Source organism: Vibrio sp. Vb0349 (assembly GCF_033338975.1).
In genome coordinates, this window is sequence record NZ_JAWOTS010000014.1 from 57,672 (window position 1) to 108,495 (window position 50,824).

Genomic DNA, 50,824 nt, shown 5'->3' on the forward strand with positions numbered 1-50,824 from the left:
GGTGCACAAAATATCCACTTGGTCTTTGGCCACGGTGGTGATCAAATGCAAACCACTCTTGCAGAAGAGCCTGTAAATTGGGTGCTTCAAGCGGAGCAGTTAGGGACAGGTCATGCGGTTGATCAAGCGTCTCCGAAGTTTGAAGACGATGAAAAAGTACTGGTGCTTTACGGTGATGTTCCACTGATTTCAGCTGAAACGATTGAAAACCTATTAGATGCACAGCCAACAGGCGGTATTGCACTACTAACAGTGATTCTAGATAACCCGACAGGCTACGGTCGTATTATCCGTAAGAATGGTCCTGTTGTGGCGATCGTTGAGCAAAAAGATGCAACAGAAGAACAAAAACAAATTAAAGAGATCAACACTGGCGTGATGGTTGCGACTGGTGGGGATCTTAAGCGTTGGTTGTCTGGCTTAAACAACAACAACGCACAAGGCGAATACTACCTAACTGACGTTATTGCAGCTGCACACGATGAAGGTCGTGCCGTTGAGGCAGTACACCCAGTCAATGCCATTGAGGTGGAAGGGGTCAATGACCGCGCACAGCTTGCTCGTCTAGAGCGTGCTTTCCAGTCAATGCAAGCTCAGAAGCTACTAGAGCAAGGTGTCATGCTACGCGATCCAGCACGCTTTGATTTGCGTGGTGAGTTACAGTGCGGTATGGACTGTGAAATCGACGTGAATGTTATCGTCGAAGGTAAAGTTTCACTGGGTGATAACGTGGTTATCGGTGCGGGTTGTGTACTGAAAGATTGTGAAATCGACGACAACACCATCGTTCGCCCTTACAGTGTGATTGAAGGTGCAACGGTTGGTGAAGAATGTACGGTTGGTCCATTTACTCGCCTTCGTCCTGGTGCTGAAATGCGTAACGATTCCCATGTGGGTAACTTCGTTGAAGTGAAAAATGCGCGCATCGGAGAAGGTTCAAAAGCGAACCACCTAACTTACTTAGGTGATGCAGAGATCGGTCAACGTACTAACATCGGTGCAGGTACTATCACTTGTAACTACGATGGTGCGAACAAGTTTAAAACCATCATCGGTAATGATGTTTTTGTTGGTTCTGATAGCCAGCTGGTGGCGCCTGTCACTATCGCTGATGGCGCAACCATCGGTGCTGGCACGACACTAACAAAAGATGTTGAAGAAGGTGAGTTAGTAATTACTCGCGTCAAAGAGCGCAAAATTATTGGCTGGCAGCGTCCTGTAAAACAGAAATAAGCATTACCTACACTCTGTCTCTATATTGTCAAAGCCGCTCAACAAGAGCGGCTTTGTTGTTTCTAGCTAAGGCTTCATCGCTAGTAGCTAGGAATGGCAATACGGTTTTCGAGCCAACGAACGGCTTGAGATACAAATAGGATGAGCAACAAGTACTCCAAAACGAGGAAGGTATAAATCTCTAAGGGTAAGTACTCATTCACCACCAGCTCATTAGCACGGCGAGTGAGATCGCTTAAACCAATCACGCTGACTAAAGAACTCATCTTGAGAATGTAGACAAATTGATTACCCAGTGGTGGGAGAATTTGCCGAAACGCTTGGGGAAGAATTACCAAGCGCATCTTTTGCCAATAGCTTAAGCCCAAAGACTCAGCTGCTTCATGCTGGCCACGGCTGATAGCTTGTATCCCACCGCGAAACACTTCCGCCATAAACGCACTCTCAGCGATAGTCAGTGCAATAACACCCGCCCAAAAGTGATTGAGTGAGACATCCAATAGCGTAGGCATGCCGTAATACACCCAAAGTAGTAAGACTAAAACTGGCACTGAACGGATCACCTCGACATAAATACGGTTTATCCACTTCAGAGAGGCAGAGTCCGACAGAGCGGGTAACGCAACGATCAGACCCAAGCTCATCGCAAATAACATACTGAGGAGTGATACCTGAATGGTGTCATTAAACCCAGCGATTAAAAACTTTAGATTGGTGAGCCCTTGATCCGTCGAAGGGTCAAGTACATACCAGCCCCATTGATAATCTGAACAACCAGTGAGTAATAGCAGTGAAAACAGCCATAGAGTTCGAAACGTCACATTTACTCCCTGAATTAACTAAAAAACTTCCTTTGTTGCTGCTATGTTATCAGTAGAGCTCTAATAAAGGTTAATTATTAAACCGTATAAGGTCATTATTTTTAAGGGAATAAAAATGAGAAAGATTTTACTAGTGCTAGGAATGTGTTTGCTTGCTGCGACTCAAGTCGCTCACGCTGAAAGCCGTCTTCAATCCATTTTAGACAATGGCGTACTCCGAGTTGGAACGACGGGAGATTGGAATCCGATGACGATGAAAGACCCCGCGACAAACAGTTATCGTGGCTTCGATATCGATGTAACAACAGAACTTGCTAAAGATCTCGGTGTAAAAGTGGAGTATGTGCCCACGGATTGGAAGACGCTAGTTAATGGCATTACCGCCAACAAATACGATATTACTGGCAGCGCATCTCTGAACATGTCTCGCGCGAAAGTAGCTGGATATAGCCAGCCATATTTCTACCTTTCCTTTGTACCTGTGGTGCAAAAGAAAGATCTCGCCAAATTCTCTGATTGGGCGGATTTTAATAAACCAGAAGTAAAAGTCGCGGCGACGTTAGGTACGGTACAAGAAAAAATGGTGAAAGAGTTCTTCCCGTCTGCTCAGCATATTGTTATTGAAGCGCCAGCGCGCGACTTCCAAGAACTACTAGCTCGCAGGGCCGATGTATCGGTGACGTCCAATGTGGAAGCAGCGACGTTGGTGGATAAGTTTAAACAGTTGGCGATAGTGCCAGTGACCGCACCGCGTAAACCAACCCCAATTGCTATGTTGTTGCCGCAAGACGATCAAGTATGGATTAATTACATCAATCACTGGGTAGAGTTGAAAAAGACTCAAGGCTTTTTTAAGCAGACTGCCAAGAAATGGGGGTTGAAAAGCTTATAAACAGAAAGAGCCGCATTGCGCGGCTCTTTTTATTATCTGAACGATTAAAGTTCGTCTTCACTCACGACTCGGGCGTTGTCAGGAGTCGTAAAGTGCTTGGATAATTCGCGATTCGACAGAATGTATCCCATCCACAGCCCACCCATACAGATGATGATTGCGATGCCAGTAACCATCTGAGCTTGGCTTGCCATTGCGGCTACCAATGCACTTGAGAAGCTACTTACACAGATTTGCAGGCTGTTTTGCAGACCTGCTGCTGTTGCAGGGCTCTGTTGTGCGCTGGCCAGTGCACGGTTTACCACGATTGGGTACAGCGCGCCGTTAGCAACGGCAATCAAACAGAATGGCGCAAGAATAGGCCAAATCGATGACAGATCCCACTGTGAAGCAATGAAAATCATTAATGCCGCGACACTAAATAGGCCAATCAGTTGGCGCAGAACCTTTTCATCACCAAATTTTCGAACGCCTACTTTACCTAAGTAGCCACCAGCCATAAACGCGATGGTTTGTGGGATAAAGCTCAAACCAATATCTTTTGCTTCGTAGCCCAGTTGCGCCATGATTTCTGGCATCCCAGTTAGGTAAGCAAAGAATGCAGCTGAAGCCGTCGCAAACATAAACACGTTGCCAAGGTATTTTTTAGAACTCAGCAGCGCTTTGATGTCGGCAGACATACTGGTTTGTTTGATTTCTGCTTTCTCGTCTTTTTGTGCCATGGTCGCAAAGACCAAAAAGACACCAACCAGTGTTAGCGTAATAAAGATACTGTGCCAGCCGAAGTTATCTGCCAACACAACCCCTAATTGAGGTGCTAGTGCTGGTGATAGCGCGACGAGTGGCATGATTGTCGCAAAAATTTGTTGGCTACTGCTTGAGTAGCGTTTAATGACCATAGCCTGCCAGATCACGGCTGGTGCACACACACCGATAGCTTGGATAAAGCGCAGTGTGAGTAGTTGCCATACTTGATCACAGAAAGCCAAACCGAATGACGCGATAGTAAATAGCACCAACCCGGCTGCGAGTGTATTACGATGGCCAAATTTATCGGATGCCAATCCCCACATTAGCTGGCCAATCGCCATACCAACGAGGAATACCGTTAAAGAGAGCGCAATTTGCTCAGGGCCTGTTGCAAAGTCGATTTCCATCGCTTTGAATGCTGGCAGATACATATCGGTAGCAACGAAGCCAAGCATCGATAATGCTGCCAGATAAATGAGCTGTAGTTTTGAGATTTTCATGATTCAACCAGTCAAATTATTTAATCATTTTTTAATCAACATCAGTTGGCGCCAACCCTGATTTATTTACCTTATTATTCTATTTTTCGATTTTGAGAAAATAAAACGCTAAAATTGTTGGTTATCAATCAAATTTTTTGAAAGGTTAAATCATGTTCTCTAAAGCGTCTTTGGAAATGCTGGATACGGTTGCCCGTTTAGGCAGTTTCACCGCTGCGGCTGAGGTATTGCATAAAGTCCCCTCAGCCATCAGCTATGGAGTAAGGCAGGTCGAGCAAGATTTAGATGTGGTGCTGTTTCGACGTTTACCAAGGAAAGTCGAGCTAACTCCAGCGGGTGAACTTTTTATGGCCGAGGCGCGCTCTTTGCTGCGTCAAATGGAAGAGGTGAAAGCACAAACGCGGCGAGCGGCTCAAGGATGGAAAAGCACGTTAAAGCTGACCTTAGATAACGTGGTGAAGTTAGAAAAACTCAAACCTTTGGTGGAAGATTTCTATCGCGAGTTTGAATTTGCTGAATTGCAGATCAATATGGAGGTCTTCAATGGTTCTTGGGAAGCCATAGCACAAGGTCGAGCTGACATTGTCGTTGGCGCGACATCTGCGGTTCCCGTTGGGGGAGATTTTGAAGTCAAAGATATGGGCGTATTAGATTGGGCATTTGTAATGTCACCCGCTCATCCTTGCGTTCGACAACAAGTGCTTACTGAAGAGTTTGTGAGTCAATTTCCGGCGATCTGTCTTGATGATACTTCGAACGTGCTGCCAAAACGCCATACTGGCCATTATCCGCAACAGCGCCGATTATTATTGCCCAATTGGTATAGTGCGATTGAATGTTTAAAAAATGGGGTGGGCGTGGGTTACATGCCACGTCATATTGCAACACCCTTAATCAATGATGGTGTGCTGGTGGAGAAGGTCATGCCGGATGATAAACCGCTCAGTCACTGCTGCTTAGTATGGCGCAAAGATGATAATCATAAATTGATCCAGTGGATGGTGGACTATCTTGGGTCGCCTAATCAGCTACATAAAGATTGGTTACAGTCATAAAAACACCTCGCATTAGCGAGGTGTTTTCATTGATATGTTTGAAATGTGGCGTTTTATGACAAGAAAAACTTATACGATGGGTTGTCTGTCTCGTCTTTGCATTGATAGCCAAGTTCACGTAAATGTGCAGAAAACTGAGCTAAATCGCTTTCATCTAACTCGAAACCACATAAAACACGTCCGTAGTCAGCGCCGTGGTTACGGTAGTTGAACAAGCTGATATTCCAATGAGTACCGAGTGTGCTTAAGAACTTGAGTAGCGCTCCCGGATATTCTGGGAATTCAAAGCTGTAGAGGCGCTCTTTAAGCGGCTTAGACGGCTTACCACCAACCATGTAGCGCACGTGCAGCTTCGCCATTTCATCATCAGACAAATCAACCACTGGGTAGCCACCATCACGTAAGTCGTGAATGATATGTTCTAGCTCTTCCTGACCGCCTTGCAAACGCACACCGACAAAGATATTTGCCAATGCGTCATCGTTGTAGCGGTAGTTAAACTCCGTTACGGCGCGGCCGCCAATGAGGTTACAGAACTCAAAGAAGGCACCTTGACGCTCAGGAATGGTGACGGCAAGCAAACCTTCACGTTTCTCACCAAGCTCGCAACGCTCAGAAACATAACGTAGACCGTGGAAGTTGGTGTTTGCGCCAGACAATACCGTACCTAAGTTTTTGTCTTTCAGCTTGTTCTGTTCAGCAAACTTCTTCAGCCCCGCCAGAGCAAGTGCGCCCGAAGGTTCAGCAATGGCGCGAGTGTCTTCAAAGATGTCTTTTACTGCTGCGCAGATTTCATCGCTAGAGACGGCAATATGGCCATCAATGTACTTTTGGCATAGACGAAACGTCTCTTCACCAATGCGTTTTACTGCAACGCCATCGGCAAACATGCTGACCTGGTCTAATACTACTGGTTCACCTGCATCCAATGCCGCTTTGAGGCATGAAGAATCTTCTGGCTCGACCGCAATCACTTTGATTTCTGGCATTAGCTGCTTCACGAGTACCGCAACACCGGCAGCCAAACCGCCACCACCGACAGGGACGAAGATGTAATCAAGGTGACCATTTTGCTGCAGCATTTCCATGCCTATGGTGCCTTGACCTGCAATCACCAGTGGGTGATCGAAAGGAGGGACAAATGTGTACCCATGCAGATCAGAAAGGCGTTCCGCTTCCGCTTTTGCCTCATCAAAGTTGCTGCCGTGCAGCACTACATTGCCACCGAAGCCACGTACCGCATCGACTTTGATGTCTGGTGTGGTTTTGGGCATCACGATGGTGGTCTTGATGCCTAGCTTAGTACCAGAGAGCGCCATGCCTTGAGCGTGGTTACCTGCCGATGCTGCAATGACACCAGCGGCTTTTTGTGCTTCAGATAAACTCGCCACCATGTTGTATGCACCGCGCAATTTGAACGAGTGTACGGGTTGGCGATCTTCACGCTTGATCTGCACATTATTCCCGATACGTGCAGATAAACGAGGCATTTCTTGCAGTGGCGTCACTGTTGCTACTTCATAAACAGGTGCGCGAAGGATTTGGCGCAGATAATCTGCGCCAGTTTGGTTCACTTGTTTTTCGGGTTGAGCTTCCATCATTGCTAGCCCTCTAGCTTCGACTTGTCTCGTACTGCACCCTTGTCAGCACTGGTTGCCATACTCGCGTACGCTTTGAGTGCAAATGAAACGTCACGTTGGCGGTCAACTGGTTTCCAGCCTAGTTCGTCTTGTTTTGCACGGCGCTCAGCAAGTTCTTGTTCAGACACTTGAAGTGAAATTGAACGGTTTGGAATATCAATCGCAATAATGTCGCCTTGCTTCACCAAGCCAATCGCACCGCCGTTTGCTGCTTCAGGAGAGGCGTGGCCGATAGACAGGCCAGATGTACCGCCAGAGAAACGGCCGTCAGTCAGAAGTGCACACTCTTTGCCAAGGCCCATTGATTTTAGGTAAGTGGTTGGGTACAGCATTTCTTGCATGCCCGGGCCACCTTTAGGACCTTCGTAGCGGATAATTACTACGTCGCCAGCTTTTACTTTGCCACCCAAGATACCTTCTACGGCGTCTTCTTGGCTTTCGAAAACTACGGCTGGGCCAGTGAATTTATGAATGCTCTCATCCACACCAGCAGTCTTAACGATACAACCATCTAATGCGATGTTGCCTGATAGAACGGCTAGGCCACCTTCTTGGCTAAAGGCATGATCAATAGTACGAATACAACCTTCCGCACGGTCGTCATCAAGGCGATCCCAGCGGCAATCTTGTGAGAACGCTTGAGTAGTACGAATACCCGCGGGACCTGCGCGGTAGAACTTAAGTACTTCTTCGTCTTCAGTTTGGATGATGTCGTATTTTGCGAGCTGCTCTTTCATCGAAAGGCCAAGCACGGTGCGCGCATCATTGTGTAGAAGACCTGCACGATCTAACTCACCAAGAATTGCCATGACGCCACCAGCGCGGTGTACGTCTTCCATGTGATATTTCTGGGTAGATGGTGCCACTTTACATAGGTGTGGTACTTGGCGTGATAGGCGATCGATATCTTCCATATCGAAATCCACTTCACCTTCTTGCGCTGCAGCCAACAGGTGCAAAATGGTGTTGGTTGAGCCACCCATTGCAATATCCAGTGCCATCGCATTTTCGAACGCATCAAACGTAGCGATGTTGCGTGGCAGTGCTGATTCGTCATCTTGCTCGTAGTAACGACGAGTCAGTTCAACGATGCGACGACCTGCATTAAGGAACAGTTGTTCACGGTCAGCGTGCGTTGCCAGCATAGAACCGTTACCTGGTTGAGAAAGACCCAGTGCTTCCGTTAGACAGTTCATTGAGTTTGCAGTGAACATTCCTGAACACGATCCACACGTTGGACATGCGCTGCGTTCGATCTGCTCGCTTTGCTCATCAGACACTTTTGGATCCGCGCCTTGGATCATCGCATCTACAAGGTCTAGTTTGATGATCTGATCAGAAAGCTTGGTTTTACCCGCTTCCATTGGACCACCAGAAACAAAGATAACCGGGATGTTGAGACGCATAGATGCCATCAACATTCCCGGAGTGATTTTGTCACAGTTAGAGATACATACCATGGCATCGGCACAGTGCGCGTTGACCATGTACTCCACAGAGTCTGCGATCAGTTCGCGTGAAGGCAGTGAGTACAGCATGCCGCCGTGACCCATTGCGATACCATCATCAACCGCGATGGTGTTGAATTCTTTCGCAATACCGCCAGCTTTTTCGATTTCGCGTGCTACAAGCTGACCCATGTCTTTCAGGTGTACGTGACCCGGAACAAATTGAGTAAACGAGTTTACAACGGCGATGATTGGTTTACCGAAGTCTTCTTCTTTCACGCCCGTTGCACGCCACAGCGCGCGTGCCCCCGCCATGTTACGACCATGTGTGGTGGTAGCTGATCTATATTTTGGCATTTCTTAAATCCTTCTTACTTCTGTTCTGGGTACACATAGTCTAACCAGCCCCACTTATCTTCCGTGGTGCCGTCAAATAGGCCAAAGTAGGCTGCTTGTAGTTCTTTAGTGATTGGGCCGCGTTTACCTGTGCCTACTTCAATTTTGTCGATGGTTGCCACTGGTACAATCTCAGCCGCAGTACCTGTCATGAAGACTTCATCGGCAAGGTAAAGGGCTTCACGAGCAATGTTCGCCTCACGTACTTTGTAGCCTTTATCGCGTGCAATTGTCATGATCGAGTCACGAGTGATGCCCGGTAGAATCGCGCTAGTTGCTGGTGGTGTGGTGATTACGCCATCTTTGATAACGAAGATGTTTTCACCAGCCCCTTCCGATAGGTAACCATCTACGCTTAGCGCAATACCTTCGTCGTAACCGTGACGACGCGCTTCACCACCAACCAGTAGTGAAGATAGGTAGTTACCGCCTGCTTTAGCCGCAGTTGGGATGGTGTTTGGCGCAGCGCGGTTCCAGCTTGAAATCATCGCATCGACACCTTTTTCTAGCGCTTCTTCGCCTAAGTAAGAGCCCCAAGGAAATGCTGCAATGATTAGATCCATCTCAGTGCCAACTGGTGGACATACGCCTAAGCCAACATTACCGACAAAACCCAATGGACGAATGTAAGCGCTGTCGAGTTTGTTTTGGCGCAGTGTTTCGCGGGTCGCTTCCATGATTTCTTCTACAGAGAAAGGGATCGGAAAGCGGTAAATCTTGGCAGAATCTTTTAGACGTTGTGCATGCTCACGGTGACGGAAGACAATTGGGCCTTTTGGTGTGTTGTAACAGCGCACGCCTTCAAACACGGATGTACCATAGTGCATTGCGTGAGTCAGAACGTGAACGTTCGCCTCTGCCCATGGAACCATCTCACCATTAAACCAAATGAAATCTGCAGTTTTCGTTGCCATTTGTTGCCTTCCTTATGCACTTACGTGTTGTTGTAAGTTGTGATTTGGCAGTTCATCGTTGCGGATTTTTAGCACCTCAACCTTACGAACGTCCCACAACTTCTCTATTTGATTGATCAAAAACGAGATTGGTCGATCGCTGTCGACGATGATCTCGACGCTGGCTACTTTGCTTTCGTGGTTTTGCGTAGCAGCGACTTGTTTGATCACGAAGCCTCGGTGACGAATCACACGTAGAACGCGCTCCAACAGTACCGGTTTGTCATCGGCTTTGATGTCGAGTAAATATCTGTCCATGCGATTGTCTCCTATGTATTTTCCAACATATCACTGTTTGATGCGCCAGGTGGCACCAATGGCCACACGTTTTCTTCTTCATCAATCAAAACGTGAAGCATGTAAGAAGTTTCACTCGCTAGCATCTCTTTGAGAGCAGGTTCGACTTCTTCTTTCTTGGTGATGGTTTTGCCCGGGATATCGAACGCTTTTGCTAACATCACGAAATCTGGGTTGTCATCAAGAATGGTTTCACTGTGGCGACCGTCAAAGAATAATGACTGCCATTGGCGAACCATGCCAAGACGTTGGTTATTAAGAAGGACAATCTTCACTGGAATCTGACGACGCTTCAGCGTGCCCAATTCCTGAACGTTCATCATAAATGAACCGTCACCTGTAATAAGGATAGACTGATCATCAGGACGTGCGACTGCAGCACCCATCGCCGCTGGCAAGCCAAAGCCCATGGTGCCAAGGCCAGCAGAAGTGATAAAATTTTGTGGTTCGCGTGGCTGGATATGTTGCGCTGCCCACATCTGGTGCTGACCGACGTCGGTCGAGACAATTGAGCTATCTGGCATCATGTCAGACAGCTGTTTAAGCAATAGCGGTGCGTAGATTAACTCGCCTGGGTGGTCGTAACGCCACTTAAAGCCGCTGCGCAGACTTTCACTGTGATGAACCCACGGTGAAATATCTTGAGTCAGCTCTAGCTGAGGAAGAATGGTGTTGATGTCGCCACGTAATGGTGCGTTGGCGTGGCGCAGTTTATGAATCTCCGCAGCATCAATGTCGATGTGAATCACTTTCGCATTTGGTGCAAACGTGTCGAGCTTACCCGTCACACGGTCATCAAAACGCGCGCCAACCACAATCAATAGATCGGCTTCTTGAACCACTAGGTTGGCGGCTTTGGTGCCGTGCATACCCAACATACCAAGATAGTGAGGATCATGGCGTTCAATGGTACCGAGACCTTTTAATGTGCTAACTGCAGGCATTGGGTTTAAGCGAAGAAATTCGCGTACTGCATCGGTTGCTTTCGCAAGTTGCACGCCACCACCAACATACAACACTGGTCGAGTTGATGCTGCCAGCACATCTTGCGCACGTTTGATATCTTCAGCGCTGACATCTTCGATTGCTGGTGCTATGTATGGAGGAAGAAGGTCTGTGGGTGCTTGAGCGAGTTGAACGTCTTTGGCGATATCGACAATGACAGGACCCGGACGACCGGTTTTTGCGACCTCAAAGGCTTCGGCAAGTGTCGGAGCTAGATCTTCAATTTCGGTCACGAGATAGCTGTGCTTAGTACAGGCTAGGGACATTCCGATCACATCCATTTCTTGGAATGCATCGGTACCGATATGAGAGCTAGCTACCTGGCCTGTGATGGCAACTAGAGGTACGGAGTCAAGGAAAGCGTCGGCAAGGCCGGTAACAAGGTTAGTGGCTCCTGGGCCGGAAGTTGCCATGCACACAGCAACGTCTTGAGTGGAACGAGCCATCCCGATAGCTGCCATAGCGGCCCCTTGCTCGTGACGGCATAGGATGTGTTCCACCCCACCGTCATACAAAGCATCATAGATTGGCATGATGGCCCCGCCGGGGTAGCCAAAAACGGTTTCGATGCCTTGCTGTCTTAAAGCGGCTACGACAAGTTGTGCACCAGTCATCGTAAACCTCCTTTGCTACGTTGTGGCTCGTAGCGATTGCCATATTTATTGCACTTCATGTGCACTCCCATTCTTCCCGTTAAACTGTCCGAGGGTTAGACAGATGACAACTTGTAGTTGTAAAAAAACCCCCGGACTTTTCAGTGCGGGGGTTTTTTGTAATTTGTGGTTACCTTTCGCCCACAATACCCCGCGCGGTGCCAATAATGACCACGATAATCAGGGCTAGCAGTGCGTTGATATGAGCGAAAAGGTTCATCTGTCTGTCGTTCTTTTTTCGTTAAAAATGTTGTGTAATGTTCTACGAAATTGTTTGCGTCATTAGTGGTATCACACAATTCCGCTGCATGACAAGCAAAAAGTCATTCTTTTTTCACATTAACTCTCAATTGGGACGCGGTATATAACATAACCAACTAGATAAAACATTTGTTTACAGAGTGTTCAAAAAAATTGAGGAACGTATGGGGCTGGCAATCATTCATAGTCGAGCAAGCGTCGGGGTGCAAGCGCCATCGGTTAGTGTAGAAGTTCATATCAGCAACGGCATGCCAGGGTTTACCTTAGTAGGCTTGCCAGAGACAACGGTAAAAGAGTCCAAAGATCGCGTACGCAGTGCGATCATTAATTCTAACTTTCAATTTCCTGCTAAGCGGATCACCGTGAACTTGGCTCCGGCAGATCTACCCAAGGAGGGAGGACGTTTTGATCTTCCTATTGCATTGGGAATTTTGGCCGCTTCGGAGCAAATCGCGACAGATAAGCTCAAAAACTACGAATTTGTTGGTGAGTTAGCACTATCTGGTGGTCTGAGGCCTGTAAAAGGTGTGCTGCCTGCTGCGCTGGAAGCTAGTAAGATTCAACGCCATTTGGTCGTCCCACATGTGAATGGCGATCAGGCGGCGCTGGTGGGGAAGGAACAACATAAATCGGCCCAATCATTACTGGAAGTATGTGCCGAGCTTTGTGGTCAACATCGACTGAATCTTTTTCAAACGCCTAAGCGAAAAACCATCGAAAAACATGGTCGAGACTTACAAGATATTATTGGCCAACAACAAGGTAAGCGAGCACTGGAGATTGCTGCCGCTGGAAACCACAACTTACTTTTCCTTGGCCCGCCAGGTACTGGAAAAACGATGTTGGCTTCGCGTTTGTGTGACTTATTACCGGAAATGAGTGACGAAGAAGCAATGGAAACCGCTTCGGTGGCATCGTTGACTCAGAGTGAAATTAATGAGCATAACTGGAAGTCGCGTCCGTTTCGTTCTCCGCATCATTCAAGTTCAATGGCGGCATTAGTCGGCGGTGGCTCGGTACCCAGACCAGGGGAGATCTCTTTAGCCCACAACGGGTTATTGTTTCTCGATGAAACTCAGAAAATCTCAATGATTGAAACATATCAATTATTTATTAACTTATTGAACTATATGAATTTTATGATTAAAAAAATCCATTTTTTACATTGATAATAATCATTCTGACAACTAGGTTGAATATTAGTTGTCAATTTACGGGTCTTGATTGTGAATCTAAAAACACTAAATGAGCTTTCTTTATTAAATACCGCACTGTCAGTCGAATACTCTAACTACCTAACATCTGCTGCTAAATCCTCAGTCACAAAAAAGGTATTACAGGCATCATTGAATATTTATGCGGCTTATTGCTACTTGATTGAACAAGGTAACTACACAGCATTTGAAATATTGAATGACTCAAACCAACTCAATGCGCACTTCCAGTCGTTCATTGGTTTCATTTATGACTGCGATGGCATCACTACCAAGCGTAAATATAATCTATGTTGTGAACTCAGAAATCTTTTCCGCCATATTGCACAGGATAAACAATTAACTCTGGATGAAGTGCAGTTGTCGATGGTCAAAATTACAGAGGGCGCTTCGAACTGCCTAGCACAATTTCGACAGCTTAAGATAGATAAAACAAAAGCTAATTACTTAAATGGCTGGCAGGTGGTATCAAAAGAAGGCAAAAGTTTTGAGGTTCATCTTGATACCCTTTATGTGAATTTTGGCGAAGCGTTTACAAATAAGGTTCATCTTGCTCTAAACAACTATGCTCATACACAAAAATCAACATCTTTAACTCATGCATTAAAAATACTCAAAAAGCTTTTTATCGGTATGTCCACTGTTTATAACAAAAGGGACGGACTAACAATAGAAGCCCTCCTGAGCCGCAATCATGTACAGTACTTTTTCCACAAGGTGTTTAAAGTGTTATTTGTGCGCTCCCAAGCAGCCCTGCATTGCCCAAAGACTTTTCATGTTCATTGGCGAGATATAATTAACTATTATACAGCGTGTTTTATTGACACTGGTGTTTTCGCTAAACCTCACAAACCATTCATCGTGCCAAATTGGAAAGACCCGAAAGGTGCCGCGCCCACATTTTCGATTGGTGGCGGTGCAACGGAGAGGGAAAGCAATCGTTGGTTTGCCGACATTCCACTCAAAATTAAAGATGAAGAGGCTGTTTCAATCATTCAGCAACGTGTAGAGCGGGATATGGCGCACATCAGGCATGTATGTCTCGTAAAGTTTCAGGAGCTACTAGAGCGAGAAGAAAGAAATAAAGCATTCCTTAAATCAGGTCTGGTTAAGCCACTGAGTAGCAATAAAGGCAACCTTCAATATCGGAACTTTATCGGTGCAGATAAGCTAGATAACACGGTAGCAACCTTTTATGCACACGGCATAGCTGTGAAAGGCCATAATTATCTACATTTTTTGGGGTTTCACGGTAATGCTAGCCAACTTCACACTGAGTTGAACTTGCCCTCTAAGTCAACACTAAGTGCTCTTTTAACACTACTTGTGATGGAGCACCCCAAAATAACACCATTTTGGCTACAAAGGTGGGAGCTATTTGATGCCAATGGCAATGTGGTGGGCTACAAGCAGGTTGGTAATCAGTATATCGCAGTGAGCTATAAATCACGCAAAGGTTCTACCAATGCACAGCAAGAGGTGGTGCTCAATGAGTTTTCTAAATCTATTGTTGAGCTCTTAATACAACATACGCAAATAGCGCGTGAATATCTAAAAAAGAACGGAAATATCAATTGGCGAAAGATGATTTTGACCGCAACCGTTTCCAGCGTGGTATGCCCAAGCATCCTTAATTCCACCCTTTTATCGGCAACTGATTTTTATGATTGGCTTCAAGATATTTCGCTCTTTGATAAGAGCAGCGATATCACCCTAGAGGATGCACAAGCCATTTCTGATATACATTCATTGCGCTCGATTAGGCGGCACCGAGGTCTCCAAATTTATTTAGAAACTCGTTCAATGGATGCGGTTGCCGAGGCGCTAGGTCATGAAAAGAAAGATGCCAATTTACTGACCTCTTATCTTCCTAAGCCACTGATGGACTTCTTTAATGACCGCTGGGTGCGGCAGTTCCAGAACGCCATTTTACTTGAAGCCATGAAAGACTCGGTGTACCGCCTTGATGCCGTTAACATGAGTGCTGAAGACATTGAGGAATTCCTAAGCAATCACGGTATCAGTAATATCCCAGAGCATTTCGACCACGGTTTTAATCAGCAGACCGAAACTGACAATGAACCCCCTGAATCTATAGCGTTCAACCAGTTGACTTACACTATTTCCACCTCTCTTTTGCAGTTGTTAATGGCGATACGCCTTATTATTGAGAGTGAAGCTGTTGTGGATGGCTGTACTTTTTTAGAGGTTGTTTCCCACTGGTATCAGTCGGCGGTATTTGTCTTGGATAGCCTAACCTCAGGCAAGCATGACGGTGATAAGGAATTAATGGAAATGCTTGAAATTGCGACTAATAGCAAACTGGATACTGACTTAATTAAAGGAGCGTTGCTATGTTAAGTGTCGCTATCGACAATACCTCCATTGCCAGCCTCATTGAAGACATCGTGCTAGACCGCTCGCTGCTCAATGGTATAAGTGGAGAAACGCTTAATCAAATTGCAGATTTCGCATCTGTTAATAATGATTATCGAGTATTAGATATTCTCGTTAATATCCACACAGGTATCTACGACTACGATGAAAGGCAACCCGAATGGTTAGAGTGCAACTTTGACGCAGACAAATGGGTGCTAATATTCGGTAAAAAACCAAAAACAATTCATTGGGATAGCGTGTATCTGGATGACGGAAGGAAGCTCACAGACCCCAAGCATGAAAGGCTATTAAACAGTTTCAAATACTGGATCACAGCGGCAGATAACCCACTGGATAATGGGGGAAAGATTATCAGCCCAACAACGGCTTATCATAAAGTTACCAAAATTATCGCCCTCATCAATGCTATCTTGCTGCATTCGAAGAAATTGAAGCTTGCAAAATACCACCTGAAAAATGTGAATGATGACTTTTGGTTGAACATCCTGATGAAGTTCGCTGAACACGGAAGTTTTTATGGGGTGTACGAGTTTGATAAACGCACCAAAGCATTACTGGACAATGTTTGCCAGAGTATTTCAGATACAGATGCTCAAGGCTTTAGAGAAAAATACCCCTACATTGCGCGAGATATTGCCCAAGGTGAGGTTTTTTTATCTCTAGAGGCAAGAGACAAAGCGTGCGCAGGGCTGTTTGAGCAAGGTTATTATCAAAGAGGGGAAGGTATTTGTTACAACGGCAATGGCGCAGTATTAAACAAGTTTTTATTTAATCGCAAGATGCTTTACCACGGCATTAATGCTCCCAACTATCCCGAACTGCGCTTGAAAGAGCCAAATCGAGACTCAGAATATCGTGCGGTTGAGAATCAGGATACCTCAACAGGTACGAATCAACAGACCATATCACAATACATTGACGCCATTCGCTTGATTCACACCAACCTTGAGCGTGAAGATGCCGTAAGTCCTGTAATCCTATCTGAGCGTGTCAGTGCGGGTAGCATTGGTGAGTTAGTTGACCTAAAAAAGGCGGGGCGAACCCGTACCTTGCCGCCTAAGTTTGTGTTTAACTTAATTCGTCAATGCTATGAGTTTGCCAAAGAGCATCTACCGACTGATAAAGGTGCTGTTACCTTATTAGACGAAACGTTAACTCTGCTGTCTAAAGCAAGAAGCAAATCTGCTGCAAGAAACTCCAATGCACTCCGTCTCGATCAAAAAAGCCCTGCTTGGAATGAAGTATTACATCGAAAGATGTCTATTTCGGAGCGAGGTTACTGGTTTCAAGTGGAAGCCATCAATTGCCTGAGCAGTGAGTACCTAAGAAAAGGAATAAAACAGGTTCAAGGCTTTGCAGAAAGTGTGGAAAAGCGTCACGAAAGAATCCGAGCCAACGAGAGTTTGTTTGAGCTGTTCTTGGTACTGCAAGGCGCTATACAGGTTTTGGTGGGAGCCATCATGGCACGGCGACAAGATGAGTTAGTCAAACTGAAGTCACATGGCAACCTATCTCCTAATGTAGACCCTTTTTCAGACGAAGGGGCAAAGACAGAGTACAGTTTGATATTCAGGGTAAAGAAGACAGGTTCAAAAGGTGTAAATGCGACCATAGAAAGACCAATCCCCTTATCTATCGCTAAGTTCATCTGGCAGCTTGAGCAATTTAACATTAAAGTTAATGAGTTAAATTTAGCCAGAGGAAAGCTGTCGCTGTTTAATCGTTTAGACTCACATCGTTGCCAGCTAAGTCAGGTGCAGAGCTTTACCTACAATGCACACCTCGATGCTTTGTGTGATTACGTCGAAACGGACTTGGTGCAGTATGACAACGGTGAATACCGCCGAAATTATGTTCGTCAGCACCAATTAAGGCGCTTCTTTGCGATGGCATTCTTCTGGTCTAAAGGGTTCGATGGTATGGATGCCCTGCGCTGGATGCTCGGACATTCTGATATGGAGCATCTCTATAATTATATCTCAGAATCAGAGACAGGGGCCGTGCTTAATGGGGCAAAAGCCAGCGTAATTGTTCGTGGTGTTGTCGATCCCACCTCTGAGCTTGCCAAGCTCGACGGAATAGAAGAGGTTCGCAAAATCATTGCAGAGCGGCTGACTGGTGATAGCTCAACACCTATTACTATAGAGTCAGTGAGTGAGGCGGCAGAAGACTATGATGATGAGTCTTACCTAACCATTCCGCACATTAGCCAAATTCAAAAAGAGCAGGACATTGAAACAGAGGTTATTCACCTTCTGGACGAGGGTCGAATCACACTGGAGCCAGAGTTTTTTACCATAGATAATAGTGATGGTAATGCCACTCAAACCTTTAATCTTATTTTAAAAATCAAAGACCTTGATTAAGGATTAGGCTAATGAAAGTTTTAGAGAAAAACCAAACCAAGGTACTTGAAACAGAAAAGCTGTTGAGAGAAATAATCACATCTCCCGCTGAGTTTAAAGATGATGAGGAGCTGATGAAGGCTCTCAAATCACAATCTGGCATCGCTAAATATCAGAATCAAGAGCGGAATATCACTTCGTGTTCACTAAACACTGTCAAAAGTATCTCGGAAGCACTTCTAGAGAGAGGTTTCTTATCCTTAGATGAGCTTCGTATTAATACAAAATTGGCGATAGAGGCCGCACATCACGATGAGAAAGTTTCTAAAGGTAACAAGCAAACCGTCGTAGGTTTAAAGCATAAAGTTGCAGAGCTAGAGTCTGAGTTGGATGCAGCGCAGCGCAGCAATTCTTTACTGACCGTTATGGTCTCTGAGTTGCGTTCTAGGCTAAAGCAGCTAGCGCAGCATGAGGGCACAGTAGAAGAGCGACAGGAGCTTTACCGAGAGCATAATCGTAAGATTGAAGCACAGATGAATTATACATTGAATGGAGAAATTTGATGGCGGTTCGTAAGCTTAAAGGCTTTGAACAATGGAGCCATCTTGGGTTTGATGGCAAGCTTATCTTTCGTAAGCCTATAGACATCCCTTTCGTTACTTACAGTAATCATGTGCCTTGCTATGAAGCAAATGCCTACATTCATAAGTTGATAGTAAGAAACTTAAAAAGCGACACGATTCGTGGGTATGCACACGATATTATTCACTTGGTGCACTTTATTGAAAAACAGCCACTATTGAGTCGATTTAGCCAGCTTACAGACGCAACTTTCACCCTTTTCATTCAATCACTACAAGCAGAGAGGACACCGCTCGGCGAGCTAAAACGCAGAAATAACTCGGTTATAAAGATTGCCCATACCTGCTTAGATTTCTTGCAGTTTGTCCAAGATTTTCATGATTTGAGTGCTTTTATTGGCAAGGATAAAAGTAACTCAATTCAAATACTTGAAAAACCTTATAAGCGCAAGCAAGAAGGTTATAAAGGTTTTATTGAAGGTGTCAAAGTCACCCATACAGCCGTGCCAACAAAAGATGAAATCAAGAAACGCCACCCTGTTTCGGAAGATGATGCCTTGCGTGTGTGGGAGTTTATAAAGAATCAGAAAAACAAAGATAAGCGCAGAAGGGACATGGCGCTATATACTGCAATGGAGCAACTAGGCGGTCGTGTTTCGGAGCTTCATTTGATTAAAATGAGCGATTATGAGGAAGCTAGACGCACAGGTATGCTTACCCTCACCACTCTAAAGCGCAGGGACGATAAAACAACTCGAAAGATTCCTGTTCCACACCTTTTATTATCAGTGATTGCCGATTACATCAAAGTTCGCAAGAAATCGATGAGGAAGAAAAAAGTCCAGCATGACTACCTCTTTATCAGCTTAACCACTGGTCAACCCTTATCTGCTGACTCATGGACAACGTACATGAACGCGTGGAAAAAAAAGCTTGGTATCGAAGGTGAATTACATCCACACCTGTGGAGACACGCATTTATTACAGATAAGCTTAAAGAGCTTATTCTTGCTGTTAAAGAAGTGAATGATAAAGATGATTTCCGAAAGCATTTACTTCATACACAAACATTTAAAATGCAGCTTCAGCAATGGACAGGTCACACAAACCTTAGCTCATTAGATACATATATTGACCTAGCGTTTGCTGATATTCATGGCTATACAGAGGTTTACAATGCAGTTTCGCTAAAGTCGAGTGTTGAACTTGCTAAACGTCAGATCGAGTTGTTAGAAGAACAGATCGCAAGGAAAGAGCTAACATCTACCGCAGCGCTCGTCGAGATCAAGATATTGTTAGAAGCCTTTCAGTCGGATATTGATAAAAGTATCATCCCATCGTGACAATAAAGCTTGTTACCGATCAGTCACGCAACACGTCTTTGGACAAAAACGTGCCAGTGAACTCGCAAAATTATTAAGTGATGGATTACTTTTATTATGGAAAATTTGCGTTGTAAGGTGTCCATGTAAGCCTCAGACTAAGCTGAATGTGACCACATCTTGTATAAACTAAACTTAACGCCTCCTAATTCTTTGGTATACAATCAGGTTAGTATGACTTGGGGGTAACATTATGTCTGGCTATCTAACTAAAATTAAAGCTAAAATTCCTTATTCTGACAAAGAAGTAGACATCAACGTCGATGGCAAAACTCTGATCTTAACTGGTGGAAATGGTTGCGGTAAGACCCAACTACTTAACTATCTTAACGAAAAACTACATGACCGCATAATAAAGAGAGACAACTCTGCGTTAGTACAACTAGAACAACAAAAAGTACGTTACGAAAAGATGATTGATCGTGATGGCCCTGCAAGCCAGAGTTATGATTCTTGGGTGCAACATTTACAAAAGACTGTTCAGAAAATAGACGAACTCAAGCAACCACCAATAACGTTATCTGATCTGGAAGGGTTTATTTTAAAACACAAAGATTTGAAAGCGGTCCTTCTTCATTTCGAAGCAGGGAGAAAGTCAGACATCTTGAAACCATCGTCAGTTACATCATTGAGTAGCCTTAAAGAAAAAGATCGATTATCTGTAACAAACCCACATCAAAAGAAAACTGCATCATCCCTCTTTGAAGAGTTCCTGGTTACAAGTATTGCCAATCAGGCATTTTCTGAATCCAAGAAAATTAACAATGACCCAGTAGAAGCAGAGCGCATTGATAAATGGTTTAAGAAACTAGAGGCTGATTTGCAGAACCTCTTTGAAGATGATGAACTTAGACTAGTTTTCCAATCGGACACATTCTCATTTGAGATACATCAGCCACACAAAGAACCCTACACATTTCAAAGCTTGTCATCTGGGTTTTCTTCAATCATGGCTGTGTATGCCGATTTAATTACCAAAATATCATTACGTTTAATAGATCCAGATGACCTAACGGGAATCGTTTTAATTGACGAAATAGACGCACACCTTCATGTATCAATACAGAAAAAAATCCTAGCTTTCCTTAAAAATGCATTTCCAAAAGTTCAGTTTATCTTGACTACACATTCACCGTTTGTAGTGTCATCTGTAGATGATGCTGTAATTTTCGACCTGTCTCAACTCAAGCAAGTCGAAGATCTTTCTATGTATTCTTATGAGGCTGTTCTGGAGGGCTTATTTGGTGTTCTTCCAGTTTCTAGTTTACTTCAACAGAATATTGAAGCATTAGCCAAGTTACTTGAAAAGCACCCTGTTGATGTTGAAGAGGTTCAGTCACTTTTAGAGAAACTGCCTGAAGATGAAGATTCGCTGGATTCTGAATCACTTTACTTTGTTAATTCCGCAAAGTTAGCAATCAATAAAGCGAAGAGGTAGTAGCATGTTCAATGTAGTTAGAAGTGAACCAGCTCCTGCATCATTAGCAGATGGGAAAAAGTATGACTCCGAAGATGTTTGGGAGGCCTTAAAAAAGGTATTTCACAAGAAATGCTATATCTGCGAAACATTTGAACCACAAGATATTAATGTAGAGCACTTTGTTCCACATGAGGGTGATGAAAAATTAAAGTATGACTGGGACAATTTATACTTTTCATGTGGTCGCTGTAACAATATCAAACTCGCTAAGTATGATGAGCTTTTAGATTGCTGTGATCCTACTATTGATGTTGTTCGTGCAATCAAGCACCTTCCTCCATCGACTCCATATGCGAAGAAACTTCATATTAAAGCGCAAGCCACTGATTACAAGACTGAATTAACTGCGGAGTTGTTAGATAAAGTATTCAACAGTGAGCACACTCCAAACAAAGCTGTTTCCTCGGCATTTCTAAGAAAAAAAGTCTTTGAACGATATAACCTACTACTATCGCAATTGAACAAATACTACAAGCCAATGGCGCTACAAGAAGAAAAGGACGATGCGGTCGCACGTATCAAACTTCTCCTAAAACCATCGTCTCCGTACAGTGCATTCATAAGTTGGTGCATTATGGACGATGAGGAGTTAGGGCCAATGTTACATGATTTTATAGGTGAGACTGAATAACCCGCGAATAAAGGGCAGAGCTAGTCTCAGCCCTTTTATATTGCAATTTTCATTTCTCTGCTTAGTTTAAATTCGGATAACTTCTGGTAGGGAGAGCGTACGTTAACAGAATGTGAATGAGCTTTTATTCTAGCACACAAAGGGGCAGATCTGAGCTAGCCACATCAGCTAGCTCGAAGATGGACAAAACTGATTTAGATATATGGAACGTCTGAGGTAGATTGGATTAGAAAAAGTATCTCAACAATTGTTATATGCATTTTCCAGTTAGCTCACAAAACGCCCACTCCGAAAACACCCTTTCAAGTTTGTACCGATCCATTTCATTTCCTTGATAAATACTATTCGCGACAATGTCATCTTGGTTTTCAACAAACTTTTTATATGTAAGCAGATAGGAATTGCGAAGTTCGTCAATTTGTTCGTTCTTATCCAGAATAAAAAACGGAAGTTTTATTATTGGTGGCTTTGCTTGAGTAACAATAGGCGTATTCAAGTCTGGTTTGTCATTATAGATTTTACGCAAATGCTTGAATAATACATACGATAATGTGCCTTTCGTATAGAAAAAGAGATCACAATAAAATTTTGCATTAAGCCCATCTCCCTTTTCAGGGTGAGTAACATACTCGACATTAGGGAATGGGACACATAAGCCTTCATTCTGGAAATGAACGACGGGTAATTCATGTATTACTGCATTTTTGTACTTGAGCAAATAATCATACTTTACAGGCTCTTCAATTAGAGTATTTTGCCACCAAAAATTACCGCCTCGATAATCTTCTTCAGAAATGGATATAGTAAAGTCTGGGTCTAATGCATAAAACGCACCGTTTATTCCATTATAAATCCAGTTATCGGTATCCTCTAAAAGTAACTGAAAGCGAGTTATTGCGGGCAAGTCTAGCCCAAAACGCTCCAACCACATCGCTTTTGTATCTTGAGGATTTGCACAAGAATCTTTTGGCGTATTTGTATCCCGTGTTCGTGCATATACAGCGCCAGCTCTTAGAATTTTATTACGATGCTTAAGTTCTTTCGTAAAGTAAAAAGGCTTCAGTCTTTCATTTTTTATGCTCAAAACAGCGACGGTCTTTTCAGCATACTTCACGAATTTAATATCAATAGTCGGGATGTTATTTTCAGCGTATGGCTGCTGTCTTAGATAACTAATAATATCAGCTTGCGAGAAACGGCACTCCTCTATATCTAAGCCAACAACCTCAAAGGCATCATTTATGCCAAATATCAAAAATCGGTCGCCATCATGAATTACGTTTGCCAAACATGTAATATCATGGAGTAAGTCAAAGAGGCTATCATGAAATTTCTGCTTGAAATCCCACCACAAACCCTCACTTTTTGACGAAAGTAGATTATCTAACAGTTTTTCCATGTTTCCTCATGATGCATGTAATACCGCGTAAAATGGTGAACAACGCTAACATCCAACATCCAACTTCATCTTTAACCTAAAAGTACCGAAAGTGACAGTCCGTCTTAAGCAGTTTGTTAGCTGTTTATTAACCCGAGCCTATCTGCGCTTTGTATTAGGGCTGTTACATTGGCATCGGTTAACTCTTCACGTTGCTCGTAAACCACACCCATTTCACTAAGCTTCTTTGGTTGACCGACTAAATAGGATAGATCGCCAAATATTCTCAAAAACATATCAGATATAGCTTTAGGAGTTTGACCAGAATATATGGTTCTAAATATTGAAAAGTCGAAAATGATGCCTGAAATAGAAACCCAAGCATGGCCATTCCAGTTGGATAGAACATCATTATCAGTTACAAAAGTTCCTGCAATATTTGAATGGCTAAATATAGTTGTGTCTTCTACTACCAAACTTCCAGTCACTAATTTTGCGTTTAGTTCCGTATGATCATTTATCATAGCTACCAACAAAGCGCTGATGTACAAACACCCACCATGTATAGGGCGCATTCTATCTAAAATCACGCGCCCATTTTTTACTATTTCAGAAATCTCTTGAGAACTAATCATACGAACTCCAATATGTAAAAACAGCTAGCCCTGTTAAGTATTGAGGCATCGATAACACTGTCCAAAAGGTTGCTTAAGGTATATCCGCTTTTCAGAGGCAACTCTGTCATCCTACCTCCATATACTCTGTTACCAAAGTGCTTGTAGTCTTGAATAACTGAACGCACACATAGAGACTTTATATACAACTCCATTGCTAGAGTTGCATTCGTTATCATCGGAAGTAAAACACCAGACAAAGGTGGTAGCTGTCTTAAAACTTCAGCCCCATCATAAAACTGATCAGCCGAATCCAATACACTACTGTTGGGAATTTCTACACTCTCGTACTCAAATACTCGATTGCTCACTGCTTTCTACCATGTAATGTTTCATTCAATGGCACATATGCCAAATTCTCCTATATCCATTGCAATATTTTAGGTACTCTTACCGTGGTCTATTGAGTCGGAATTCCTGCTGTGGGACATCAATACGCCATGCAACTTTAGGTAGGACTATGAAGTCATAATCATAGTGATCACCTACACAGTATATTTCGTCTTTTGACACTGTTGTTGCGTAAACTGCTAGATTACTTAAATTGCACCTTTCAGAATGAGAAGAAGCATACCAAATCGCTTTATCTAACGAATCACACCAAGACATCCCAAGGTTATGGATTGGCCCCGCACAACCTCTAAACAAACTAAATCGTTTGCCACCAGAAAACTTGTGTCCTTCAGGGATAGGATATGCTTCTTGTAGTTTGCTTTTTAAACAGGCTTCAAATACTTCTTTGAGTTGAGCCATAGTAACTTTTGAAAAATCAGTCGAATGTATATATGCCTGCATCCAACTTTCTTCTAGAACACCAGCTTTAGCCAAAAACTTATAATTGTTTAAAATGAATTCGAAACCATACTCTGGAATATAACCAAAAAATGGTTGTTTATTGGATATAGCTTCTTGAACATTTTTCTTATCACTTTCATTCAATAAAGAATAGTCAATCATCAAGAATCTCCGAAAATAGTATGTTATTTAACAGTATTTATTAACTAAACTTTGTCTGTAGAATCCTGTCAGACAGCACATGTCTAACATACCAAACTAAGCACATAATCAGCCATTAGCAAAAGTAGATCAAGGACCGCCAAAAGAAACTTATCTAACTTGTGTGGCTAACTGATTTTTGGGGCAAAGGCGTGTTTGCTATAGGCAGTTCATATCACCTCTGTCAAGTTAAACCGACAGAGAAAAAAGTGACAAACTTTCTTGTAAATGAACGAACTACCAACAAAAAAGGATCCTGTTCTTGGCTGTCATTATCGACTGGTATCACTGTAAGGTGTTGTCCTCGCGGTTATCGAACACCATGGGTACAAGTTTTATGTATCATGGCTCTCGAAGAGGTGCTCCAATACTACGGACCACCCGATATCTTTAACTCCTATAAGGGCTGCGAGTTTACTAGCACTGAGTTCACACAGAAGTTGCTCAATCAGGGGGATATGGATCAACATGGACAGAAAAGGTCGCTGGATTGACAATCTTTTTATTGAGCGGCTATTGAGAAGTCTGTAATACGAGGAGATTTACTTAAAAGCTTACAGCACACCCCGTAAAGCAGAGCTTGAAATCGGGCACTACATGGTGTTTTATAATGAGAAGCGTAAACACCAGGTACTCAATGACCTGACCCTCATTAAGTCTACTTTGACAGACAGAGATACGCTGCATGAGCTGGTGTCAATCACTTAAGATATTGGCTTATGTGTCCAACCATTGGCCTTCACTTCTCTAATCCGTTCATAACAATAAGTTTCGTAGATGCGTAAAGATAATTTATACACCTTTGATAGCTGGCCTGTAGGTACACCAGAACGCTTAATACACGGCTATTGGGAGTTAGGCGTGATGAGGTTTCACACATTTGATAGTGAATGCGGTAAAGAACTTCAAGATACGTACAATCGCATTAACCATGGACTGGGGGCTAGTGTTGTGTACATCGACCTAACTTCAATGGGAGATGGTTATCGATACAAGTCAGAAATCTTAGATGTTATTCGAAGTGATCAGCAAACATGGGTGTGGTTCGTAGGCTGTAGAGCGCTTTTGGAGAGTTCGTTGGCGGGTTGGTTACGCTCTGTTTTGACGACATACAACCTAGACCACGTTCGAGTTGCTTTTGTGCTTGATAGCCGTGAGCAATTCAACCATATCTTTCAGGATTACTCAGCTCCGTTCTATCAATCTACCATAGCTCTGGATCTCTCAAAGAACAGTTAGGCTTATTCTTAGTTACTATTAAATATTTACTCTGCTCTTTAGCTAGTTCATATAGATCCAGCCCTAAATGATTCAATTTAAGTGACTAAAGCGTAGCTTTTACGCTCATATCATCGCTAAATCTAACTTTTGTTATTTTTCGGTCGGGTGGCAATTCAAACAAATGAGAAGTTGATACACTTGGGGCATTTTTGATTCTGGTGATTAATTCCGAAACACAAACATACTGGTTCACAACTCATCAATATCAACGTCAATTTCTGGGGAGTTTTCTCTTTGCTTAACTAGTTTTCGGTCTTGTTCATCTTCCTCAAATTCAATTCGGGAAGAGTCAAAAACATCACGTCGTTCAACTAGAAAGTCGATATCCGTCTTATCCGCACCTTCCGAATAAGCCCCCCAATCTTTTTCACTTGTAGTCGCGAATTCATCGGTGTGCGCAGTATGACTTGTTAATCCTTCTAAAAGGTCTTTTTCTGACAACAGTTTTTTACTCATAACTTACTTCTCGATTCAAAAATGACATTAGATAATTTATAGCATAGTGAGCAGCTAGAAATTAGCTCTGAAACAAGGAAAGGGGCATAACTGTTTTAGCTGGCAGTTTCGCTCTCTATCTGAATTCTGTGACTGAATCCGTTGTTGCGCCTAACGAATAAGTGAATATTTATTCGTGAGGAGGGGTTAGATGAGGACGTCAGATTGAATGGATAACATAGCTACTTGCTCGACTAAATAGAAAAATGAATGACCTATCGTTCCGCTAGCAGCTGAAGCGATGCGCTCCACTAATTCGGACAACACTCACAACATTCAAAGTCTCAAATTGACAATATTTATTACTCAAACTCGATATTAGGAAAATGCCCGAATTTGATCGTAAAGTTCTAGACTCGTTACGCGAACCGCTCGAATCTGGCGAGATCATTATCTCTCGAGCGCAAGGTAAAACACGCTTTCCGGCTCGCTTCCAATTAGTTGGAGCCTTGAACCCAAGCCCGACAGGATATTACGAAGGCAATCAAGCGCGCACCAATCCACAAGCTATTTTGCGCTACCTTGGTCGATTATCTGGACCACTGTTAGATCGCTTTGATATGTCTTTAGAAATCCCAGCTTTGCCCAAAGGGACATTAGCAGAAGGAGGTGATCGCGGTGAGCCGACTGCTATCGTAAAAGCGCGTGTGAGCCATGCGCGTAACAATATGCTAAACCGCAGTGGTAAGGTCAATGCACTGCTAGGTAGTCGAGAAATTGAGGCGTTTTGTCCCTTGCATAAGAGTGATGCTGAGTTTCTTGAAACCGCTTTGCATCGTTTAGGACTCTCTATTCGTGCATATCATCGTATTATCAAAGTGGCGCGAACAATCGCCGATCTGGATGGGGCGGAGCAAATTGAACGAACGCACTTGGCCGAGGCACTTGGGTATCGAGCGATGGACCGTTTACTGAAACAGCTTACGGCGCAAGCGGTATAGAGACATGCAAAATGTCATCGCAACAAGTGTTGTGAGCGCCTTGTTGCGATGAAGGACGTTAGAAGGTGTAGTTGAGACCAAGCGACAATAGGTACTCTTTCTCCTCATAAAACGTGATATTCGAGTCAGTTTGGCTATAGCCGGCTAAAGAAATGAACGACCAGTCTTGCCAGTCAAATACGTTTTGATATTCGTAGGCCGCAAATAGGCTGATGGTGTTGTCATTTCGTGTTTTAGCAAAAGTTTGGCTAGCGGCTTGATAGTCTTTCCATGCATAACCCGCGGTGAGGGCCAATCGATGGCGGTTGATAAATTTAAACCAGCTGATGTCAAACCCGTACGAATCAAATGACTCCGCCTTACCGTCGGCATCTTGATTGATGTAGGTGAAAGCGGGTTGCAACATAGACGTTTGGTTGAGTGGAATGCGATAGTCGCCTTTGACATAGTAAAGGTTAGCATCGCGAGCAAGTGAGCGGTCTGTCACTTCCTCCTGCTCGATGTCTTTATCAGCATAAGCAAGATCAAGGTTGAAGTTCTTATCAATTAACCCTTTGATCTGAAAGCGATACGCATTGCCGTCAACATCCGTCTCTTTACGTGCGGTTCCTACTTGATAAGGGTTGCGCCAAGTTTCGCCTTTGAGTACCGTCGGCAGATAGGAAACATCGAGCACGGTGCCAGATTGTAGCTCGTGTTGATAGCCCAACTGAAAAGCGAGTGTACCTACCGCGACATCTGAGCGTGTGGTACCGGCGTAAACTTGGTGGTTGAGTCGGCTACCAAAGGTGTATGTCACACTCCCTAGCGGTGCAGCTATAACAGAACTGTCACTATCGGCACGCTTATCGAGAGAATCGATGGTGTTACTATTTTCTGTATTGAAATTGGATTCTGATGATATGAATCCGGCATTCAGCGAAATTTCACCGCCAAAACCTGCGGTTTCAGCGAGTTGAGCCTGAGCAGAACTGACGACAAAGGCCAAAGGCAAGAGAAGTAGCCTTGGTTTCATTCGTTATCTCCTTGTTGTCGAATGAGTGGTGCACATATTGGTTGCGGTAACAAATCTGACCATTTCCACGCATGTTCCAATGTGGCAAAGGCGCAGTATAATTACACGCTGTTTTATTCTTCACACATTATCACTGTTGTTTGACTATCATGTTGGCATATTTGTTATTTTTTTTTAACGCTTCTTTTGTGATTCTCAATTCTGCGGTTTGTTCACTCGCAATTTGTGTTATCGCTGTATTTAAAATATTGCTTCCTGGCGTAAAGCTAAAAGCGATAGCGACCGCTTGTGCCAATAAGGTGATGTGGTTATGGGCTACCGTTAATGCGTGCATTCTGGCGGTATCTAACCGTGTTGAGTGGGATGTTCAGGGCGGTGAAGCGCTTAAAAAAGACGGGTGGTATCTGCTGATCAGTAATCATCTCAGTTGGACAGATATTGTTGTGCTTTGCTGCGTGTTTAAAGACCGTATTCCCATGCCGAAGTTTTTCCTCAAGCAACAACTGCTGTATGTGCCTTTCATCGGGATGGCGTGTTGGGCGCTCGATATGCCATTTATGCGTCGCTATTCGCGAGAGTATCTGATCCGCAACCCTCATAAGCGAGGTCAAGATTTAGAAACGACACGTCGCTCGTGCGCTAAATTCAAACACACTCCAACCACAGTGGTTAACTATGTCGAAGGAACCCGATTTACCGAAGAAAAGCAGCGTAAGAGTAAAGCAAACTATCAATATTTGCTGCAACCAAAATCGGGAGGGATTGCGTACACGTTAGCGGCGATGGGGGAACAGTTCGAGAGCATTATCGACGTTACGTTGGCGTACCCAGAAAATACGCATAAACCGTTCAAGGATTTATTGATGGGCCGCATGAGCAAGGTGGTTGTGCGTGTAAATGTGTTACCCGTTGATGAAAGAGTGCTCGGTGATTACTTCAACGATAAGCCCTATAAGCGGCAATTTCAGCAATGGTTGGGTGATGTGTGGCAAGAAAAAGATCGGTTACTACAAGAGATTTACAAATAAACAAAAGGGGAGCGACGTGCTCCCCTTTTGATTGATATCGATGTGCTTATTTTAGTGTCAGCAAGTAGTTCACCAGAGAGAAGTACTCATCCATCGTTTTGATGCTTTGTGCTTGAACTAGGTATTTGTTGTTAACGATAACCGCAGGAACGCCGGTTAGACCGCTGTTTTCAAATTGCTTGTCCATACGGCGAACCATTGAATCAACCGCGAAGCCTTTGAATGCAGAATCGAATTTTTTCGCGTCTACACCTTCATCAAGGAAGATTTGACGAAGTTCTTCATCATTACGTGGCGCCTTCTTTAGATTGTGGATGCGGTTAAACATCACTGGCACCATTTTGTCTTCCACTTTTAGTGCAACCATCGTTGCGTAGGCTTTGCTCATTGATGGGCCCATGTTGCCACCCATGAAAGAAACGTGGTTTTTTAATAGCTTAGTACCTTCTGGCAACTGCTTTTTCAGTTGCTGGATAACCGGTTCAAAGCTATTACAGTGCGGGCAGTAGAAAGAGAAAAACTCCGTCACAAGAGGTTTTTTTGATGCCTCAAGATCCAATACTTTGTAATGTTCACCTTCTTTGAATTGCGCTGCATGTGCCGACAGGCTTAACATCAGCATAGAAAACAGTGCGAACAGTTTTTTCATCGAAATATCTCCATTTTTGAATTTTTGGCCTGACTTACCATTGAGGCATTAAAGACAGCGGTGCTTCTTCTAAAGCGGCGATCTGCTCTTTAAATGCAAGGACCTGACCTTCCCAGTATTTTGGCTCATTAAACCATGGAAAAGCGAGAGGAAATGCAGGGTCATGCCAACGTTTTGCTAGCCATGCCATATAGTGCACCATTCGTAGACCGCGAAGTGGCTCGATTAGTTTCAATTCTGCAGGATTAAAGTCGCAAAACTCTTGGTAAGCCTCTAAAACAATATCCAACTGCATCAGTTTGTCTTGGCGTTCACCGTTCAATAGCATCCATAAGTCTTGTACTGCAGGGCCGTTACGAGCGTCATCCAAATCAACAAACATAGGGCCATCTCGCCACAAAATATTGCCTGGGTGGCAATCGCCATGCAAACGAATGATATTGAAGCCTTCTTGCCAGTGGCTTTCAATTGATTTGATCAGCATATCCAAGTCATTGAAGAAGCTGTTCTCCAAGTGCATTGGAATCATATTGGCATTTTGCAGAATCTCTCTTGGTTGATACAGGTATTCTTGTAAGCCAATAGTAGGACGATGTTGGAAGGCTTGGCGGCTGCCGACTTTATGGATGCGGCCAAGGAAACGCCCTACACCTTCGAGCTGATCTAAATTGTCAACCTCGTATTGGCGACCACCCACGCTATCAAACAGCGCAAAAGCATAGCCTTGATAGTGATGCAGGGTTTCACCGTTGATGCGCACAGGTGGTGCGACGGGGATCTCATTGCCAATCAGCTCTAAAGTAAAGTCGTGTTCCTCTTGGATCTGTTCATTGCTCCAACGTTCAGGACGGTAAAACTTGACGACATAACGACGACGCTCTTCGTCAGTAAATTGATAAACACGGTTTTCGTAGCTATTGAGGGGAAGAAAGCCTGATTCTGCGCGAACGCCGATGCTTTCTAACGCGTACCACATAAAGTCTGGGGTAAGGGCGTCAAAGTTAAACATACTTTGGGACATATAAACAAAAAGGCTCATTACTGAGCCTTTTTCCATTAGTCATCGAAGTTATAGCTTCTTGATAAATCGGCTTTCCACTTCAATGGTGAATTCGTTGCTCTTATCGGTGAGTATAAACTGAATTGTCGTAATCGCAGAGTTTAGCTTGTCAGGATCGGCACCAAGACTCATTGGCAGGTTCAATACCTCACCTGGCTGGACCTGAATTGTCTGCTTACCATACCAGCTTACATCGGATAGCCCTTCAACATCCAACGAGTACTCTTGCACTTGCTGAGTTTTGTTGATCACCTTGAGGGTGTAGGTGTTTTCTACTTCGCCCGAGCTATTAACGCGGAACAGTTGGTTACGGTCGCGAATAACACTCATACCGGCTGGGTCTACCGCTGCAATTTGGGCAAAGAAAAGACCGACCATGACCAGTAGCACAGCTCCATAGCCCAGCAGCTTCGGACGCATGACTTTGGTACTCTTACCCGATAAGCGGTGCTCGGTGGTGTAACTAATTAGGCCCTTCTCGTAGCCCATGCGATCCATGGTGTTGTCACACGCATCAATACAGGCGCCACAGTTGATACATTCATACTGCAAGCCGTCACGAATATCGATACCTGTTGGGCACACCTGCACACACAAGTCACAATCAATACAATCACCCAAACCAAGTTGCTTTGGATCGGCTTTGCGCGGACGTGGGCCACGTTTTTCCCCACGTTTTGCATCGTAGCCAACGATGAAGGTGTCTTTATCAAACATGGCAGACTGGAAGCGCGCGTAAGGACACATGTGAATACACATGATGGAACGCATCCAACCAGCATTACCATAAGTACAAATGGCAAAGAACATTACCCAAAAGACGGGCCAGAAGTTGGCGTTAAAGGTGAAAAAGTCGATAACCAATTGCTTCATTGGTACGAAGTAGCCAACAAAAGTAAAACCAGTGGCGAGTGCAATGGCAAACCAAGCTATATGTTTGACGGTTTTACGCATCGCTAAATTCGCCGTCAGCTTATTGGAGTCTTGTTTACGGCGTTTATTGGCACTACCTTCGAGCTTCTCTTCAAACCAGATATACATGAAGGTCCAGACGGTTTGTGGGCAGAGATAGCCACACCAAACCCGACCTAAGAAGGTGGTAATAAAGAACAACCCAAACGCCGCGATCACAAACAGCAAGGCGAGTAGGGTAAGATCTTGTGGGTACAGGGTGGTACCGAAAAAGTTGAACTGCTGGTTGCCAATATCGAGCAAGATCGCTTGACGTTCACCGTAAGGAATCCACGGTATCAAAGCGAAGAGAAGTAGTAAGAACCAACCACCGTAACGACGTAGTTTCTGGTAAGTTCCTTTACTTTCGCGTACATAGATGCGATTACTTGGGTTAAACCGATCCCCGTTTCCTTTGTGGGTTTTGGGATTATAGGTTTTAGGAGTCACATCTTTGATATCGATCTTGTCCTGACTCATGCACTCATCCTTCTTAGGCTTTTATAATGTACGGCGTCATTTCTATTGATGTCGCTCGATGACATTGCTGCTCGTTCCGTCATAAAGATGACCGAACATAATTATTTTAGTAAATACTGATGAACGGCGATTATACAATCAATAACAATTCCGTTTCTTTAACGCAGTCAATGTTTAACAACAAAAATCAGTACAGTTAACCTGATAATTGGCTGAACAGTTATAACCAATTGTGGGACTAAAAACTTTGGTTATAAAAAAGCGACTCACAGAGAGAGTCGCTTAAAGAATACTGGCTGTTGAGCTGGTTATTTGATGATGCCACGAGCGCGTAGGATCGCCGTTTTAAAATCGTCCTCTTGGTCTTTTTTGAGTCCAGGGATCATTTCATCTTTGCTGCTATTACGCATTTTAAGGTGGTAGATCAGTACATCGTCGGTCAGATCTTCTAGCTTTCCTTCATAGCCTGCTTCTTTTGCCAGCTTAACGATGAACTGCAATAGGTTCAGCTCTTGCTCTTTATGCCATTCAGGCTCTAGTAGCTCAAGCAGCTCTTCAATGCGATGACACTTCATTTCTTTCTCCACAGAATTTATAGGTGTAATTAGCAGTAAAGGTACCAAATTGCTTTGCTAAGACCAAATAGGAAAAACTATCTCTTTCACTGTAGTTTGTTCTAAGTCTTTGAAGCTTTATGAGTCGCGTGCAAAGAAAAAAGCGCAGCTGGCGCCGCGCTTTTGATTAAGCTGCTTTGATAACTTTGGCCGGAACACTCGACATCATTGCTGTCTTCTCAACCAATGTCATTGCTGGCGCAACTTGCTTTGCCTTTGGTGCAGTAGTAAAGCCACTGCGGCGGCGCATTGCACTAGTATTAGTGTGTGCGAACCTGACTGTTGTTGGGCGCATTAATTTACCTAACTGTCAGGCATATCCATTGCCGATGTAATGGCCTGAATCATTATGAGCTAGGCTCCAACAAGATTGAAGAATCACTCTTCTGGCTCTCGCCAATCCAGTTAATGAGTCAGGAATACCGATATGCATGCATATCAAGTGTAAGATTAGCATCCTTGTAATAATTGGTCGATAGTTGAGCAATTGAATTGTTTAGATTTTGTCATTTTGTCGCGATGTTCGAGGCAATTTTTGTTTGATCCCACGATCAGCAGTAGTAGTATGAGATCTCGATGAAGGAGGTGCCTATGTCATTTTTGAAGAAGACACTTGCCAGTTTTGGGATTGGGAGCGCGAAGGTAGACTCAATCTTAAACCAAGACGTGCTATACCCAGGTCAAAGTGTGGATGTGTCGATCCATGTATATGGTGGTGCGACTGAACAAGCGATCGACAACATTGATTTAAAACTCTGTTGCCGCTACATCGCAGAAGCCCCTGATGACCGTGGTGCGCGAGAAGGACACAGCATGCGCCGAGTACCTCAAACTCATGTGCTTGCTAAGTGGAGTCTCCCTTACGCATTTACCATCCATTCCGGCGAAGAGCGTACCTTCGATGTTAAGCTCGATGTGCCTTGGAACACGCCTGTCACCATTGGTGATGCCAAAGTATGGTTAGAAACCGGCTTAGACGTTGCTGCTGCTTTGGATCCGACTGATAAAGACATCCTCACCGTTCGACCTGATCCACTGATGGATGCGGTACTATCTGCATTTGAAGCGCAAGGTTTACGAATTCGCCAGGTGGAATGCGAGGAAGTGAAAGGATTCGATCTACCATTTGTGCAAGAGTTTGAACTGGTGCCAACCGACGGACCTTACCACGGCGTGTGGCGCGAATTAGAATTTGTTGCCCACCGAAGTGAGCAAGAACTCAAGTTATGGTTTGAAGTTGACCGCACACGCAAGGGGCAAGGTGGCATGCTCGCGAGCTTACTGAGTAGTGGCAAACTCAAGCGAGAGCTGACCATTCCTGCCACGACTAAGCCAGATCAAGTTGGCGAACTGGTACTCAATTATCTCGATCAAACTACTGCCGTTCATGAGTCTTAATTTAAGCTTACACGTGTAAGCCTAATGTGCCATACTAGAGCAAATTTCAAACTCTAGTATAGGCGCATTGATGTCCGAACTGCAGAAACCTCAATACAGTCAACGTGAAGAACTGGCCAATACCATCACCCACGGTATAGGGATGATTTTTGGTATTGTTGGCTTGATACTGCTGTTAGTTAAAGCCATAGACCATCAAGCTGACACTTTAACGCTTACCAGTATGGCGATTTATGGTGCGAGTATTATCGTGCTGTTTTTGGCCTCGACGCTCTATCATGCGATCCCTCATCCCAAAGCGAAACGTTGGCTAAAAACCTTCGACCACTGTGCTATTTATCTTTTGATAGCAGGCAGCTATACCCCTTTCTTGTTAGTCAGCTTAAGAACACCTCTAGCATTTGGGTTGATGATCGTTATTTGGAGCATTGCGTTGATCGGCATCATCATGAAAGTTGCGTTCGTCTATCGATTTAAAAAGCTTTCTTTGATGACGTATTTGGTGATGGGATGGTTATCGTTGATTGTGATTTATCAGTTGGCGATCAACTTGGATGTCGGCGGACTTACACTGCTTGCTGCTGGTGGAGTTGTGTATTCACTGGGCGTGATTTTCTACGTTGCGAAGCGCATTCCCTTTAACCATGCGATCTGGCACGGCTTTGTTTTGGCTGGCTGCGTGTGCCATTTCTTTGCGATTTATTACTTTGTTGAGCCTATCTAGCCGATAGGCTCAACAAAGAATATTAAACACGTATTAGCGAGTTTTTACCTCTAGCACTTTGGCAGAAAACTGGTATTGCTGTGATTGCGGTACAGCCAATTTAATGCTCTTACCTTGTTCCGCTTGCTGTGGTCGCAGGTAGGTATCCGCCATGCGCTTGATGGATTGCCAAACAGTCACGTTTTCTTTTGCCAGTTGCTGACCAGACATATCAAACACTTGCACCTCAACTTCCACTTGAATGACAGATTGAGAGCTTTGATTGGTGATTGATGTAGGTAAAACAAGCTCACCGCTTTGATAGCTTGCTGAACCAATCAATACATCCACACCTGAATCTGATAGCTGCATGGTTGGCTTTTTGGCGTTTACCACCACGGTCGTGCCAACGGTTTTCGTTACCACTGGAATTGTCGCAATCGCAGGAGCTGCGATTGTTTCAACTACGCTTGCTGTTGTTTGTGTCTCCGTCGCTTGCTGCGCCGGTTTTTTCATGACGTATTCCCAGGTAAAGTCATCGTTCAACTTCACTTCTCGACCATCGGCTAAAGTGATGACCTCGGCGGCGTATGTGGATGAGGCGGCAAGTAGGGTCGCCAGAGTAATCCATGTTTTCATTGTTATACCTTTTAATTAGAGTCTGCTTAGCGGCGCCAAAACGCAGGAAAGAACAGTACAAGAATAGTCAGAATTTCCAAGCGGCCCATTAACATCCCAAAGCTTAAGAGCCATTTGGCAGTATCGGGCAGAGGCGCGAAGTTGCCTGTCGGGCCAATCACACTGCCCATACCAGGGCCAACATTGGCAACGGCGGTGATTGAGCCAGAAATACTGGTCACAGGGTCGAGGCCAAGTGCACTTAAACAACCCGCGATAAAGATAATGGTGATAAAAAACATCAAGCCAAATGCCACCACTGAGCGAACAATATCATCATTCACCGGTCGCTGGTTATAACGCTGTACAAACACCCCTGAAGGGTGAATCAACTTCATCATTTGTTTGTTTAGCAGCGTCATCGCAATTTGGAAGCGGAAGATTTTGATCCCGCCAGACGTTGATCCTGAGCATGCTCCCGCCATCATTAAGAATGCGAAAAGAGTAGTGGGTAATGCGCCCCATGCGGTGAAGTCTTCTAAGCCAAAGCCAGTTGTGGTGACGACAGAGACAATATTAAACATCGACACTCGCAGGGCATCCAAAATGGTGTACCCATCTCGAATCACTAGCCAAGCTGAAATCACTAAGCTAGAGAATACGAACAGGTACGCAAATCCTCTAACTTGAGCGTCGTTAACCAACACATCAATACGGCGTTTACGTAATGCGGCGATAAAGAGCAAAAACGGCAAACCACCTAAGAACATAAAGGTAGTGGCCACCCAATGTGCGCCATTAGAGAAGTGGTTCATTGACCCATCAGATGTAGAGTATCCACCCGTCGATAGCGTAGTAAAGGCATGGTTGATTGCTTCGAACAGGTTCATGCCGGTGACCAAGTAGCCCAAAATACATAAGCCTGTTAGCATCAAATAAACCGCTACGATGTTTTTGGCGACCGTTTTCGCTCTTGGACTACTTTTATCCGACCAATCTGATGATTCGGTTTGGAATAGCTTCATACCACCGACATTCAGCATAGGTAACACTGCTACCGCCATCACGATAAAACCAATGCCACCAAGCCACTGTAAAATAGAGCGCCACAGCAAGATGCTCGGCGCCATGTTGTCTAGGCCACTGAGCACCGTTGAGCCCGTCGTGGTGATACCCGACATCGTTTCGAAGTAGGCGTCGGTGAAGCTGATGTGGTTGATAAACACAAATGGCAAGGCGGCAAACGCACTCGCGATGGTCCAAACCAAACTGGTGATGAGGAACATATCGCGTACGCTGAGTTTGAACTTGGCGGTTCGACCTATCGTTAGGCAGATGAAGGCGGCAAGGTGCGTGATCACAACGGCTTGGGCGAAATCGAGGAACCCCCCCGTACCGGTAAAGAAAGCGACCAAAGTCGGCACGTACATAAACAGGGCCAGTTTGGATAAAACCAGCCCGATAACAAACAGTACGGGACGTAAGTTGACCATAGGAAAATCCTAGAGGAAGAATGGACTCGGCTGGAATAGCGCTTCGACGTCTGATACGTATTTTTTGTTGACCAGGAACATCACCACATGGTCATCCTGCTCGATGACCGTACGGTCGTGGGCAATAAGAACTTCTTCGCCACGAACGATAGCACCAATGGTGGTCCCAGGTGGAAGCTTTATATCTCCAATCGCACGTCCAACCACTTTAGATGTACTTTCATCACCGTGAGCGACGGCTTCAATCGCTTCCGCAGCGCCGCGGCGAAGTGAGGATACGTTTACGATATCAGCGCGACGAACGTGCGTTAGCAAGGCTGAAATAGTGGCTTGCTGAGGTGAGATTGCTACATCAATTACGCCGCCTTGTACCAGGTCTACATAAGCGCCACGTTGGATCAGCACCATCACTTTTTTAGCGCCCATGCGTTTTGCCAACATTGCAGACATGATGTTGGTTTCATCTTCGTTGGTCAGCGCGATGAAGACGTCGACTTGGTCGATGTTCTCTTCCGAGAGAAGCTCTTGGTCTGCCGCATCACCGCAGAACACGATGGTGTTTTCTAGTTGCTCAGAGAGCTTTTCTGCACGCTGGTAGTTACGCTCAATCAGCTTCACGCTGTAAGTTTGCTCTAGGCGTTTTGCCAAGCTTGCGCCAATGTTACCCCCACCAACAATCATGATGCGGCGGTACGGTTTTTCTAGGCGCTGAAGCTCACTCATCACTGAGCGAATATGATTACTTGCTGCAACGAAGAACACTTCATCGTCGGCTTCAATAATGGTGGTACCTTGTGGGCGAATCGGACGGCCTTGACGGAAAATCGCCGCCACACGGGTATCGATGTGCGGCATGTGCTCACGCAAAGCAGACAGCGCGTTACCCACCAACGGGCCACCATAGTAAGCTTTCACCGCCACTAGGCTGACTTTCTGTTCAGCAAAACTCACCACTTGCAGCGCGCCTGGGTATTGGATCAGACGTTCGATGTAGCTCGTGACGAGTTCTTCTGGTGCGATAAGGTGATCAACAGGAATAGCGCCAGATTTAAACAGGGCTTCTTTTTCTGCCAAGTATTCTGGAGAGCGAATACGCGCAACGCGGTTTGGGGTATTGAATAGAGTGAACGCGACCTGACAGGCGGCCATGTTGGTTTCATCAGTGTTGGTTACTGCGACGAGCATATCGGCGTCTTGCGCGCCAGCTTCGTGTAGCACGTCTGGATGGCTCGCATGGCCATTGACCACACGTAGGTCGTATTTGTCCTGCAATTCACGCAGTCGGTCGGCATTATTGTCGACGATGGTGATGTCGTTGTTTTCACCCACTAGGTTTTCTGCCAGTGTGCCGCCAACCTGACCTGCACCAAGAATAATGATCTTCATACTCTTTTCTCGTATCTGAAAAAGGCGATTGAAATCACTTCAATCGCCCTATTTAGCATGCTGTTACGCGTGTGTCTTAGTTAGCACTGCGTAGTAGAAACCATCCATATCTTCTTCGCCTGGTAGAATTTGACGACCAGGCTGGTCGGGATCAGAATCCAGCAGTTGCGCATCCGCGGTACGTGCTAAAAACGCTTTTACTTGCTCCACGTTTTCTTGCGGTGTGATTGAACAAGTCGCGTAAACCATGGTGCCGCCGGGCTTCAGTTGCGTCCACATGGCATCAAAAATTTCACTTTGCAGCTCTGCTAATGCGGCGATGTCGTCTGCACGACGTAGCCATTTGATGTCTGGGTGACGACGAATCACGCCAGTCGCAGAACATGGGGCATCCAGCAAAATGCGATCAAATTGCTCGCCTTGCCACCATTCTTGTGGATTACGCGCATCACCGCAAACCACTTTTGCCTGAAGGTTGAGACGCTTCAGGTTTTCATGCACACGTTTCAAGCGTGTGTCGTCGCAGTCAATCGCGACCACTTCACTGCCCGACGTGCGCTCTAGAATGTGCGCAGTCTTGCCACCTGGCGCAGCACAGCAATCTAAAATCCGTTCGCCGTCTTGTGGTTTTAGGTAGTTGATCGAAAGCTGCGCCGCCGCATCTTGTACCGAAACCCAACCTTTATCAAAACCAGGTAGCTTCATCACGTCACATGGTGCGGCCAATTTTATGGCGTCCATTGCTTCTGTGTGTGGCGTGCTATCAATGTTTTCATTTTTGAGCAGCGCAAGGTATTCATCACGAGTGTGGTGTTGATGGTTCACACGCAGCCACATTGGTGCTTTTTGGTTGTTCGCTTCAACAATACTTTCCCATTGCTTTGGGTAGGCCTCTTGCAGCAGTTTTAGTAACCAGCTTGGGTGACCGTACTTGCCAGCGTTGTTGCTGACGGCCATTTGGTCGAGTTCTTCTTGGTTGCGCTGGTAGTTACGCAATACCGCGTTAATCAAACCACGCAGACGAGGACCTTTCAGCTCTTTAGTGCCTTCAACCGTTTCACCGACAGCTGCGTGCGCAGGAATGCGCATGAAGCTCAGTTGGTAAATACCAACCAGAATTAGGTGATGGAATACACGTTGTTTGCCTTTTAGCGGCTTATCCATCAATTGGTTTGCGATCATTTCTAGGCGAGGTAGGTAACGTAGCGCACCGTAACAGATCTCTTGTAACAGAGCGTGGTCACGAGGTCGTACCGTTTGTTGAGCCGCTGGAAGAGCGCTTGAAAGTGAGTGGCCCTTGTCGACGACAAGATACAGGACGTTAGCAGCCGCAGCGCGAACATTCATGATGAGTACCTTAAAGTAAAGGAGGGCATCTCTGCCCTCTAAAAGTTCGTATAATCGGGGATAATAACCCCTAGTATGGCTTAAACCAGCAGAGTGCCAACTTCAAACCAAGCCGCACGCGAATTCAGAATATCCTGAACTGACATGGCTTTTTTGCCAGGAACTTGCAGTTGCTCTAGCACCAGTACGCCGTTGCCTGTCGCAACATAAATACCGGTTTTATCTGCTTGCACGATGGTGCCGGCTGGCTTGTCACTGGTTTGCTCTGCCACACGGCTTTGCCATACTTTGATGCTGTTTTCTGCCGCCTCAAAGTGGCTCATTGGCCATGGGTTAAATGCACGAACGCAGCGCTCAATGTGCGCCGCATCGTCGTTCCAGTTGATGCGTGCTTCTTCTTTGCTGAGCTTTTTCGCATAGTTCGCTAGCTCATCGTCTTGCTTCACTGGCACTGCTTTACCCGCAGCAATGTCTACTAGGCAGTCAATCAGGGCTTCTGGACCAAGCTCAGCCAATTTTTCGTACATTGAAGCGCTGGTATCTGTCGCTTCGATTGGCAGAGTTGCAATCTTCAGCATATCACCAGTGTCGAGACCGATGTCCATCTGCATGATGGTCACGCCAGTTTCTGCATCGCCCGCCCAAATAGAGCGTTGGATTGGAGCCGCACCACGCCAACGAGGTAGGATAGAACCATGTACGTTGATACAACCCAGTTTAGGTGTATCAAGAACCGCTTGTGGCAGGAGCATACCGTACGCCACGACAACCATGAGATCGGCGTTCAGATCGGCAAGTTCTTGTTTCGCTTCGTCGGACTTAAAGCTTTCAGGTTGGTAAACCGGGATGTTGTGTTCCAGCGCCAGTTGTTTTACCGGTGGCGCAGCCAATTTCTTGCCACGACCCGCTGGACGATCTGGGTTTGTGTAAACCGCGATTACTTCATGCTCCGAAGACAACAACGCCGCCAAGTGACGGGCGGCGAAATCCGGAGTACCTGCAAAGACAATTCGTAAAGACTGACTCAAGGTAGACTTCCTTCTAATTGGTATGGTTCGAGATTAAGCGTTTTGCTGCTTCTCGTTAAAGCGTTTGATTTTTGCTAGCTTGTCCTGAATGCGTTTGCGTTTCAGTGGTGATAGGTAATCCACGAACAGCTTACCTTGTAGGTGATCAAGCTCGTGTTGAACACAAATCGCTAGCAGGTCGTCGGCTTCAAAGGTGAACTCTTTGCCATCACGATCCAGTGCTTTAACGGTAACTTCTGCAGCGCGAGGCACAAGTGCGCGCGCACCTGGTACCGACAGACAGCCTTCTTCGATGCCATCTTCGCCACGCTTTTCCAGAATCTCAGGGTTGATTAGCACCATCGGCTCATCGCGAGTTTCTGAAATATCAATCACTACGATACGTTTGTGGATATCAACCTGCGTTGCAGCAAGGCCAATACCTTCTTCGTCGTACATGGTTTCAATCATGTCATCGACGATTTTTTGAATCTCAGGGGTCACCGCTTCAACAGGCTTTGCGACTGTGCGCAGGCGATCATCCGGGAATGTTAATACTTGTAATACAGACATATTCACTCGAAATATTGAACTGTGCCGAAACAGCACAAACCTTGTTGGCTCAATTCTAGACATTTTATAGCCTAAATGACAGCATCCTTGCACCAATTTCCATTCTGGTTCCTGCTTAATAGACCAAGGACGAGGGTCATGAATCGAATTTTCCGCAACGTTGCCAGTGTTACGTTGCCGTTACTTTTCACTTTCAACGCTGTAGCAAATGTGGATGCGAACCCACTGACTGTTAAAGATGATGCGCCACAAACATATGTAGTTGTGAAGGGCGATACGCTATGGGATATTTCGGCCATGTACTTGGATAGCCCGTGGTTGTGGCCTCGTTTATGGCAAGTAAACCCGGAAATCGATAACCCTCATTTAATTTATCCCGGAGACAAGCTGTCTTTGGTGTGGATTAACGGTCAGCCCGTGTTGAGCCTAAAACCGGTTAAGAAGCTGAGCCCGAAAGCTCGCATCACAGAAAAGAAAGCCGTACCAACGGTCGCGGAAGGTTTGGTGATGCCTTACCTCAAATCGGATCGGTTGCTAGATAAAGATTCGTTGAACAATGCTGCAAAAGTGATGGGTAGCAGCAAAGGCAGTAAGTATCTGACTACAGAAGATGTGCTGTATATCAATGGCAATCAGACCGCGACAGGTTGGGCTATTTACCGACCAGTAGCTACCTTTTCGCGTGACGATGTGTCCGAAGAGATTACCGCGCTGCGTTTGATTGCCAAAGGCGAGCTCGTTGAAGCTTCGAGTGATTATTCAGGTTTGAAGCTTACATCGCAAATGCAAGAAATCCTACGTAACGATATCGCGTTGCCAAATCAATCGGTTGAGAATACTGACTTCACGACTACGTTCTATCCGCTGCCGTCGCCACAAGGCAGTTCTGCAAAGTTGCTAGGTAATATCGAAGGTATTCGCTTTAGTTCAACTAACCAAGTCGTGGTGATTGATAAAGGCACGTCAGACAATCTGAAGCAAGGCAGTGTGTTTGATTTAAAAGAAGACGCGCACCCAGTTTACAAAGACGGCGATGAGTTCAAGAAAGAGTTTGGCGTGCTTGATAAGAAAATTACTTTGCCTCAAAGCAAAGTTGGTGAGTTGCTGGTCATTCGTCCTTATGAGTACTTTAGCTTGGCACTGATCACTAACAGTACGAAACCCATTAACCAAGATATTTCGGTGGTGTCACCGTTGGCGGACGAATTAACCATCGATGAATCGACGAAATAACGATGATCTCGATGCCTGGTTAAAACTGAGTTGTTTACCAGGCATTGGCGGCGTCAAAATGAATAAGCTACTGGCAAGAGACACGCCACGTAACATCGTAAACTTCTCTCCTGAACAGCTACAACAACTTGGGTTAACAACTAAGCAAATTCAAGCTTGGGCTTCAACAGATAAAGAAGTCGATGCTTGTTTAAGTTGGCTTGAGGCTTCTACAAATCATCATATCCTGACACTGACTGACCCGCGTTATCCACCTCAACTCAAACAAATCGTTGCGCCGCCACCTCTACTTTTTGTTCAAGGAAACCCTGCTTGTCTTTCTCTGCCACAAATCGCGATGGTTGGCAGCCGAAATGCGAGTATTGATGGATTACAGCATGCACGTCAGTTCGCTGCAGAGTTTGTTCAGCACGATTTTATTGTCACCAGTGGTCTCGCTTTAGGCATTGATGGTCATGCGCATGATGGTGCGTTGCAAGCGGGTGGTAAGACGATTGCGGTGCTAGGATCTGGCTTAGCAAATATTTATCCGGCACGTCATCGTGGTTTAGCGCAACGTGTTATTGAACATGGGGCTTTGGTGTCTGAGTTTCGGCCTAATGCCAAGCCGCGCCCAGAAAACTTCCCGCGTCGTAATCGTATTATTAGTGGATTATCGCTTGGTGTACTGGTCGTCGAGGCGGCGAAAAAGAGCGGCTCGTTAATTACAGCTCGTTACGCGCTTGAGCAAGGTCGAGAAGTATTTGCGCTGCCAGCGTCAATCAATGCCCCCAATGCTTGCGGAGGAAACCAGTTGATACGTCATGGCGCTTGCCTCGTAGAAAAGACGAAAGATGTCTTAGATGAAATACAGTCCTTGCTTGATTGGTCTATTAATCAGAGTACCGATTTATTTTCTACGTTAAATGAAGAAGAAGAATTGCCATTTCCTCAGCTGTTAGCTAACGTAGGAAGTGAAGCTACACCGGTTGATATTCTTGCAAACAGGACCAATATACCTGTCCAAGAAGTCATGATGCAGCTCTTAGAGTTAGAACTCTCTGGGCATGTCGTTGCGGTTTCAGGTGGCTATATTCGAAAGGGGAGGGGCTAGCTATGATGATGGATATACTGATGTATCTATTCGAAACCTACATCCATAGCGATGCAGAGTTACAGGTCGAACAAGACGAGTTGGAAGAAGAATTGCTCCGTGCAGGCTTCCAACAAAAAGATATCTACAAAGCCCTTGTCTGGTTAGAAGAGCTTGCCGCATTGCAGCAAAGTGACACCTCTTCTGCAATCTCGACTTGCATGGCTTCGTCATCAACTCGTATCTACACAGCGAAAGAGATGCAGCGTTTAGATTTGGAATGCCGAGGGTTTCTATTGTTTCTCGAGCAAATCAATGTGTTAACCACAGAAACTCGCGAAATGGTGATTGACCGAGTGATGGGATTAGAAACGAGTGAGTTTGAGCTTGAAGACCTCAAATGGATCATTCTGATGGTGCTGTTTAATGTGCCTGGCAACGAAAACGCTTACACGCTAATGGAAGAGCTGTTGTACACCAAGGAACAAGGGATTCTTCACTAACCATCTGGGCAAGTTCGAGTTTAGCTAGAATAAACGCGAGCTTGTCTTTTTGTGTGTTTTTCACGAAACGGTAAGTATGAGTAGTAAAATCGACAACACCCTTTTCTCTGCCCATGAACACGCTTTGGAACACGAGCCGTGTCCAAAATGTGGTGGTGAGCTGACTCTCAAGCACGGAAAACATGGCCCATTTCTCGGCTGTAACCACTATCCAAGCTGTGATTACATTAAACCGCTACACAGCAATGATGGGCACATCGTGAAAGAGTTGGGTGTGCCTTGTCCTGAGTGTGGCAATGAGTTGGTACTCCGCCAAGGGCGCTACGGTATGTTCGTTGGTTGTAGCCATTACCCGGCTTGTCATCATATTGAGTCGATTAATCAACCTGAGCCAGAGGCGCAGTCACAAGAGCAACACGCTTGCCCTGAATGTGGCAAAGGACATTTGGTGGAGCGTAAAACCCGATTTGGCAAAACATTCTACGCATGTGATAACTACCCTAAATGCAAATTTGCAGTGAATCTCCCTCCGGTTAAAGGGAGATGCGAAGAATGTGGTTTTACTTTGTTGGTGGAGAAGAAACTCGCCAGTGGTGTGAAATTGCAATGTGCTAATCGTAAGTGTCAGCACACCCAACAAGGGTAAATACATCCAAGGAATTAAAAAGGGTCGCATCGTGCGACCCTTTTTTTATTTTTTTGCTGCCAAACGTTAGTGTTGAGGCTGTTTAGCGAACGCTTGCACGGCTGGGAAAGCTATTGGGTCTAAGATGTCTGCCAGAGCGCACAGCCTACGGTGCAATTCTCCTGGGTAGTCGCCACACACGTTGATGTGTCCCATCTTGCGACCTGCACGTTTCTCTTTGCCATACCAATGAAGGTGGCAACCATCCATTGATAACAATGCTTCTGGTAGTGTGTCTTCACCAAGAATATTGATCATTGAGGTTTCACGAACTAATTTCGTACTGCCTAATGGTAAGCCGCACACTGCGCGCAGATGGTTTTCAAACTGACACGTTTCTGCACCTTGCTGTGTCCAGTGACCAGAGTTGTGCACGCGTGGAGCAATCTCATTCACTAAAAGTGCCCCATCGACATCAAAGAACTCAAGCGCTAATACGCCAACGTAATCTAGGCTATCTGCGACTGCCGTGAACATTTGCTTTGCTTGTTCCTGTAACCCTGGCGCATCAATCGCAGTAGAAAGACTCAATACACCGTTGGTGTGGACGTTCTCTGCCAGAGGATACACTTCCACACTGCCATCTTTGCTTCGAGCACCAACCAGTGATACTTCGCGGTTAAAAGGAACAAACTCTTCAGCAACAATCGCTTGAGTTGATGTTGCCGCGATGCACTCTGCCATCTCAGTCCAAATGTCGTCGACTTGAGAAGCTTCTTTTAAGCGCCATTGGCCTTTACCATCGTAACCACCTAATGCACTTTTCAGAACCATTGGCATACCAACGTGTTCAATTGCGCGGTCAAAGTCTTCACGAGTTTCAATGACGTAGTATTTCGCGTTGCGCACGCCAGCATCATCAAGCAGTGCTTTTTCAATACGGCGATCACCACCTGCTTTGATGGCTTGCGTACTTGGTAGAAACTTGCCGCTCGCTTCGCAAACCTTGAGCACGTCATGTGGAATATGCTCGAACTCGGCAGTAATCACATCAACTTGCGTAATCGCATTTTCCAAGCCATGGCCAAGTACCTGTTGAGTTAAAGGGTGAACGACATCACCGCTGCTGATATCGTAAGCTGAAATTTGAATATTCAGTGGCGCACCAGCCAGAGACATCATACGAGCCAACTGACCCGCACCAAGAACCAGTACATGCATCTGATTAATCCTCTGCAGGGTTTGGATTTGCGAGAACTGTTTCCGTTTGCTCATTACGGAATGCTTCTACCTTCGCCATGATGTTTTCATCATGAGTGCCTAGGATTTGCGCTGCTAGGATACCGGCGTTTGCTGCGCCCGCTTCGCCAATCGCCAATGTACCAACCGCAATTCCCTTTGGCATCTGTACAATAGAAAGCAGTGAATCCATACCTTTCAGTGCACGAGACTGAACGGGAACCCCAAGCACTGGCAAACTAGTAAACGCCGCCGCCATACCTGGTAGGTGGGCTGCACCACCTGCGCCTGCGATGATAACTTTGATGCCGCGTTCTTTTGCGCCACTAGCGTAGTCAGCCAGTAATTGAGGAGTTCGGTGTGCTGACACGACTTTTGTTTCGTAAGGCACGCCAAATTGGTCTAGCATGTCCGCTGCTAGTTTCATGGTTGGCCAATCGGATTTAGAACCCATGATGATACCGACTTTCATCTCAAACTCCTTTAAGCTGCAAAAATTAGGTGAGCTATAAATTTGTGCGCATTATACGGGGATTTTTATTTCAAGCAAACGTTTGCGTCTTGTTGTTGGCGCTATTGATACATTTTATAAAAAAATTGCTTTAGTGTCTGAGAATGAATATTTGTACACTTAGTGAAAACAACACAGTCAAACAAATAGGAAGTAATCGGTGGATAACTTTGAACAAGTGCTCAACGCACTCAAGCAAGGCGAAGTGATTGCCTATCCAACAGAAGGGGTTTTTGGTGTCGGATGTGATCCAGATAACCCAGAAGCAATTCAAAAGCTATTAGAGCTCAAGCAGCGTCCGGTAGAAAAAGGGCTGATTCTCATCGCGGCAAGTTATGATCAGCTCTTGCCTTATATTGATGAATCTCAGTTGACTGAAGAACAATTACAGACTGTTCATGCCACTTGGCCAGGCCCATACACCTGGATCATGCCAGCGAGCGATAAAGTATCCAACTGGGTTTCAGGGCAGTTTGATTCAATTGCGGTTCGTGTGACTGATCATCCTTTGGTGCAAAAAATGTGTAATGCATTCGGAAAGCCGTTAACCTCTACCAGCGCGAATCTTTCCGGCTTACCACCGTGTATGACCACGGAAGAAGTCGAAGAGCAGTTGGGTTATAAGCTGGTCGCCATTCTTCGTGGCGAGACCAGCGGTCGTGATAAACCCAGCGAGATTCGTGACGCCAAAACTTCACAAATATTAAGACAGGGTTAACCCTGCTAGCCAGCCATCATTAGGTTTCACGTAATAGGTAATAACGTATGTCAGCGATCGATAAGCACGCCGTAAAGCAGTTCTTGATGTCACTTCAGGACTCCATTTGTCAGCAGTTAGAACAAGAAGATGGAAAGGCCGTCTTTGTCGAAGATGCATGGCAACGTGAAAAAGGAGAGCGTCTGGGTGGCGGTGGTCGCTCACGTGTTTTGCGTGATGGCCTTGTTTTCGAGCAGGGAGGCGTGAACTTCTCGCATGTGGAAGGGAAAGAAATGCCAGCATCTGCGACAGCGCATCGCCCAGAGCTAGCGGGTCGTCGTTTTGAAGCGATGGGTGTTTCTTTGGTTATTCACCCTAAAAACCCTTACGTACCGACTTCACACGCCAATGTCCGCTTCTTTATTGCAGAAAAAGATGGCGAAGACCCAATTTGGTGGTTTGGTGGTGGTTTTGACCTAACGCCGTTCTATCCATTTGAAGAAGATTGCCAATCATGGCACGACACTGCAAAACTGCTTTGTGCGCCATTTGGTGACGATGTTTACCAAGAGCATAAAGCATGGTGTGACAAATACTTCTTCCTACCACATCGTAATGAAACTCGCGGTGTTGGCGGTTTGTTCTTTGATGATCTAAACCAGTGGGAATTTGATAAGTGTTTTGCTTACATCAAAGCAGTGGGTGAAGGCTATTGCCAGGCTTACTTGCCGATCGTTTCTCGTCGTAAAGAGATCAAGTATGGTGAGCGTGAGCGTGAATTCCAACTATATCGTCGCGGCCGTTACGTAGAGTTCAACTTAGTGTATGACCGTGGCACCTTATTTGGTTTACAAAGTGGTGGGCGTACTGAGTCGATTCTGATGTCAATGCCGCCGCTCGCTCGCTGGGAGTACTGCTACGAGCCAGAAGCGGGATCGCCAGAAGCTGAACTTTACGAGCGATACCTAACGCCCCGAGAGTGGTAAGCACGGAATCTCCTTTTCTATATAGATAGATAGTGATAGGGTCATCTGTAATCAGGTGGCCCTGTTTTCTCTATATCTAAGTAAGGAACAAAGGTAAGGAAATGACCCAGCAAATCGATCGCTATGCCGTGTTTGGTAATCCTATCGGACACAGTAAGTCGCCATTCATTCACACCTTGTTTGCTCGTCAAACTAATCAATCTTTGGTGTATACCGCAGAAAGTGCACCTGTTGATGGTTTTATTGACGCGGCGAAGGTGTTTTTTGCTGAAGGTGGCAAGGGGTGCAACATCACTATGCCATTTAAAGAAGATGCTTATCAATTTGCTAGTCGATTGACAGAACGGGCTCAGTTAGCAGGCGCGGTAAATACCCTCAAGAAGTTAGACGATGGTGAAATCATCGGTGACAACACTGATGGTGCAGGTTTAGTGCAAGATCTGCTTCAGCATCAGGTTGTATTGGAAGGTGCGCGAATCCTAATTATTGGTGCTGGTGGTGCAGCTCGTGGTGTTATTAAGCCACTACTCGATCAAAAGCCGACCTCTTTAACCATTACCAACCGTACCTTTAGTAAAGCACAAGAGCTCGCAGAGCTGTTTGTCTCTCACGGTCCTATCCTCGCCAAAGAGATGGCAAGTATTGATGAAGAGTATGATGTCATCATTAACTCCACATCCGCTTCTCTTAGTGGTGAACTGCCGACTATTTCATCCTCCATCTTTGCCGCTAACAGTACAAGCTATGACATGATTTATGGCAAAGGGGTGACGAGCTTTAACTTATGGGCAAAAGAGAATGGTGCCGCTCATGCGTATGACGGTCTTGGAATGTTAGTTGGGCAGGCTGCGGAAAGCTTTATGCTCTGGCGTGGCTTACGTCCTGGTGCCAAACAAATTCTCAGAGAACTAAGAAAGAATCTTGAAGGTCAATAAGCGATGAATCAATCCATCTTATTCCCAGATATTCAATCATGGGATGAAGTATCACAATCGGTAAACTTTTCGGCGCAACAATCAGGCGCACTAATAGAGTGCTTTGTGACGAAACAAAAGTTAGAAAAGCTCAGTGGTTCACTGATTGAAACTGAGCAAGCGGCAATTAAAGTGTTTACTGATTACAGATTCGACCTAGAAGAAATGGCTGAAGAGCTAATAGAAGATGAAGCCTTCAACGAAGAAGGCCATATCATCATCGGTTAACAGGGTTTTAGTTCAAGTCTTTTACTTCATTTAAGTAGTCGTTTTTGTTCTGCACATAGTTATTGGCAGACTTTTGCAAGAAAGCTCGTTCTTTTTCTGATAGAGGGCGAGCTTGTTTTACTGGGCTTCCAACATATAAGTAGCCACTTTCTAATACTTTCCCAGGTGGCACTAAACTGCCTGCTCCGATCATCACCTCTGACTCAATTACAACAGCATCTAAAACAATAGCTCCCATACCAACCAAAACACGATCGTGGATCTCACAACCGTGCAGCATCACTTTGTGGCCAATCGTAACGTCATTACCAATAATCAATGGGTAGCCGTTTGGGTTTTCGGCGTTCTTATGGGTGACATGCAAAACACTGCCATCTTGAATATTCGTTCGATCACCAATGTGAATGTGGTTTACATCACCTCGCGCTGCTACCAGTGGCCAAATGCTAGAATCATCGCCAATTCGGATATCACCGACTAAAACAGAGGTTGGGTCAACGTAAACACGCTCACCAAGTTCAGGCTTTATACCTTTGTAGCTTCTCATTGAGCTCATCTTTTTTCCTTATTCAGGGCGATTACAGGGTGTATGGAGGTAGAATAGTAGTGAAAACTCGCCTTTTAGAATAAAAAACACCCAAACGATAAAAAAATCAAAAAAAACGAGAAAAAGGGCTTGCCAATGTGATCGCAATCTCTATAATGCCACCTCGCTGACACGGCAACGCTTCG

Annotated in this window: 48 protein-coding genes and 2 pseudogenes (1 of these 50 running past the window's edge); 24 read left to right on the forward strand and 26 right to left on the reverse strand. The window is 45.1% G+C overall.

Going from position 1 to position 50,824, the window contains the following annotated elements:
• Positions 1-1,233, forward strand: the 3' portion of a protein-coding gene (gene glmU, locus R7Q47_RS15635) for a bifunctional UDP-N-acetylglucosamine diphosphorylase/glucosamine-1-phosphate N-acetyltransferase GlmU (RefSeq protein WP_054575340.1). 129 nt of this gene lie to the left of the window's left edge; the window shows 1,233 of its 1,362 coding nt (coding positions 130-1,362); its start codon lies beyond the left edge, outside the window; its stop codon occupies positions 1,231-1,233.
• A gap of 80 nt (positions 1,234-1,313) precedes the next feature.
• Here the strand turns inward: glmU and R7Q47_RS15640 are convergent, their stop codons facing one another.
• A complete protein-coding gene (locus tag R7Q47_RS15640) occupies positions 1,314-2,054 on the reverse strand; it encodes an amino acid ABC transporter permease (RefSeq protein WP_064354428.1) in 741 nt (246 codons plus the stop codon).
• A 115-nt stretch (positions 2,055-2,169) separates the two neighbouring features.
• Here R7Q47_RS15640 and R7Q47_RS15645 point away from each other — a divergent pair, with 115 nt between their 5' ends.
• Positions 2,170-2,946, forward strand: coding sequence for a transporter substrate-binding domain-containing protein (locus R7Q47_RS15645; protein ID WP_054579442.1), 777 nt, complete (start codon positions 2,170-2,172; stop codon positions 2,944-2,946).
• 44 nt (positions 2,947-2,990) lie between these two features.
• Here R7Q47_RS15645 and punC read toward each other — a convergent pair whose 3' ends face one another.
• Positions 2,991-4,196: a purine nucleoside transporter PunC gene (punC, locus tag R7Q47_RS15650; protein ID WP_054579443.1), complete on the reverse strand. Its 1,206-nt coding sequence runs from the start codon at positions 4,194-4,196 to the stop codon at positions 2,991-2,993.
• 152 nt (positions 4,197-4,348) lie between these two features.
• Between punC and punR the strand changes: the two genes are divergently transcribed.
• The gene (gene punR / locus R7Q47_RS15655; RefSeq protein WP_017821565.1) at positions 4,349-5,251 is read left to right on the forward strand and encodes a DNA-binding transcriptional activator PunR; all 903 of its coding nucleotides are present in this window, start codon (positions 4,349-4,351) and stop codon (positions 5,249-5,251) included.
• Between the two features lie 53 nt (positions 5,252-5,304).
• Here the strand turns inward: punR and ilvA are convergent, their stop codons facing one another.
• The 5 genes from ilvA to ilvG are packed head-to-tail and all read right to left on the reverse strand — an operon-like array spanning position 5,305 to position 11,604.
• A complete protein-coding gene (gene ilvA / locus R7Q47_RS15660; RefSeq protein WP_170890921.1) occupies positions 5,305-6,852 on the reverse strand; it encodes a threonine ammonia-lyase, biosynthetic in 1,548 nt (515 codons plus the stop codon).
• A gap of 2 nt (positions 6,853-6,854) precedes the next feature.
• Positions 6,855-8,696: a dihydroxy-acid dehydratase gene (gene ilvD / locus R7Q47_RS15665; RefSeq protein ID WP_213877825.1), complete on the reverse strand. Its 1,842-nt coding sequence runs from the start codon at positions 8,694-8,696 to the stop codon at positions 6,855-6,857.
• A 14-nt stretch (positions 8,697-8,710) separates the two neighbouring features.
• Positions 8,711-9,649: a branched-chain-amino-acid transaminase gene (ilvE, locus tag R7Q47_RS15670; RefSeq protein ID WP_025768922.1), complete on the reverse strand. Its 939-nt coding sequence runs from the start codon at positions 9,647-9,649 to the stop codon at positions 8,711-8,713.
• 12 nt (positions 9,650-9,661) lie between these two features.
• Complete coding sequence (gene ilvM / locus R7Q47_RS15675) at positions 9,662-9,946, reverse strand: acetolactate synthase 2 small subunit (protein ID WP_005378958.1); 285 nt, start codon at positions 9,944-9,946, stop codon at positions 9,662-9,664.
• Positions 9,947-9,957: 11 nt separating this feature from the next.
• Entirely contained in the window at positions 9,958-11,604 is a 1,647-nt protein-coding gene (ilvG, locus tag R7Q47_RS15680) for an acetolactate synthase 2 catalytic subunit (protein WP_005378960.1), read from the reverse strand.
• Between the two features lie 464 nt (positions 11,605-12,068).
• Here ilvG and R7Q47_RS15685 point away from each other — a divergent pair, with 464 nt between their 5' ends.
• From R7Q47_RS15685 to R7Q47_RS15715, 7 genes are all read left to right on the forward strand, one after another.
• Positions 12,069-13,073 (forward strand): YifB family Mg chelatase-like AAA ATPase, encoded by a 1,005-nt coding sequence (locus tag R7Q47_RS15685; RefSeq protein ID WP_318089248.1) that lies wholly within the window; start codon positions 12,069-12,071, stop codon positions 13,071-13,073.
• Positions 13,074-13,130: 57 nt separating this feature from the next.
• On the forward strand, positions 13,131-15,479 hold the full coding sequence (locus R7Q47_RS15690) for a hypothetical protein (RefSeq protein WP_318089249.1): 2,349 nt from the start codon (positions 13,131-13,133) through the stop codon (positions 15,477-15,479).
• Positions 15,473-17,884 carry an integrase gene (locus R7Q47_RS15695; protein WP_318089250.1) on the forward strand — a complete coding sequence of 804 codons (2,412 nt, stop codon included), beginning with the start codon at positions 15,473-15,475 and terminating at the stop codon, positions 17,882-17,884. Before R7Q47_RS15690 ends, R7Q47_RS15695 begins: the two co-directional genes overlap by 7 nt.
• An 11-nt stretch (positions 17,885-17,895) precedes the next feature.
• A complete protein-coding gene (locus R7Q47_RS15700; protein WP_005378980.1) occupies positions 17,896-18,426 on the forward strand; it encodes a hypothetical protein in 531 nt (176 codons plus the stop codon).
• Entirely contained in the window at positions 18,426-19,787 is a 1,362-nt protein-coding gene (locus tag R7Q47_RS15705; RefSeq protein WP_318089251.1) for a site-specific integrase, read from the forward strand. Before R7Q47_RS15700 ends, R7Q47_RS15705 begins: the two co-directional genes overlap by 1 nt.
• A gap of 232 nt (positions 19,788-20,019) precedes the next feature.
• A complete protein-coding gene (locus R7Q47_RS15710; RefSeq protein WP_042522700.1) occupies positions 20,020-21,264 on the forward strand; it encodes an AAA family ATPase in 1,245 nt (414 codons plus the stop codon).
• Between the two features lie 4 nt (positions 21,265-21,268).
• On the forward strand, positions 21,269-21,937 hold the full coding sequence (locus tag R7Q47_RS15715) for an HNH endonuclease (protein ID WP_042522699.1): 669 nt from the start codon (positions 21,269-21,271) through the stop codon (positions 21,935-21,937).
• A 250-nt stretch (positions 21,938-22,187) separates the two neighbouring features.
• Here R7Q47_RS15715 and R7Q47_RS15720 read toward each other — a convergent pair whose 3' ends face one another.
• The 3 genes from R7Q47_RS15720 to R7Q47_RS15730 form a co-directional block, all read right to left on the reverse strand.
• On the reverse strand, positions 22,188-23,336 hold the full coding sequence (locus R7Q47_RS15720; RefSeq protein ID WP_318089252.1) for an ATP-binding protein: 1,149 nt from the start codon (positions 23,334-23,336) through the stop codon (positions 22,188-22,190).
• Between the two features lie 116 nt (positions 23,337-23,452).
• On the reverse strand, positions 23,453-23,950 hold the full coding sequence (locus R7Q47_RS15725) for a hypothetical protein (RefSeq protein WP_318089253.1): 498 nt from the start codon (positions 23,948-23,950) through the stop codon (positions 23,453-23,455).
• Between the two features lie 429 nt (positions 23,951-24,379).
• Positions 24,380-24,946: a hypothetical protein gene (locus tag R7Q47_RS15730; protein WP_170892851.1), complete on the reverse strand. Its 567-nt coding sequence runs from the start codon at positions 24,944-24,946 to the stop codon at positions 24,380-24,382.
• A 286-nt stretch (positions 24,947-25,232) separates the two neighbouring features.
• On the opposite strand from R7Q47_RS15730, the pseudogene R7Q47_RS15735 reads away from it, so the two are divergent.
• Positions 25,233-25,674 (forward strand): annotated as a pseudogene (locus R7Q47_RS15735) (DDE-type integrase/transposase/recombinase); the annotation flags it as partial.
• An 88-nt stretch (positions 25,675-25,762) separates the two neighbouring features.
• Positions 25,763-26,224 carry a hypothetical protein gene (locus R7Q47_RS15740; protein ID WP_078558838.1) on the forward strand — a complete coding sequence of 154 codons (462 nt, stop codon included), beginning with the start codon at positions 25,763-25,765 and terminating at the stop codon, positions 26,222-26,224.
• Positions 26,225-26,455: 231 nt separating this feature from the next.
• Here R7Q47_RS15740 and R7Q47_RS15745 read toward each other — a convergent pair whose 3' ends face one another.
• Complete coding sequence (locus R7Q47_RS15745) at positions 26,456-26,722, reverse strand: hypothetical protein (RefSeq protein ID WP_317591670.1); 267 nt, start codon at positions 26,720-26,722, stop codon at positions 26,456-26,458.
• A 341-nt stretch (positions 26,723-27,063) separates the two neighbouring features.
• On the opposite strand from R7Q47_RS15745, the pseudogene R7Q47_RS15750 reads away from it, so the two are divergent.
• Positions 27,064-27,702, forward strand: a pseudogene (locus tag R7Q47_RS15750) (ATP-binding protein); the annotation flags it as partial.
• A gap of 58 nt (positions 27,703-27,760) precedes the next feature.
• Here R7Q47_RS15750 and R7Q47_RS15755 read toward each other — a convergent pair.
• Positions 27,761-28,717, reverse strand: a complete 957-nt coding sequence (locus tag R7Q47_RS15755; protein ID WP_213877827.1) for a DUF2860 domain-containing protein — start codon at positions 28,715-28,717, stop codon at positions 27,761-27,763.
• 149 nt (positions 28,718-28,866) lie between these two features.
• On the opposite strand from R7Q47_RS15755, the gene R7Q47_RS15760 reads away from it, so the two are divergent.
• Positions 28,867-29,745, forward strand: a complete 879-nt coding sequence (locus R7Q47_RS15760) for an acyltransferase (protein WP_005379035.1) — start codon at positions 28,867-28,869, stop codon at positions 29,743-29,745.
• Positions 29,746-29,791: 46 nt separating this feature from the next.
• Here R7Q47_RS15760 and R7Q47_RS15765 read toward each other — a convergent pair whose 3' ends face one another.
• From R7Q47_RS15765 to R7Q47_RS15785, 5 genes are all read right to left on the reverse strand, one after another.
• Positions 29,792-30,394, reverse strand: a complete 603-nt coding sequence (locus tag R7Q47_RS15765; RefSeq protein WP_005379036.1) for a thiol:disulfide interchange protein DsbA/DsbL — start codon at positions 30,392-30,394, stop codon at positions 29,792-29,794.
• Between the two features lie 34 nt (positions 30,395-30,428).
• Positions 30,429-31,415: a serine/threonine protein kinase gene (locus R7Q47_RS15770; protein ID WP_031777274.1), complete on the reverse strand. Its 987-nt coding sequence runs from the start codon at positions 31,413-31,415 to the stop codon at positions 30,429-30,431.
• Between the two features lie 48 nt (positions 31,416-31,463).
• Entirely contained in the window at positions 31,464-32,885 is a 1,422-nt protein-coding gene (gene ccoG / locus R7Q47_RS15775; RefSeq protein WP_033906581.1) for a cytochrome c oxidase accessory protein CcoG, read from the reverse strand.
• Between the two features lie 308 nt (positions 32,886-33,193).
• A complete protein-coding gene (locus tag R7Q47_RS15780; RefSeq protein ID WP_033906580.1) occupies positions 33,194-33,460 on the reverse strand; it encodes a YihD family protein in 267 nt (88 codons plus the stop codon).
• A 166-nt stretch (positions 33,461-33,626) separates the two neighbouring features.
• The gene (locus tag R7Q47_RS15785; RefSeq protein ID WP_005379043.1) at positions 33,627-33,794 is read right to left on the reverse strand and encodes a hypothetical protein; all 168 of its coding nucleotides are present in this window, start codon (positions 33,792-33,794) and stop codon (positions 33,627-33,629) included.
• 296 nt (positions 33,795-34,090) lie between these two features.
• On the opposite strand from R7Q47_RS15785, the gene R7Q47_RS15790 reads away from it, so the two are divergent.
• Both R7Q47_RS15790 and trhA read left to right on the forward strand, forming a co-directional pair.
• The gene (locus R7Q47_RS15790) at positions 34,091-34,897 is read left to right on the forward strand and encodes a sporulation protein (RefSeq protein ID WP_017821573.1); all 807 of its coding nucleotides are present in this window, start codon (positions 34,091-34,093) and stop codon (positions 34,895-34,897) included.
• Positions 34,898-34,967: 70 nt separating this feature from the next.
• Positions 34,968-35,621 carry a PAQR family membrane homeostasis protein TrhA gene (trhA, locus tag R7Q47_RS15795; RefSeq protein ID WP_025768918.1) on the forward strand — a complete coding sequence of 218 codons (654 nt, stop codon included), beginning with the start codon at positions 34,968-34,970 and terminating at the stop codon, positions 35,619-35,621.
• A 33-nt stretch (positions 35,622-35,654) separates the two neighbouring features.
• On the opposite strand, the gene R7Q47_RS15800 is transcribed toward trhA, so the two are convergent.
• The 6 genes from R7Q47_RS15800 to def form a co-directional block, all read right to left on the reverse strand.
• Positions 35,655-36,239: a DUF3157 family protein gene (locus R7Q47_RS15800; RefSeq protein ID WP_054575337.1), complete on the reverse strand. Its 585-nt coding sequence runs from the start codon at positions 36,237-36,239 to the stop codon at positions 35,655-35,657.
• Positions 36,240-36,265: 26 nt separating this feature from the next.
• Complete coding sequence (locus R7Q47_RS15805) at positions 36,266-37,711, reverse strand: TrkH family potassium uptake protein (protein ID WP_005386656.1); 1,446 nt, start codon at positions 37,709-37,711, stop codon at positions 36,266-36,268.
• Between the two features lie 9 nt (positions 37,712-37,720).
• Positions 37,721-39,097 (reverse strand): Trk system potassium transporter TrkA, encoded by a 1,377-nt coding sequence (trkA, locus tag R7Q47_RS15810; RefSeq protein ID WP_005379062.1) that lies wholly within the window; start codon positions 39,095-39,097, stop codon positions 37,721-37,723.
• A 63-nt stretch (positions 39,098-39,160) separates the two neighbouring features.
• Positions 39,161-40,444, reverse strand: coding sequence for a 16S rRNA (cytosine(967)-C(5))-methyltransferase RsmB (rsmB, locus tag R7Q47_RS15815; protein ID WP_086047108.1), 1,284 nt, complete (start codon positions 40,442-40,444; stop codon positions 39,161-39,163).
• Positions 40,445-40,524: 80 nt separating this feature from the next.
• Positions 40,525-41,472, reverse strand: a complete 948-nt coding sequence (gene fmt, locus R7Q47_RS15820; RefSeq protein ID WP_005379066.1) for a methionyl-tRNA formyltransferase — start codon at positions 41,470-41,472, stop codon at positions 40,525-40,527.
• Between the two features lie 33 nt (positions 41,473-41,505).
• Complete coding sequence (def, locus tag R7Q47_RS15825) at positions 41,506-42,024, reverse strand: peptide deformylase (RefSeq protein ID WP_005379068.1); 519 nt, start codon at positions 42,022-42,024, stop codon at positions 41,506-41,508.
• Between the two features lie 138 nt (positions 42,025-42,162).
• Between def and R7Q47_RS15830 the strand changes: the two genes are divergently transcribed.
• The 4 genes from R7Q47_RS15830 (at position 42,163) to R7Q47_RS15845 (ending at position 45,478) form a co-directional block, all read left to right on the forward strand.
• Positions 42,163-43,257 carry a LysM peptidoglycan-binding domain-containing protein gene (locus tag R7Q47_RS15830; protein ID WP_053350675.1) on the forward strand — a complete coding sequence of 365 codons (1,095 nt, stop codon included), beginning with the start codon at positions 42,163-42,165 and terminating at the stop codon, positions 43,255-43,257.
• On the forward strand, positions 43,241-44,350 hold the full coding sequence (gene dprA, locus R7Q47_RS15835; RefSeq protein WP_248487139.1) for a DNA-processing protein DprA: 1,110 nt from the start codon (positions 43,241-43,243) through the stop codon (positions 44,348-44,350). The genes R7Q47_RS15830 and dprA overlap by 17 nt, the downstream gene beginning before the upstream one ends.
• 2 nt (positions 44,351-44,352) lie before the next feature.
• The gene (locus tag R7Q47_RS15840; RefSeq protein ID WP_005379074.1) at positions 44,353-44,832 is read left to right on the forward strand and encodes a DUF494 family protein; all 480 of its coding nucleotides are present in this window, start codon (positions 44,353-44,355) and stop codon (positions 44,830-44,832) included.
• A 76-nt stretch (positions 44,833-44,908) separates the two neighbouring features.
• Positions 44,909-45,478 (forward strand): type I DNA topoisomerase, encoded by a 570-nt coding sequence (locus tag R7Q47_RS15845; protein ID WP_154204942.1) that lies wholly within the window; start codon positions 44,909-44,911, stop codon positions 45,476-45,478.
• A 66-nt stretch (positions 45,479-45,544) separates the two neighbouring features.
• Here R7Q47_RS15845 and R7Q47_RS15850 read toward each other — a convergent pair whose 3' ends face one another.
• Positions 45,545-46,678 (reverse strand): 5-(carboxyamino)imidazole ribonucleotide synthase, encoded by a 1,134-nt coding sequence (locus R7Q47_RS15850; RefSeq protein WP_137282458.1) that lies wholly within the window; start codon positions 46,676-46,678, stop codon positions 45,545-45,547.
• 4 nt (positions 46,679-46,682) lie between these two features.
• The gene (purE, locus tag R7Q47_RS15855) at positions 46,683-47,168 is read right to left on the reverse strand and encodes a 5-(carboxyamino)imidazole ribonucleotide mutase (RefSeq protein WP_005379082.1); all 486 of its coding nucleotides are present in this window, start codon (positions 47,166-47,168) and stop codon (positions 46,683-46,685) included.
• A gap of 199 nt (positions 47,169-47,367) precedes the next feature.
• Here purE and R7Q47_RS15860 point away from each other — a divergent pair, with 199 nt between their 5' ends.
• The 4 genes from R7Q47_RS15860 to R7Q47_RS15875 all read left to right on the forward strand — a co-directional run bounded on the left by R7Q47_RS15860 (position 47,368) and on the right by R7Q47_RS15875 (position 50,092).
• A complete protein-coding gene (locus tag R7Q47_RS15860; RefSeq protein WP_154204943.1) occupies positions 47,368-47,925 on the forward strand; it encodes an L-threonylcarbamoyladenylate synthase in 558 nt (185 codons plus the stop codon).
• A gap of 47 nt (positions 47,926-47,972) precedes the next feature.
• Positions 47,973-48,890, forward strand: coding sequence for an oxygen-dependent coproporphyrinogen oxidase (hemF, locus tag R7Q47_RS15865; protein ID WP_017821583.1), 918 nt, complete (start codon positions 47,973-47,975; stop codon positions 48,888-48,890).
• 101 nt (positions 48,891-48,991) lie between these two features.
• Positions 48,992-49,825: a shikimate dehydrogenase gene (gene aroE / locus R7Q47_RS15870; RefSeq protein WP_017821584.1), complete on the forward strand. Its 834-nt coding sequence runs from the start codon at positions 48,992-48,994 to the stop codon at positions 49,823-49,825.
• 3 nt (positions 49,826-49,828) lie between these two features.
• Positions 49,829-50,092: a DUF1488 domain-containing protein gene (locus tag R7Q47_RS15875; RefSeq protein WP_005379090.1), complete on the forward strand. Its 264-nt coding sequence runs from the start codon at positions 49,829-49,831 to the stop codon at positions 50,090-50,092.
• 7 nt (positions 50,093-50,099) lie between these two features.
• Here the strand turns inward: R7Q47_RS15875 and R7Q47_RS15880 are convergent, their stop codons facing one another.
• Positions 50,100-50,648 (reverse strand): gamma carbonic anhydrase family protein, encoded by a 549-nt coding sequence (locus tag R7Q47_RS15880; RefSeq protein WP_005379096.1) that lies wholly within the window; start codon positions 50,646-50,648, stop codon positions 50,100-50,102.
• Positions 50,649-50,824: the final 176 nt, after the last annotated feature.

What these genes read in the sequence shown, in the direction of transcription:
- R7Q47_RS15800 (WP_054575337.1), bottom strand. Translation starts at nt 36,239, where the DNA reads ATGAAAACATGGATTACTCTGGCGACCCTACTTGCCGCCTCATCCACA.
- punC (WP_054579443.1), bottom strand. Translation starts at nt 4,196, where the DNA reads ATGAAAATCTCAAAACTACAGCTCATTTATCTGGCAGCATTATCGATG.
- R7Q47_RS15720 (WP_318089252.1), bottom strand. Translation starts at nt 23,336, where the DNA reads ATGGAAAAACTGTTAGATAATCTACTTTCGTCAAAAAGTGAGGGTTTG.
- R7Q47_RS15740 (WP_078558838.1), top strand. Translation starts at nt 25,763, where the DNA reads ATGCGTAAAGATAATTTATACACCTTTGATAGCTGGCCTGTAGGTACA.
- R7Q47_RS15790 (WP_017821573.1), top strand. Translation starts at nt 34,091, where the DNA reads ATGTCATTTTTGAAGAAGACACTTGCCAGTTTTGGGATTGGGAGCGCG.
- ilvA (WP_170890921.1), bottom strand. Translation starts at nt 6,852, where the DNA reads ATGATGGAAGCTCAACCCGAAAAACAAGTGAACCAAACTGGCGCAGAT.
- R7Q47_RS15840 (WP_005379074.1), top strand. Translation starts at nt 44,353, where the DNA reads ATGATGATGGATATACTGATGTATCTATTCGAAACCTACATCCATAGC.
- ilvE (WP_025768922.1), bottom strand. Translation starts at nt 9,649, where the DNA reads ATGGCAACGAAAACTGCAGATTTCATTTGGTTTAATGGTGAGATGGTT.
- R7Q47_RS15765 (WP_005379036.1), bottom strand. Translation starts at nt 30,394, where the DNA reads ATGAAAAAACTGTTCGCACTGTTTTCTATGCTGATGTTAAGCCTGTCG.
- ccoG (WP_033906581.1), bottom strand. Translation starts at nt 32,885, where the DNA reads ATGAGTCAGGACAAGATCGATATCAAAGATGTGACTCCTAAAACCTAT.
- R7Q47_RS15645 (WP_054579442.1), top strand. Translation starts at nt 2,170, where the DNA reads ATGAGAAAGATTTTACTAGTGCTAGGAATGTGTTTGCTTGCTGCGACT.
- R7Q47_RS15760 (WP_005379035.1), top strand. Translation starts at nt 28,867, where the DNA reads ATGTTGGCATATTTGTTATTTTTTTTTAACGCTTCTTTTGTGATTCTC.
- R7Q47_RS15695 (WP_318089250.1), top strand. Translation starts at nt 15,473, where the DNA reads ATGTTAAGTGTCGCTATCGACAATACCTCCATTGCCAGCCTCATTGAA.
- R7Q47_RS15850 (WP_137282458.1), bottom strand. Translation starts at nt 46,678, where the DNA reads ATGCATGTACTGGTTCTTGGTGCGGGTCAGTTGGCTCGTATGATGTCT.
- R7Q47_RS15780 (WP_033906580.1), bottom strand. Translation starts at nt 33,460, where the DNA reads ATGAAGTGTCATCGCATTGAAGAGCTGCTTGAGCTACTAGAGCCTGAA.
- ilvG (WP_005378960.1), bottom strand. Translation starts at nt 11,604, where the DNA reads ATGACTGGTGCACAACTTGTCGTAGCCGCTTTAAGACAGCAAGGCATC.
- ilvM (WP_005378958.1), bottom strand. Translation starts at nt 9,946, where the DNA reads ATGGACAGATATTTACTCGACATCAAAGCCGATGACAAACCGGTACTG.
- R7Q47_RS15770 (WP_031777274.1), bottom strand. Translation starts at nt 31,415, where the DNA reads ATGTCCCAAAGTATGTTTAACTTTGACGCCCTTACCCCAGACTTTATG.
- R7Q47_RS15805 (WP_005386656.1), bottom strand. Translation starts at nt 37,711, where the DNA reads ATGGTCAACTTACGTCCCGTACTGTTTGTTATCGGGCTGGTTTTATCC.
- R7Q47_RS15785 (WP_005379043.1), bottom strand. Translation starts at nt 33,794, where the DNA reads ATGCGCCCAACAACAGTCAGGTTCGCACACACTAATACTAGTGCAATG.
- aroE (WP_017821584.1), top strand. Translation starts at nt 48,992, where the DNA reads ATGACCCAGCAAATCGATCGCTATGCCGTGTTTGGTAATCCTATCGGA.
- R7Q47_RS15710 (WP_042522700.1), top strand. Translation starts at nt 20,020, where the DNA reads ATGTCTGGCTATCTAACTAAAATTAAAGCTAAAATTCCTTATTCTGAC.
- R7Q47_RS15725 (WP_318089253.1), bottom strand. Translation starts at nt 23,950, where the DNA reads ATGATTAGTTCTCAAGAGATTTCTGAAATAGTAAAAAATGGGCGCGTG.
- R7Q47_RS15745 (WP_317591670.1), bottom strand. Translation starts at nt 26,722, where the DNA reads ATGAGTAAAAAACTGTTGTCAGAAAAAGACCTTTTAGAAGGATTAACA.
- ilvD (WP_213877825.1), bottom strand. Translation starts at nt 8,696, where the DNA reads ATGCCAAAATATAGATCAGCTACCACCACACATGGTCGTAACATGGCG.
- def (WP_005379068.1), bottom strand. Translation starts at nt 42,024, where the DNA reads ATGTCTGTATTACAAGTATTAACATTCCCGGATGATCGCCTGCGCACA.
- punR (WP_017821565.1), top strand. Translation starts at nt 4,349, where the DNA reads ATGTTCTCTAAAGCGTCTTTGGAAATGCTGGATACGGTTGCCCGTTTA.
- rsmB (WP_086047108.1), bottom strand. Translation starts at nt 40,444, where the DNA reads ATGAATGTTCGCGCTGCGGCTGCTAACGTCCTGTATCTTGTCGTCGAC.
- trkA (WP_005379062.1), bottom strand. Translation starts at nt 39,097, where the DNA reads ATGAAGATCATTATTCTTGGTGCAGGTCAGGTTGGCGGCACACTGGCA.
- R7Q47_RS15705 (WP_318089251.1), top strand. Translation starts at nt 18,426, where the DNA reads ATGGCGGTTCGTAAGCTTAAAGGCTTTGAACAATGGAGCCATCTTGGG.
- R7Q47_RS15700 (WP_005378980.1), top strand. Translation starts at nt 17,896, where the DNA reads ATGAAAGTTTTAGAGAAAAACCAAACCAAGGTACTTGAAACAGAAAAG.
- purE (WP_005379082.1), bottom strand. Translation starts at nt 47,168, where the DNA reads ATGAAAGTCGGTATCATCATGGGTTCTAAATCCGATTGGCCAACCATG.
- R7Q47_RS15845 (WP_154204942.1), top strand. Translation starts at nt 44,909, where the DNA reads ATGAGTAGTAAAATCGACAACACCCTTTTCTCTGCCCATGAACACGCT.
- trhA (WP_025768918.1), top strand. Translation starts at nt 34,968, where the DNA reads ATGTCCGAACTGCAGAAACCTCAATACAGTCAACGTGAAGAACTGGCC.
- R7Q47_RS15880 (WP_005379096.1), bottom strand. Translation starts at nt 50,648, where the DNA reads ATGAGCTCAATGAGAAGCTACAAAGGTATAAAGCCTGAACTTGGTGAG.
- R7Q47_RS15685 (WP_318089248.1), top strand. Translation starts at nt 12,069, where the DNA reads ATGGGGCTGGCAATCATTCATAGTCGAGCAAGCGTCGGGGTGCAAGCG.
- R7Q47_RS15830 (WP_053350675.1), top strand. Translation starts at nt 42,163, where the DNA reads ATGAATCGAATTTTCCGCAACGTTGCCAGTGTTACGTTGCCGTTACTT.
- R7Q47_RS15755 (WP_213877827.1), bottom strand. Translation starts at nt 28,717, where the DNA reads ATGAAACCAAGGCTACTTCTCTTGCCTTTGGCCTTTGTCGTCAGTTCT.
- hemF (WP_017821583.1), top strand. Translation starts at nt 47,973, where the DNA reads ATGTCAGCGATCGATAAGCACGCCGTAAAGCAGTTCTTGATGTCACTT.
- R7Q47_RS15715 (WP_042522699.1), top strand. Translation starts at nt 21,269, where the DNA reads ATGTTCAATGTAGTTAGAAGTGAACCAGCTCCTGCATCATTAGCAGAT.
- R7Q47_RS15730 (WP_170892851.1), bottom strand. Translation starts at nt 24,946, where the DNA reads ATGATTGACTATTCTTTATTGAATGAAAGTGATAAGAAAAATGTTCAA.
- R7Q47_RS15875 (WP_005379090.1), top strand. Translation starts at nt 49,829, where the DNA reads ATGAATCAATCCATCTTATTCCCAGATATTCAATCATGGGATGAAGTA.
- dprA (WP_248487139.1), top strand. Translation starts at nt 43,241, where the DNA reads ATGAATCGACGAAATAACGATGATCTCGATGCCTGGTTAAAACTGAGT.